Raw genomic sequence first — 55,811 nt, 5'->3', positions numbered from 1 at the left:
TGCTGGTCAGCCACCGCACCCACAGCGACACCTACGCGCGGCTGATGCGCTCGAAGCCGATGACCATCCCGGCGGAGATGCAGTGGCGGCTCATTTCGCCGCTGACCTGCGCCACCCCGAGGGTGACCGTCGCCGCGGCGATGGAACCGGCCTACGAGATCGGTGGCGACACCTTCGACTACGCGTTCTGCGGCGACACCCTGAGCCTGTCCGTGTTCGACGCGATGGGCCACGACCTGTCGGCCGGGCAGGCCGCCAACCTGGCCATGGCCGCCTGCCGCAATCATCGCCGCCAGGGCATGGGGCTCGACGCCAACAGCGAGGCCATCGAGCGCGTGCTGATCGAGGAGTTCGGTCGCGCCAACCTCTTCGTCACCGCCGTCATGGCCGAGCTCGACCTGCGGACCGGGAAGCTCGCCTGGGTCAACCGAGGCCATCCGCTGCCGGTTCTCATCCGCGGCGGGCGGTGGAGCACGACCCTGGAGTGCCCGCCCGCGCATCCGATGGGCATGGACATCGGGCTGCCCGTCAAGGTGTGCCGCGAGCAACTGGAGCCCGGTGACCGGCTGTTGCTCTACACCGACGGCATCACCGAGGCCGGCGCCGCGCAGGGGAACGAGTTCGGGCTGTCACGGTTCGTCGATTTCATCATCCGCCACCACAGCGACGAACTGCCCGTGCCCGAGACCCTGCGCCGGCTGATCCTCGGCGTCCTCACTTACCACGACGGCCGGCTCGGCGACGACGCCACCGTGCTCCTCGCCGAATGGCGCGGCGCGGCGCACGAACCGCTGCGGCCGACCGGCTGAGTCAGGCCCACCGGTCCAACGGCGTCTCCCTGCGGCCGGGTCGATACCTGGACGGCTTTCCTTACGAGCTCTTAATATCTAGCAGTCTAAAGTGCTAGGAAGCTAGATAAATGGAGTTGCCGGTGATCGAGTTCCATCTGGACGGCAGGTCGGGTGTTTCGCCGTACCTGCAGTTGGTCCAGCAAGTACGGCAGGCGCTGCGGCTCGGCCTGCTGCATGAGGGCGATCAGCTGCCGACCGTCAAGGAAGTGGTGGCGCACTTGGCGATCAACGCCAACACCGTCCTGAAGGCCTACCGGGAGCTCGAACACGAGGGCCTTGTCGCCGCTCGGCCGGGGGTGGGCACGTTCGTGACCGCGACGCTGGCCGCACCCTCGCTGGTCGCGCACGGCCCGCTGCGGCTGGAGCTGCAGCGGTGGCTGGCCAAGGCCCGCAGGGCCGGTCTCGACGAGGAAAGCATCGAGGCGCTCTTCATGACCACCTTTCGGAACGCCGCCCAGGAGGACATAGCGTGACTTCCGCCCTCAAAGCCGAACAGCTCGGCAAAAAGTACGGCGGGCGCTGGGCGCTGCGCGATTGCACCATCGACATCCCCGCCGGGCACGTCGTGGGGCTGGTCGGGCCCAACGGCGCGGGCAAGACCACGCTGCTGAGACTGGCCAGCGGCCAGCTCGAACCGACGGCGGGCGCCGTGACCGTGCTCGGCGGCCGACCGGCCAGTGGGCCCGCGCAACTGGCCAAGGTCGGATTCGTCGCCCAGGACACCCCCGTCTACACCGGGCTGAGCGTCGCCGAGCACCTGAAGCTGGGCGCGCGGCTCAATCCCGGCTGGGACGCCGCGATGGCGCAGGAGCGCGTCGCGCGGCTCGGTCTCGTTCCCACCCACCGGGCGGGCAAGCTGTCCGGCGGCCAGCGCGCCCAGCTCGCCCTCACCCTGGGCCTGGCCAAACGGCCCGAGCTGCTGATCCTCGACGAGCCGGTCGCCTCGCTCGACCCGCTCGCCCGCCGCGAGTTCCTGCAGGGGCTGATGGAGGCCACCGTCGAGCACGAGTTCAGCGTGGTGCTCTCCTCCCACCTGGTCTCCGACCTGGAACGGGTCTGCGACTTCCTGATCGTCCTGACCGACTCGCGCGTACAGGTCACCGGCGAGGTCGACGACCTGCTGGCCACCCATCACCGGCTCACCGGACCGCGCCGGGATCCCGACCGGCTCCCCGCCGATCAGCAGGTGATCTCCGCACGCCACACCGAACGGCAGAGCACCTACGTGATCCGTACCGACGCGCCGGTCCTCGACCCCGCGTGGACGGTCAGCCGGCTCAGCCTGGAGGACCTCGTCCTGGCCTACATGGAAAAGCGCGCCGCCGAGAACCGGCCGGCTCTGGAGGTACAGCGATGATCTGGCTGACCTGGCGGCAGTTCCGCGGCTCGGCCATGATGATGGCCGCTCTGCTCGTCGTCGTCGCCGCCGTCGTGGCGCTGACCGGCCCGACCATGTGGCAGCAGTACGCCCAAGGCCTCGCCGAGTGCACCACGGAAGCCAAGTGCGAAGGGTTCTACGACGGATTCTTCGACGAATACATGATTCCCTTCTTGGGGATCACGCTCGCCGTACTGCTCCTCCCGGCGCTCGTCGGGCTGTTCTGGGGGGCGCCACTGATCACCCGCGAGCTGGAGGCCGAGACACACCTGCTGGTGTGGAACCAGAGCATCACCCGGGCCCGCTGGCTGACGGTCAAACTCGGCCTCATCGGCCTGGTCGCCGTGGCCGCCGCCACCCTGTGCGGCCTCATGGCGAGCTGGTGGTCGGGACCGCTGGACAGATCGGCGGAAGCCGGGTGGGCCGTCATGGACCCGCTGGTGTTCAGCGCGCGCGGAATCGTCCCCATGGGGTACGCCGCGTTCGCCTTCGCCCTGGGCGTCACGATGGGAATGCTCTTCCGGCGCACGTTGCCGGCGATGGCGCTCACGCTGCTCGTCTTCACCGCCCTTCAGGCGACGATGCCGGTGCTGGTCCGGCCCCACCTCATCGCCCCGATCACCTCCACGTTCGAACTGGCCATGGTCAGCGTCGACGGTTTCGACATCACCCGGGACGGACGCTTCCATGTGCAAGTGAACCCGGTCATCCCCGACCACATGGGCGCTTGGGTCCTGAAGAGCAACGTCATCGACGCATCGGGGCGCGTCGTCGACGACGGCCAGGGCAGGGCCCAGGTTCAGGGCGTCTCCACGACGTCCGGACCCTGCGGCCGAGGCGGCGGGCCGGAGACCGCCGGGCTGTGCATGGCCGAGGTCAACCGCCTCGGCTACCGGCAGCAGGCCACCTATCAGCCCCTGGATCGCTTCTGGCCCCTGCAGTGGATCGAGACCGGGATCTATGTGGTGCTCTCCGCCGGACTCACCTGGTTCTGCTTCTGGTGGATCAGAAGGCGCCTGTCATGAGGACGAAGGGCGCGGCCGCCGGACTGGCCCTTCTCCTGGTGGCGTCCTGCTCGGCACCGGCCCCGCCGCGCAGCGAGGGAGCGAAGACCACCCTGGGCGGGACGGCGGCGTGTACGCGGCCCTCGGGTGCTCCCGCAGCGGAGACGCCCACCACGGCCGACATCATCGAGCAGGCCTATTACTGCATCCTGGACAACTACTACAGCGGCGCCACCCTGGACGCCCGCTCGCTGCTGTCCGCCGGGTTCGTCGCCCTGACGCAGGAGCTCAACCGCAACGGACGCGACCTGGCCGACGCGTCGATGCCTCCGCTGACCGGTGACAAGAAGGGCGACTGGGCCGCCTTCGAGGCCGCCTACCGGAAGATCACCGATCAGGTCCCCGACTTGCGCGACGAACTGGCCGTCGTCACCCTCGAAGCCATCGTCGCCGCCCTCGGCGACAACCACGCGCGCTGGGCGCGCGGCGGCGGGCGGCCCCCCGACTACTACGACGGCGACGGGTACGGCCTCGGCCTGGAGGCGAACGCGGTCGCCGACAACCTCGGCGTCGCCCTGGCCCCGCTGTTCGTCACCGCGGTGCAGGGCGGTGCGGCGCGGGCCGCCGGTGTGCGCGTGGGCGACGTCATCGAGTCGATCAATGATTCGGCGCCCTTCGTCGACGGGCGGGCGACCCGCTCGATCGCCGCCCTCTACCCGCGATACCCGGAGGCGCGCCCGGTGCGGCTGCGGGTGCTGCGGCAGAGCACCGGCCGCCGCTGGAGCGTGACGCTCAAGCCCGGTCTCTACCAGCGGGACCTGGCCACCCTGCAAGTGGTGCAGTCGAAGCTGCTGGACGACGACATCGTCTATGTGCGGCTGCGCGGGTTCGCTCCCGATTCCGCGACCCGGGTCCTCAAGGCGATCTCCCGGCTGCGGAAAGGCCGGACGCCGCCCGGCGTCGTGCTGGACCTGCGCGGCAACGGCGGCGGCAGCCCCGTGGAGGCGACCCGGCTGGTGAGCGCGTTCGGTCACGGCAAGGTCACCGCCTACCAGTGCGCCGCGGACGGCACGTGCGCGACCTCGCGGACCGACGACACCGTCGAGCTGGTCGGCCTGCCGCTGGTGGTGCTCACCGACCGCCGCTGCGCCTCGGCCTGCGAACACGTCAGCTCCGCCGTCAAGGACCTGCGCCTGGGCCTGCTGGTCGGCACCAGGACCGCCGGGGTCATCTCCGGCCCGGCACAGTCGTACCTGCTTCGCAACAACACCACGCTGGGCTTCCCCGCCAGGCACCACCTGGGGCCCAACCGCGAGGTCATCGACCGGGTCGGCGTGCCGCCCGACCATTACGTGCCCCTGACCTCGAAGGACGCGGCCGCCGGGCGCGACCCCGCCCTGGCCAAGGCCCTGACCTTGCTGCACAAGTGAATGGACCTCCCGATGAGACAGATCCTGGCCGTCGCCGCGGGACTGGTCGTCCTGGCCGTGTCCGCCTGCTCTGTGCCCCCGCCGCCCCGCTCCGCCGCCCCGTCGGCCACGCCGGCCGGGCCGGCCACCCTGCCGGCCCCCACCGGCAGCCATCCGGTCGGCACCACCGCCCTGCATCTGAAGGACACCTCCCGCCCCGACCCCTGGGACCTCGACGCCGACGCCAGGCAGCTCAAGGTCACCCTGTGGTATCCCACCGAGCGGCGTGACGGGCGGCGGGCCCCGTACATGACGCCGAAGGAATCAGAGCTCCTCCTGAAGGGCTCGGGGATCGCGGGCGTGCCGGACGACACGCTGAGCAGGACACGCACCAACGCCGTCAAAGACGCCGAACCGGCGGGGCGGAAGCTGCCGCTGGTGGTCCTGTCGCCCGGCTTCACCAAGCCGGTGAGCACACTCACGTCACTGGCCGAGGATCTGGCCAGCCGAGGGTACGTCGTGGCCGGGATCGACCACACCTACGAGAGCTACGCGACGACCCTCTCCGACGGGCGGGTCGCCGAATGCCTCGCCTGCGACAGCGACACCGACCCGGGCTTCGGCACGGGGGTGGTCGCGGGCCGGGCGGCCGACGTCTCCTTCGTCCTCGACCAACTGACCGCCAAGTGGGAGCATTCCAATCTGATCGACGGCTCCAGGATCGCGATGGCGGGCCAGTCGATGGGCGGGGCCGGGGCCATGGCGGCCATGCTGAAGGACTCCCGGGTTCGCGCCGGAATCGACATGGACGGCTCCACCTACGCCCGGATCCCCAAGAGCGGGTTCTCCCGGCCGTTCATGTTCCTGGGTTCGGAGCAGCACGCGTCCGGAGGCCGCGACAGCACATGGGACCGCGACTGGAAGCTGCTGACCGGATGGAAGCGCTGGATCGTGCTGACCGGCTCGGACCACCAGTCCTTCACCGACGGCCCGCTGCTGACCGGCACCCTCGGCATCGAACCCGTCTACGGCGCGCTGACCGGGGCGCGCGCCGCAGAACTCACCCGCACCTACGTGGCGGCCTTCCTCGACCAGCACCTGAAGTCGCGGCGGCAGCCCCTCCTGGACAAGCCGTCATCCCGCTACCCCGAGGTCACGTTCTGCCCTGCGACGTGCCGTCGGCCCTGAGGCTCCGCATCCAGCCCCGCGCCCGGCTGCGGGCTTCACGGTCCCGGAGGGAAGACGCGAACCGTCGCCTTCCGTGCGCAGGTCCACCACCAGGCCCGCCGTCCTGGCCTGAGCGACCAGTTCCGGCACCTCCCCGGTGACGGGGTCCCGGTGCAGCGCGACCAGGCTCAGCTCGTGGCCGAGCAGATCGTGCATGTCCCCGGCGATGCGGGTGCGTTCACGGGCCCGGGCCTGCTCGGCGATCACCCGCCGGGCCCGTTCCAGCTCCTCGGCCCGCTGCCGGCCCGGGGGGCGACGCGGCGAGGCCGCCCGACGGTCAGGGCGTGGGAGGGATCGTCGGGGGGACGATCTTCAGGACGAGCAGAGTGAGCCCGTAGGCGGCGAGGGCCCCGTTGATCGGCTGGAAGTAGGTGGTGCCGCCGGTGGAGCAGTTGCCGGAGCCGCCGGAGGTCACGCCCTGCGCCTGGGTGCCGGAGATGAACGGCGCACCGGAATCGCCGGGTTCGGAGCACACGCTGGTGCGGGTCAGGCCGGAGACGGTGCCGCTGGGGTAGGTGACGCTGGCGTTGCGCTGCTGGACCGTACCGCAGCGCCAGCCGGCCAGGCCGGTGGTGCATACGGTGGAGCCGACCACCGACTCCGCGGATCCGGTGATGATCTCGAACCGGCCGCCGCCCCGCACCGCGGCGATGGCCCTCCAGCCGGGGTTGAGCGCGACCCAGAGGTGGTCGTTCCCCGGGAAGGACGCCGCCTGCACGACGCCGATCGGAATGTTCCCGGACAGCGGGTAGACGAGGTCTCCCTTCTTGCCGCAGTGTCCCGCCGTGACGAAGCCGTCCCGCTTCCCGCGTTTCACCATGAAGCCGATCACGCAGCGGCTCGACGATCCGATCCGGACCACGTCGCCGCCCGCGACGTCGGTCACGTACGGCACCGGCCGCTCGGCGGTGACCTCCACGCGTACCGCGGAGGGGTCCACACCGCTCTCTCTGACCAGCGCTTCACCGGAGGCACGGTCGGCGGCCTGCACGACGACGCTGTTCGTCACCACGTCCACGTGCCAGCCGCGGATCTCCGCGCGGCCGGCGCCCGCCTCGTCGAGCGCGCTCTTGATCGCGTCCAGCTCAGGCAGCGCGCGGGCCACGACCTTGGCCCGCGCGCCCGCCGAGGTGACGGCGGCGACGCCGGTGGCGTCTGTGGTGGCCACGACGAGGTCGCCCTGCGGGGTCACCCACGACCCGCCGTACCGGGAGGCCAGCCTGTCCCGCAGCACCGGCGCGATGTCACGCGCCCGCTCCTCCGCGGCCAGCCGCGCCGACGCGCCGGCGGCGGACAGACCGAGGTCGCGTCGCATCGCCTCGACGACCCCGGGCGGCGGCTGCGCACCCGGCTTCGCCTGGACGGGCGCGGCGGTGATCAGGAGCGCCCCGGTCGCGAGCGCCACGCCCGCGATTAAGGACCGGTTTCTGTGCATGGCGGTCTCCTCCCGTGGCCATGCCAGGAACGTACGGCGAATCTGGGCGCACAGGAGCTGCCAATCAGGACATCTCTGCGGTGTTATGTCATCCGGCACAGCCCTCTGCGTCTTTCCGGCTCGGTCAGCCGCACAGCGCCACGCGGTAGAGGGCCGGACGCCGCCTCGATGTCGGCGAGCTGGACCGCGAGGATCTCTTCGAACGCGGCGCGGCGGTCCGGACGTCGCGGGCGAAGTGGGCCAGAGCCGTGAAGCGGTCGGGGTCGGCGCCGAGTACGGCGAGCCTGAGCCGGCAGACCTCGCCGGTAAGGGCCCCCATGGATTGACGCATGCCCATATCGGCATATGATGGGCGCCATGGCACGAGCAGCGACGACGTCGGACGTCTTCAACGCGATCGCCGAGCCGCAGCGCAGGGAGATCCTGGCGCTGCTGCGGGCGGGTGAGCGGCCGGTGACCGAGTTGGCCCAGGAGCTGGGGATGACCCAGCCGCGGGCGTCCAAACACCTGCGGGTGCTCCGGGAGGTCGGGCTGGTGCGCGACCGCAAGGCGGGAAAACAGCGCCTGTACGGCCTGGACGCCCGCGGGCTGCGGCCGGTCCACGAGTGGACCGGCGGGTTCGAGCGGTTCTGGAACGAGAGCTTCGACCGCCTGGACGCCTACGTGCAGGACCTCAAACAGGCAAGTCAGGAAGGAAACGACCGATGAGCGAGACGGGACAAGGAGCGCCGGGGCAGCCCGCGGCGGCCGACCGCGAGATCGTGATCTCCCGGGTCATCGACGCCCCACGGGAGCTGGTGTTCGAGGCGTTCACCGAGGTGCGGCACCTGTCGCGGTGGTGGGGACCGGAGGGGTTCACCACCACCACGCGGTCCTTCGAGTTCCGCGTCGGCGGGGAGTGGGACTTCGTGATGCACGGCCCGGACGGGACGGACTACCAGGAGTGGATCACCTGGACCGAGATCGTCCCGCCGGAGGGGATCGCGCTGCTGCACGGCGAGTACCGCGGCGACCCGAACGCCTTCGAGTCTGTCCTCGCGTTCGCGCCCGACGGCGCGGCGACCCGGATCGAGATGCGCACGGTGTTCCCCACCAAGGAACTGCGCGACGAAGCGGTTGAGAAGTTCCACGCGATCGAGGGCGGCCGGCAGACCCTGAGCAACCTGGCCGCCTACGTCACCGAGATCGTCCGGAAGGGAGCCGAGGGCTGATGGCCGGGAAGGTGTTCTTCAGCGTGTCGATGTCGCTGGACGGTTTCATCGCACCCGAGTCCCTCGGGGAACTGATGGGGCGGCAGTGGATGGAACTGCAGCGGTGGATCTTCCCGACGCGGTTCTTCCGGGAGAACCTGAAGCTGGGCGAGGGCGGCGAGGAAGGGCGCGACGACGACGTCGCGCGCGAGACGTTCGAGCGCACCGGCGCGAGCGTGATGGGCAAGCGCATGTTCGACGCCGGTGAGCGGATGTGGCCGCACGAGGCGCCGTTCCACACGCCGGTGTTCGTCGTGACACACGAGAAGCGTGACCCCTGGGAGCGGCCGGGTGGGACCACCTTCCACTTCGTCAACGACGGCATCGAGACCGCTCTCGCCCAGGCCCGCCAGGCCGCCGGCGACCGCGACGTCCGTATCGCGGGCGGCGGAGCGACGATCCTGGAGTACGTGAACGCCGGCCTGATCGACGAGTTCTCGATCGCGCTCTCGCCTGTGCTGTTCGGTGCCGGAATCCGCCTGTTCGAGGGCGTGGACGCGGGCCGCGTGGCCCTGGAGCAGGTCCGCGCGGAGCCGACGCGGCAGACGACCCACCTGACCTACGCGGTCCGGGAGCGGTGACCGTCTCGGCCTCGGCCGGAAAAGGTAAGTGATTCAGATCTTGACGGGTTACTCCGCCCGGCTACCTTTTCATTAGGAAACTTTCCTAATCGCAGGACGGGTGGTACCGTCCACGTGGAAGGGCCAGATCATGAAAATGAGAAAGGTCGCCACTGCTCTCTTCGGTGGGGCGCTCATCGCCGCCACAATGATCACCGGCACGGCGGCACCCGCACAGGCCGAGCCCACTTCCTGTTCCATCGGCAACGCCCCCGACGGGTGGGGGTACACCAGTTACTGCGCCGGCGGCACCGGCTACCACGTGATCGCGGTGATCTGGAGGCACCCCAACCCGCAAATGCCCGAGTCCGGAGTCTGGTACGGCGAGTGGGCGCCCGTCGGCGGCACGTCCGTCGTGTACATCCCCTACAGCAGGGAGATCGTCCGCGTGACCATCGGGAAGAGAGACTGATGACCGGGCGATACCGAGGTCAAGGAACATCGGTACAGCCATAGGCGGTACCCGAAGCGCGGATGGCTCGCCCGGCCTTGGGCCGGGCGAGCCATGTGGTGGATGTCAGGAATATCGTGGTCATGGACCCGATTCATGGAGCGCCGGTGATTACTGCGGCGCTGGACCGCTAAACCACTAGAGGACCATGTCGGCGATGCCGAAGCCACCGATGCCCCGGGAGACGCCGCCGTCGAGGGGAGGTTCCTTCGGTGAGGAGGACTTCGTCCTGATACCGAAAGAGTCGAGCCGGGCCCTAGGAAATGACTAAAGATCAACAGGGGCCGGGTTCTCGCGGTTCGTCAGCGCTGCTTGTCCTCGTCTCCCGCGACTGTGAGGGTGAAATAGGTCGTCTTGGTGATGCCGCCGGAGGTCGCGGCGAAGGCGATGGGATAGGTGCCCGGGGGAGCGGAGGCCGAGACTCTGATGGTCGCCGTGGTGGATTGATCGTCTCGGATGATGTCGACGGTCGTCCCCGCAGGGCTGCCGCTGGAGGACAGGGTCACTGGCTGGGCCGTGTCGGGCGTCAGCTCGATCTGGACGGTGGTGAATCCGCCGGGGCCGACCGTGGCCGAGGGCGGTTCGACCGTGATTCCGCTGAGAGTGGCGGAGGGGCTGGGCACCGGGCAGGTCGGCTCGCCGACCTGGACGGGGACGCGGATGGCGGTCCACGCGGCTTTGGTCGCGTTCATCTCGGGACAGCCGTAGAGGTTCTTGGCGGCCACCACGGTGGCCAGCCGTGCCCTGGCGTACGACCAGCCAAGGGTCTTGCGCTGGAGCCCCTGGTAGAAGATCCGGGCGGCCTTCTGGATGCCGATGCCGGTCAGTGGGGACGGGCCCGCGCAGACCGGGCTGGCGGGTTTGCCCGGCGGGTTGGTGCCCTCGGCGAGCAGGTAGAACCAGTGGTCCTGCGGTCCGCCGTCGTCGAGTGTGCCCTGGGAGGGGGGATAGCAGCTCCGATGACTCGTCAGTGCGGGGTCGTACATGTGCATCACCGGTCCGGTGCCGTCCACGTTCGCCTCCTCGCCGATCAGATAGTCCGGCTCGTCCAGGGCGAGGGGGTGGTTGACGTAGTGCTCCGTCAGGGTGCCGAAGATGTCGTTGGCCGACCGGTGCAGGGACCGCGCCTCCAGGCCGTCCCCGTCGTAGGAGCCGGATTTCTCGTAGACGATGCCGCCGTACTGCCAGCCGACCATGTCGAGGGAGGTGAGCTGGTTGGTGCGGGCGGTGTTGTGGCCGAAGACGGTACGGACGCCGTCCCAGTAGGCGTCGACCCGGCTCAGGCCGACGGAGGACGGGTAGGAGCGGCCGGCTCCGTCGACGCCGTTGCGTCCCAGCCAGTCGCGCAGCATGTCCCAGTGCTTCTGCGCGGCGAACATTACGTCGACGCAGGCGGTCTCCAGGTTGGTGCCGGTTCCGTTGCCCCAGACGTCGGTCGTCTTGGTGAAGACGGGGCCACCGAGCCGGCCACAGCTCAGACCTGGACGGAATGGGTCGTTCAGGGCGTACTGCCCCCCGGAGTGCAAGGTCTGGATGGTCACCGGGTTGCCGTTGAAGTAGCTGTTGCCTGAGCCCATGAGCGCCTGGCCGGAGGAGAGGCTTCCGTCCGCGCCCGCACTGTGCGCCGTGGTGAGCCGGGACACCGTGCTCGTGGTCTCCGCGCCGCTCGCCGGCGCCGTCGCGCCCATGGCGACGACCGTCGTGAGAGCTAACGCTCCCAGCGTGGTTTTGGGGTTCATACGTGATGACTCCTTGTTCGCAAGGAGCCGTGGCCGGCCAGGGCTGCCCCAACGGTGACATCAATATGAGGGCCGGAGAACCCCATGAATCAACTATATTTCGGGCGTATGTCGTGAATAGCGCTCTCAACGGGCGCCGGCGTAGGTCGAACCGCTCCACGGCGCCGAGTGACACCCGGACGCCGTCCAATTACGGGCATGGTCGAACATCGCGTCCTGCGGCCGTACAAGGTTGGTACGGAAGGAGAGCGCCCTCCCACGGGCAGGGGCACGGTGGCGGGCATGTCGAGCATCGGCACGAACAGCGCGTCCCGGGAGATGACGTTGACCGAGACATCGATGCTGCCGGTCTGCGCCGCGACGGAGTCGACCCAGCCGTTGACGGCGCCCTCGTCCAGGGCGTCCACGATCGCCGTCTCGGCCAGGCCGCCTTCGCGCCGACGAGGCCCGGTCCAGCCACTGGGCGTCGTCAGACCGACCGCATGGCCTCCGCCTGCTGCTCCGGCAGGACGTCCAGCCGATCCATGAACGGGTGCAGCAGCGGGTGCAGGCCGCTGAAGGGCATGGCTCTGGTTCCGCTCCCACGAGCTTCCCTGACCTGAGGCCACGAACGGAAACGTCGGTCGTGATGGATACCTTCACCCACCATGAGCACCCCCTACGACTGGTCCGCCGTCTTCCCAGAGCGGGACCGGGTACCCGAAGGGTCCGACCCGTCGCCGACGGACAGTTACGCCTTGCGCCCCCCGGCGGGCGAGGCGGACGTCCGTCAGCTCGAAGAGCGGCTGGGCATGGAGCTGCCGCCGAGCTACCGGCGGTTCCTGCTGTTCGCCAACGGCTGGGGCGACGCCGACGACGAGTACTGCCTGCGGTCCACCACGACCGCCGGGTGGTTCCGCGACCTCGAATCCTGGTTCGTCGAATACTGCCTGCCCGAGGGCCACGCGCCCCGCAGCGTGCCTGACGAGCTCTATTTCGTGTACGGCGAGAAGCAGGACTGCATCAACCTCAGGGAGGAATACCTGCCCGACCTCCTCCTGGTCGGGCACTGGGACGACGGGTGGACCCTTCTCAATCCCCGCGTCACGACCGCGGACGGCGAATGGGAGGCGTGGTTCCACGCACCCTGGCTCCCCGGCGCGAACCGCTACAGGTCGTTCTGGGACCTCATGGAGCACGAGAACCGCTGATCACCGACCTCGCCGCCGATCTGTTCGCGCGTGGGGACGGCCGGGTCAGCGGTAGCGGGTGCGGCCGGGGAGGTGGCGTGGCGTCTCCGCAGCGCGACCGCCAGGAGGGCGACGGCGACCAGCGGTACGGCGATGGCGGCGTAGGCCTGGCCGTAACCGGCGGCCAGATCCTGCGCCGGACCGGCCTGCTTCGCCGTCAGCGCGACCAGGGCGGCCAGGCCGGCGGTCAAGTCTCGCCAGGACCCTGTGCGGGGCAGTCGTCATGACGGGCTCTGTGCCGCCGCGCCGGAGGTGAGAGCCGCCTGGACGATGCGGAGTGCCTCGGCGGCGTCGATGCCGACGCTGGCGATCACGGCCGCGTAGTCGGCGGCGGCCTGGCGGGCCCGTTCGCGGCCCTCCCCGCCGGCGGCCGACACGAACGAGCCCGCTCGCCCGCGTGTTTCGATCAGTCCTGCCTCCTCCAGCTCCCGGTAGGCCCGGCCGACCGTGTTGACGGCCAGGCCGAGGTCTGCCGCGAGGTGGCGGATGGTCGGCAGCCGGGCGCCCACGGCCAGCGTGCGGTCCTGGATCTGCCGGGCGAGCTGGGCTCGTAGCTGTTCGAACGGCGGCACCGGCGAGGCCGCGTCGATGACGATCATCGGGCGCTCATGGCCTGCCGGGCCACCGCCGCGCTGGACGGCGTCTTGAAGCGGAGGGCGACGAGGGCGACCATGCTCAGGATCAGGTAGGCGACCGCGGCGGCGCCCCACCAACCGGGCGCGGTGCCGAACAGCAGCACCATGGGCAGCGACAACTGCACGCTCGGCGTGGTGAGGTCGCGGGCGTCCTCGACGCGCATGATGACGTCGGCGGTCAGCGACTCCTCGTCCTCCGCCACGACCGGGTGCCGCAGCAGGTGGCGTAGCTGCATGGCGTTGATGGCGGTCAGGCCGAGCAGGCCGATGAGCAGGACGACGGCCACTTGCCGCACGGTCGGGTCGGGTACGGCCAGCGCGCTGCCCGCCAGCGCCATCGCGCCGGCGAAAGCGGCGGCCGTGAAGACGGCGTACGGCCGGCCGAGCAGGGTCCGCCAGTCGGGCTGGATCAGGTGGGTGGCCCTGCGGGACAGCGTCGCGCCCGCCCGCTGGTCGACGCGTCGCACCCACCAGTCGAGCAGCGACTGTGCGAGCAGCAGTCCGGCCATCAGCGCGGCCAGGGCCAGCAGGGGCAGCAGGCGGAGCCGGTCGCCGCCGAAGACCGAACTGGCGGCGAGCGCGCTCGCGAGGATCAGCACGCACAGGATGACCGGGGTGACGATGCGGGCGCGTTCCCGGATCGCCAGCCGGCGGGCCAGCAGCGGGGTGGGGCGGGCGTCGGTCAGGCCGTGCCGGGTCAGCCAGGCGCTCGCCCGCCGCAGGTCGGTCGCACCCGCCGGCGGGCCGGCGTCCGGTAACGGCTCATGGGTCATGTCGGCTCCTTTGTCGCAAGCTTTGTAGCAAGATGATGCGACATTTCTTGCGACAAAGTCAACGCCTCCTCGGCTCACGCCTCGGGATAGGCCATGAACACGGTGCTGACGGTGCGGGCGTCGTCGTCCGGTTCCTCGCCCGAGTACTTCATCAGCAGCGCCACGTACTCCTCGAAGAACGCCTCCAACTGCCCCAGCGACACGCGGATGCTTCCCCGTGAGTAGGGGAACGCGTCGTCCCAGCCGCCTTGGTCGGAGGTATCGGCGAGCGCCTGCTGGAACTGCTGGATGTCGGCGGCGAACGCGCGCGTGTTCATCTCGTCCAGTACGGCACGCGTCTTGGCGTCCTGTCGGCTGCGCCGGGGGAACCTGAAGTCGGCCATGACGAAGCGCCACCATCGCTCCCGTCCGTGCCCCTTCTCCGGAGCTTCCTCGACGAAGCCGTGTTTGGCCAGCTCGCGCAGGTGATAGCTGGTGGCGCCGGTGTTGAGGTCGAGTTCGCGGGCGAGCGTGGCCGACGTCGCGGGGCCGTGCTTGTAGAGGTGGTCGAGGATGCGCCGCCGCCGCGGGTGCGTGAGCGACGTCAGAGCCTCCAGGTCGGTGATCTCGTGACGCGCGGGCTCTCCAGCCATGGTCGCCAAACTAACTGTGCACAATCCGCTGTGCAACTTTCGCCGCCCTGACCTGGCCGGACTCTCCAATGAGTGCACAATCCATTTGCACAATCCATTGTGCACAGTCATTGTGTACTCATGAACCTCGTCTGGAAGACCCTCCTGGCGGCCGGAGCGACGTTGGCCGCCCTGCTGCCCGCCCCTGCGGCGCAGGCCCACTCGTGCGCCGGAGCGACGGCCCCCTGCGACGGCGAGCTGCTCGTGCCGCTCGACTGGTCGAACCCCGAGTCGGAGAAGATCTCCGTCGCCTACCTGTGGATCCCGCGCGGCGATCGCAGCCGCCCGCCGCTGACCACCGCGATCGCCAACGGCGGTGGTCCCGGCCCGCTCGATCCCTCCTACGCGGGTCTGGGCAAGGCGCTGCTCGGGCCGCTGTCCGAGCGGGTCGACGTCCTCATGGTCGAGCCGCGCGGGTTCGGCGAGTCCTCCCCGCTGTCGTGCGACGGGCTCGACGTCACCCGGCCGAGCACGATCGAGGCGTGCGCGCGCCAGATCGGCGACCGGGGCAGGTTCTTCACCTCCGACCAGGCCGCCGCCGACGTCGACGCGGTCAGGGCCGCGCTCGGCGTCCGCGACGTCACCTTCGTCGGAGTCTCGTACGGCACGCTGCTCGGCCAGGCCTACGCCACCCGCTTCCCCGAGCACCTGCGGGCCATGTTCCTGGAGAGCGTCATCGGCACCGGCGACGACGGGTACGTCGAGCAGGGCTTCCGCAACCAGCGCAAGCTCGGCCTGGCCGCGCTGCGGGCCGCGTGCCGTCGCTCACCCGCCTGCGCCAGGCGCAACCCCGATCCGGCCGCGCTGTGGGACAGGCTGCTGAAGCGGCTGCGCGCCGAGCCCGACCCGAAGCTGCCCATCCGCCGGACCGGCCACCTGCTGACCGCCGCCGCCGTCCCCGACGCCAGGTCCACCCTGGCCGCGGCGAACGCTTACCTGAAGGGCGACCCGGCCCCGTTACACCGCCTGGTGGGCCGCGCCGCGCCGCCCCCGCCCGACAGGTCCCCCGCGCCGGCCCTGTTCACCTACTACTGCGGCGACGCCAGGTTCCCCTTCGACCGCGACGCCCCCGCCGCCGAACGCGTCCGGCAGCTCGACGCCCACGCCCAGCGCCACCACGTCTACGCGCCCTACCGGCCTTCCGAAGTCGCCGGGCCGGTCGCCGACTGGACGCGGCAGTGCGCTTACTGGCCCACCCCGCGCCAGAGCCCACCGGCCACGGGCAGCCGGCCGAAGGTGCCCGTCCTGGCGATCAGCGGCCAGTTCGACTCCGACACCTCCCCGCTCGACGCCGCCTCCGTCGCCGCCCTCTATTCCAAGGGACGCGCCTACACCGTGCCCTTCGCGGGCCACGGCCAGTTGTTCGGATTCAACCCGGTCGGCGGGTGTCTGCAGGGCGTGCTGCGCTCCTTCGTCGCCGATCCGGCCAAGCCGGTGCGCCTCGGCTGCTCCGCGGAGAACTACCGGCTGCTCGGCGGGTTCCCCGTGCGGGCGCGCGGGCTGGCCATGCCGTACGGCGACGAGCTGAACGGCGAGCGGCGCCGGACCGTGGCGGCGGCCTTCGCGACCGCCGCCGACGCGATCGCGCCCCTCAACCCGAACTCCCTCGCACCGCCGCCTCAGACCGAGCCCGGCCTTCGCGGCGGCAGCATCCAGCGGGCCGAGGACGGTACGGTAACTCTCCGCCAGGTCCGGTACGTCCAGGACGTCCAGGTCTCCGGAACCGTCCGCCTCGACCCGGAAACCGGAACCGCGACCGCCGCCCTCACCACCGTGCCCGGAGGTCGCCTGTCGCTGAGCTGGCGGCCCTTCCGCGCCGAGGACCAGACCGAACTGCGCGGCGAACTCGACGCCAGGCCGTTCACCGTACGGATCCCCGCCCAGTAGGCGCGGGCCGCCTGGTCTCAGCGGTCAGGGCATGGGGCGCCGGGATGGCGTTCGCGCAGGAAGCGCAGCAGCGGGATGGTGTCGTTCCTGGCGGGAAGTGGTCCTGCCGCACCTGTCGACGCCATCGACGTGATGTCTGAGCGCCCCTGATTCTTTACGGCGATGTCGCCGATTCATCATGTGCACGGCGGGTCGGTGTCAGCCCGCGGGAGTTTGCTGGCGAGCGTCCCACTCTTGTGTAAGAGGAGCTAGTTCACGTGCCCACCTCTCGTCGTACCCTCCTGGCCGGTGGCGCCGCCGGCATCGGTCTCGCCGTCGCAGGCGCCGTCCCCGCTCTGGCGCAGGGCAGCCCGGGCCGGCCGTACGAGCCCGCCGGCAACGGCCGCGTGCCCTTCCCGCCGCTCGTCGACGACCCCCAGGGCATCCTGGCCCTTCCCAAGGGCTTCAGCTACGCCATCGTCACCCGGACCGGCGTCACCCGTCTCGACCGCGGGCAGGGCCTGACCCCGTCCGACCACGACGGCATGGCCGTCTACAACGCCGGCCGCGGCCGCTACACCCTCATTCAGAACCATGAGATCGACCCGGGCGCCGAGTTCGGCGTACCGCACGTCAAGGGCACCGTCTACGACCCGGGCGCCGTCGACGCCGGCGGCTGTACGGTGATCACGACGGACCGCGCCGGCCGCAATCTCGGCGAGTACGTCGCCATCTCCGGCACCGTCTCCAACTGCGCCGGCGGCCCGACCCCGTGGGGGACGTGGCTGACCTGTGAGGAGACCGAGGACCGCGCCGGCGACAAATGGGAGGAGGGCGGCCGGAGCGGCGCCTTCCAGAAGGACCACGGCTACGTCTTCGAGGTCTGGGCCGACGGCTCCGCCGACCCGACGCCGATCAAATGCCTGGGCCGCTACGCTCACGAGGCTCTGGCGATCGACAAGGACCGTACCAACATCTATCTGTCCGAGGACGCCGACGGACCCAACGGCCTCTTCTACCGTTGGACCGCTCCCCGTGGCGGCAAGGTCGGTCCGGGCACGCTCACCCGCCTCGCCCCGACCGCCGGGACCCTCGCCGCGATGCAGATCATCATGGACGACGGCTCGGTGCTGCCGGACGTCGCCTACCTGACCTCCGCCCAGCTCGGCCGTCCGTTCCCCGTGCGATGGATCAACGTCCCCGAGCGCGACGCGAAGACCACGCCCGTGCGCAAGCAGTTCGCCGATGGTCAGGTCACCCGCGGACGCAAGTTCGAGGGCGTGTGGGGTACCGACGAGGGCGTGTACGTCGTCAACTCCTACGCGTGGGAGGACGGCGACCTCCCGGCCGACGCGGCCCCGCACGACGGCATGGTCTGGTTCTACGACTACCGCGACCAGACCATCCAGCTCGTCACCTACTTCCCTCACCAGAGCACCGCGGAGGAGGGCGCGCCGGCGAAGTACGGCGACCTGACCTTCGACGGCCCGGACAATCTGACCGTGACCCCGTGGGGAAGCCTCGTGCTCGCCGAGGACGGCGCCGGAGCCTCCCACGTGCTCGGCGCGTTCCCGGGGGGCCCGACGTACGCCATCGCCCGCAACCAGCTCAACGACTCCGAGTTCTGCGGGCCGACCTTCACCGACGACGGCAAGGTGCTCTTCGTCAACATGCAGGACCCCGGCCTCACCCTGGCCATCACCGGCCCCTGGCAGAAGTACCTGGGTTGATTCGACCGGGCCGGGCTGAGGAGCAGGGGCCGCACGATCCGGTGGGCCCCTGCCGCCCGGCTCGATGCCGGCCCTTCGCGCACTCATCACTGGCCCCGCTGCCGCTGGCCACCCTGTTGGAGTCGGTGCCCGGCCTGGACCTGTTCCAGATCGTCCAGACCGGCCCCCGTGACGCTGCGGCTGCGGCCGCCTACCTCGCCGAGATGCGCGCCGCCCGCACCAGTGCCGACGACCAGGCTCGCTGGCGACACCTGGAGCGCGCGCACAACTGTTGCAGACCGCCTGAGGCGCCCAGTTCGGCGATCGCGCTTGCCGAGAAACGGCAGGGCCTAGACTGCTACGCCATTGTTCCGTCCATCGTCGGAGAGTGCGGGCATGCGGGGAATTCTCATCGGTCTGGGCGTATTACTGGCCCTCACGGGTTGTTCCGGTATCCAGGAGGACGTGCGGGACGGCGTGCAGCAAGGAACCGTGGAGGGGACGCTGAACGTCATGGGCAGGATCGCCGTCGAGGAGGCCGCGGGCGTCAAGCTCAAGGATGAACTCGACTGCGTGGCGAAGCCGTTGGACGGGGATGCTCACCAGGTCGAATGCGCGGGCCATACGAAGGATGGCAGGAAGGCGTCCGTGAAAGGGAGCGTGACGTCCGTCGATGCCGCCAAGGGAATCGTCCGCGGCAAGCTGGCCCTTGCCTTCGATGGGAAAGACCTCGGCGTGAAGGAATGCGTCGGCGTCTGCTGACGCGATTCGTAGCGGGGGCGCGCATCCGGCCGCACGGTGTGCGGCCGGATCGGGGCGGCCACCGAGTTCGGCGGTGGGTCAGGGGGCCCGGTCGAAGGTGGTGGGCCAGGTCCTCAGGGCCACCTCGGAGAGAAGGGCGTCGCCGTTGCCACGGCTGTCGGTGATCGAGACGCGCAGGTGGCGGGCCGGGAGGCCGCCCGCGGGCGTCCAGTCGTAGTCGTCGGTGCGGCGCATCGTGTACGTGCGCACGGTCCGCCAGTCGGTGGTGACCGCAGTCTCGACCGTGGCCGACTCGGCGTATCCGGGTTTGAGCACCACGCCCACCTCGCCGATCCGGTAGTCGTCGTCGAGCGTCAGGGTCCAGCGGCGCACGGGCGGGGCCGGGCCGTCCGCGGCGGCCGAGTGCCAGTAGTCGATGCTCCCGTCGATCGGCCCGTACGGCTGGAGCGAGGGACGGCTCGGCGCGGTGACCGTCAGGTCGGTCTGGATGGTCGCCTGTCCCGCCTGGTACATCCCCCACAGGTCGAGCCGCTTCTCGGTGGGACGCGTGTATGTGCCGCCGATGACGCCTTCGAGCCGGTCGTAGTAGACGGTGAAGATCGTGCCGTCGTCGAGTTCGACGCTCCCCGGGTAGGACATGTCGGAGGAGGGGAAGTAGACCCAGCCCGACTGTGGCGTCCGAGGCGTCTTGTAGATCATCTTCCCTGCGGTGGCGCCCCAGCCCGCGACGGGGTCGTAGAACCTGCCGACCACCGGCCGCGAGGACGCGAACGCGCCCGAGACGTCACCGTAGGTGAGGAAGAAGGCGCCGCTGCGCAGCTTGAGGAAGTTCGGGGCGTGGCCCTTGAGGCCGGGGACGTCCACCGGCGCGGTCCACGTCGCGCCGTAGTCGAAGGACTCGCTCTGCCGCATCGTCCCGCTCGGGTTGCCCGCGGTGCGGGCGAGCAGCAGGACGTGCCCGCCGCCGAGGTCGGCGAGCGCGGGCTCGCTGTAGCCGATCGTGCCCGACGTGCCGTCCCACATCACCACGCGCTCGTCCGACCGGTTCCAGGTCGCACCGCCGTCGTCGCTGCGCAGCACATGGACCCCCCACGTCCCGAGCGATCCGTCGGTCGCGCGGATCGTGTAGACGGGCAGGAGCAGCGTGCCGTCGTCCAGTTCGACCAGTTCCCCGTCGGACGCCATCTGGCTGGTGGGGAAGTCCCAGAGGGTGGAGTCCAGGGTGGTGGCGGCCGACCACGTCACGCCGTTGTCGGAGGAGCTGCGCAGGTAGACCTGACGGCGGTGCTTGTTCGGGCGGGCAGGCGTGTAGTCGAAGTACGTCATGAGGAGCCTGCCGTCGCGCAGCACGGTGAGGCTCGGTTCCTTCTCGTCGGGAATCGCGGGGTCGTCCACGATGATCTGCCGGGCCGACCAGGTGCGGCCGCCGTCGGTGCTCCGGCGCGCGGCGATCTTGCTTGAATGGGAGTGGCTGGGGCCGTAGGAGTAGGCGACGTACAGGTCGCCGTTGGCGAGCCGGGCGATCGAGGGGAACCACGCGCACGGCACGGTCTCGTTGGCCTGCCGGTTCGTCGCCGCGTCCGTTCCCAGCGCGGGATCCCATGGCCGGCATCCGCCGGGCTCGGGGGCCTCGATCAGTACGTCGGGCGTGCCCGGATCCGTGATCGACGGGCCGGCGGCCTGTGCCGGTACGGCGGCTCCGGAGACGAGGGCCGCACCCAGGGCGGTCGTGAGTAACCAGCGTGAGAAATTCCGCATCTCTACCTCCTGCTTGCAGGAGATCGAATGTGAAATATCGTTCCATGTCAATGTCCGCTGGTTTCGGGCTCACGCGTCCATGCGGTGCGGGGAATGAGGTGTTCAGCCGCCGTCGGCGACGACGGCGACGTTCACCTGCCACAACCTCTGCGGAATCGAGCACCGGGGCCTGGTGTGCAGGCAGGCGTGGTCGGTCACGGTGCTCACGACGGCGGAACCGGCGGCGTGCGTGCGGTACACCTCGGACAGCGGCTGATCGGTCGGGTATCCGCCACGGGTCAGGACCTTCACGAGAGCCGGTCCGCCGACGACGGTCGGGCGGTACATCGCGGGGAGGGAGATGCCGAGGGTCTGTCCGAGGCGGAGGGCGATCGTCCTGCCGTTGTCGGCCTCGGTGAGCATGACGCTCGGCTCGGCGGTGGCGGTGGCGGTGGCGGTGGCGGTGGCGGTGGCGGTGGTGGCGGTGGCGGCGTTGCCGAGGCAGGCGACGCGCGCGGTGGCGGCGCACCCGGCCGATTGGGCGGTCGCCGGTGTGGCGAGCATGGTCAGCAGGCCGACGATCGTGCTCAGGCCTAAGGTCATCCGTTCTGTCCGAGTCATGGCTGTGCACCTTTCGGGGACGGCGCCGACCCGCAGGCCGAGACACCGCACGATGGGATTCCGGCAGACGCATCGTCAATGGGTGACCCTGCCGGTGTCAATGACCCGCCGGCGCCCAGGCCGCGGCGGCCATGGGCTGCCCGTTTAGGGTGGGCGCATGGCCGAACGGCGTCCCTTGCCATGGAAGGACGACCATCATGCGGATCGCAGTCTTCGGGGCCAACGGCCCTACCGGCCGCCTGCTCACCGAGCAGGCACTCGACGCCGGGCATGCGGTGGGGCGGTGAGGCCGGCCGGGTTGGGCCGGCCTCGGGGTGAGGGCGGGTCAGGAGACGGCTATGCGAGTGGTCTTGTCCGGGGTGGTGGCGAGGCGGTGCTTGCGTTTGGGGAGGCCGTAGGTGGGGTGGGAGGTGGCCCATAGGGCCATTTTGAGGATGGCCGCCTTGATGTACGCGCCTTTGCGGCCGCCCTTGTACGTCGGCTTGGCCCGGCCTTCGGTGTCGACCAGTTGCAGGATCCCGTCATGTCGTCCGAGGCTGATGTGGTTGTACGTGTAGACCAGTTTGGTGTTCGCGATCGGGCGGCCGGTCAGGCGTCCCACGATCGCGTCGATGGCCTGGCGGCCGGTGTAGCCGGCCGAGGCGCAGGACATCGGGAGCGGGCGGTCGTTGTCGCCGATGGCGTGGACGCTGTCGCCGATGGCGTACACGTTGGGATGTGAGACCGACCGCATGGTGCGATCGACGATGATCTGGCCGGTCTCGGTGACGTCCAGCCCGCCGGCGGCGGCGATGGGGGTGACGGCGAAGCCGGCCGTCCACACGGTCGCGTCGGACGCCAGGGTGGTGCCGTCGGCGCACAGCACCCGCGTGGCTTCGACGGCTTCGACGCTGGTGTGCTCCACCACGGTGATGCCCAGCCGGTCGCAGGCCCGGCGCAGGTGGTCGCGGGCTCCGGGGGAGAGCCGCGCGCCCAGTTCGCCGCGGGCGATGAGCGTCACCGACAGGCCGGGGCGGGATTCGGCGATCTCGGTGGCGGTCTCGATGCCGGTCAGCCCGTCACCGACGATCAGCACGTTTCCGCCTTCGCCCCGACCGTCCAGGCCGTCCAGGTGTTCGCGCAGGCGCAGCGCCGGGGGGCGGCCGGTGACGTTGAAGGCGTGCTCGGTCACGCCGGGGACGCCGTGGTCGGCGACGTGGCTGCCGAGCGCGTAGAGCAGCGTGTCGTAGCCGAGTTCGCCGCCCCCGCCGTCGGCGTCAGTCAAGGCGACGACCTGACGTTCGGGGTCGATGGCGGTGACGCGGGCCAGGCGCAGCCGGATCCCCGTGTCCGCGAAGACGTCGGTGAGCTTCGGGGCCTCGATCTCCTGGCCGGCCGCCACCTGGGGCAGCCGCATTCGCTGGACGAAGTCCGGCACGGCGTTGACCACGGTGATCTCGGTGTCCTGCGGGGACAGCCGGCGTGCCAGGTTCCCGGCCGCGTAGGCCCCGGCGTAGCCGGCGCCGAGGACGACGATGCGGTGCTTCACGGTTCGCTCCTGTCGGTTCGCTCACTTCTGGTGGGGTCGCCGTGCGCCTGCGCGGAGAGGTCCTGCCAGTCGGCCCAGGTCTTGAGCCGGTCGGCGTAGACCTGCTGGAGCATCGGGTAGAAGCCCTGGCCGAAGAGCACCCGCAGGGGCGGGTCGCCGGAGTCGACGATCTTGAGGAGTGCCCGGGCCGCGGCGGCCGGGTCGCCGGCGGGCTGCTTTCCCGCGAACGCGGCGATGCGCCGGCGAAGGCCGTCGTAGATCGGGTCGGGCTCGGTCAGGTGGCCGTTGTTCAGGGGGTCGGGGTTCTGGCCGGACCGGGTGGCGAAGCCGCCGGGCTCGATCACGGTCACCTTGACGCCGAAGTCGGCGACTTCCTGGGCGAGGGATTCGTTCAGGGCTTCCAGAGCCCACTTGGAGGCGCTGTAGGCGCCGCTGAGCGGCATGGCGATGAGCCCGGCCGCGGAGGAGAGCTGGATGATGTGCCCGGCACCCTGCTCGCGCAGGTACGGCAGCACGGCCTGAATCACCCACACCGCGCCGAACAGGTTGGTCTCCAACTGGTCGCGCAGGTCCTGCTCGGTCAGCTCCTCGACCGCGCCGACCTGGGCGTAGCCGGCGTTGTTCACGATGACGTCGAGTCGGCCGAAGCGCTCCCTGGCCCGCCGCACACTCTCGAAGACGGCGGCCCTGCCGGTCACGTCCAGCGCCAGCGGAAGCACCGCCTCGCCGTGGGCGGCGACCAGCTCGCCGAGGTCGTCGGGGTTCCGGGCGGTCGCGGCCACCTGGTCGCCGCGGGCCAGGGCGGCCTCGGCGAAGTGGCGGCCCAGGCCGCGGGACGAGCCGGTGATGAACCAGACCTTGCTCATGATGACTTTCCGTTCCTTCCGCACGGCGTCCTTACGACCATGCGGCGTCGGCGCCCCGGGCTTTGTGACAGTGCGGTCGTATGACGTGTGTCACCGGTCGCGGGTGTCACAGAACGGTGGCCACCGGCGCCTTGTGTACGGAGCGGGAAGGAGCCAGGCATGGACGAGTGCGGGGACACGACGACGAGGGGCACGGCCGAGCCGGTGGCCGGCGACGGCCGGATGGACCCGGCGACCGAGGCGTTCATCGCCCATCGCAACCTGCTGTTCACCGTCGCCTACGAGATGCTCGGCTCGGCGGCCGACGCCGAAGACGCGCTGCAGGAGACCTGGCTGCGGTGGGTCAAGGTCGACCTCGCACAGGTGGCCGACCAGCGCGCCTACCTGGTGCGGATCACGACCCGGCGCTCGCTGGACCGGCTGCGCGCCATCCGGCGTCGCAAGGAGGACTACGTCGGTCCCTGGCTGCCCGAGCCGCTGCTCACCGCGCCGGACGTGGCCGAGAACGTGGAGCTCGCCGAGAGCGTGTCGATGGCGCTGATGCTCGTCCTGGAGACGCTGTCGCCGACCGAGCGCGCCGTCTTCGTGCTGCGCGAGGTCTTCGACATGGGCTATGAGGAGATCGTGGCCGCCGTCGGCAAGACCCCGGCGGCGGTCCGCCAGATCGCGCACCGGGCCCGACGGCACGTCGATGCCCGCCGTCCCCGCGAGGCGGTCTCCGCGAGCCAGGCCCGGGTGGCGCTGGAGTCGTTCCAGCGCGCGCTGGAGACCAGGGACCTGCAAGGGCTGCTCGACGTGCTCGCCCCCGAGGTCGTCCTGGTGAGCGACGGCGGCGGCGTCAAGCAGGCCGCGCCGCGGCCGATCACCGGCGCCGGCAAGGTGGCCCGCATGATCGTCAACGGCCTCGCCAGGGCCCAGGTCGCGCTCACCAGCGAGCCCACGATGGTCAACGGCAACCCGGCGCTCCTCCTCCGCCTGGACGGCGAGATCGACGGCGTCATCGCGGTCCGGGTCGAGGAGGCCAGGATCACCGGCCTCTACTACGTCCGCAACCCGCAGAAGCTCACCCGTATCGAATCCGAGACCCCGCTCACCCTGCGCTGAACACCACTGATGACTCCGCCAGATCTGTTACCGGGAGGTCCCTCATGACGAAGAGCGCCGCCGATGAACTCACCGGCCTGAAGCTGCCGGTCGAGCGTGACTGCCCGTACGCACCGCCCACCGCCTACGACCGGCTGCGCGAGCGGGCGCCGGTCAACAGGATCAACCTGACCAGTGGCGGTGAGGCGTGGTTCGTGTCCGGGTACGAGGAGGGCCGCGCCGTCCTCGCCGACCCCCGCTTCTCCTCGGACAAGCGCAAGGACGGCTTCCCGCTCTTCACCCTGGACGCGGCGACCCTGCGGGAGCTTCGCGGTCAGCCGCCGTTGATGCTCGGCATGGACGGGGCCGAGCACTCCGCAGCCCGCCGTGCGGTGCTCGGCGAGTTCACTCTGCGGCGGCTGACCGCGCTGCGCCCGCGCATCCAGGACATCGTCGACCACTTCATCGACGACATGCTCGCCGCCGACCGGCGGCCCATCGACCTCGTGCGGGCGCTGTCCCTGCCGGTGCCCTCCCTGGTGATCTGCGAACTCCTCGGTGTCCCCTACACCGACCACGACTTCTTCCAGAGCCGCACCGCCATGATGGTGCGCCGGACCTCGCTGGAGGATCGCCGGCGGGCCTTCTTCGAGGTGCGCGCCTACCTCGACGACCTGCTCACCCGCAAGGAGTCCGACCCCGGCGACGACCTGTTCAGCCGGCAGATCGCCCGGCAACGTGAGACGGGCGCCCTCGACCACGCGGGCCTGGTGAGCCTGGCCTTCCTGCTGCTGACCGCCGGGCACGAGACCACGGCCAACATGATCTCGCTCGGCGTGCTCGGGCTGCTCACCCATCCGGAACAACTGGCCCTCATCACGGCCGACCCGGGCAAGACGTCCATGGCGGTGGAGGAACTGCTGCGCTACTTCACCATCGCCGACGGGGTCACCTCCCGGCTGGCCACGGAAGACGTGGAGATCGGCGGGGTGAGCATCAAGGCGGGCGAGGGCGTCATCGTCTCGACCCTGTCGGCCAACTGGGACCCGGCGGCGTTCGAGGACCCGGCCGTGCTGGACGTCGAGCGCGGCGGGGCCCGCCACCACATCGCCTTCGGCTTCGGCCCGCACCAGTGCCTCGGGCAGAACCTGGCCCGGATGGAGCTGCGGATCGTCTTCGACACGCTGTTCCGCCGCGTCCCCACCCTGCGGCTCGCCACACCGGCCGAGGACCTGCCGTTCAAGCGCGACGGCGCCGTGTACGGCGTCCACGAACTCCCGGTCACCTGGTGATCGGGCCCTGACGCCGATCGAGACCGTCCCGGACATGCTTACGCCCCGTCCACCCCCCGATGGGGCTGGTGCGGACGGGGCGTAAACCGTACCGGTCAGATGAGGGCTAGACGCGAGCCCACAGGGCCGGTACGTTCGACGGCTCCCATCCAGGCAGTGAGGTGTGCGCCTGGATGCACCGGTAGGAGACGCCCTGGTAGGTCACTATCTGGCCCGCGGTGTACGCGGTCCATGTCGCCCAGGTGGTTTCGCCGCCGCCTCCGTTCACGGTCAGGCTGAACGAGGCGGAGCGGTCGGCCGAGGGCCCATCACCGTTCAGGCTGATGGTGTGCGTGCCGACGGTCGCGCCGGCCGTGGTCGCGATCGTCACCGTCGAGGACTGGCCGGACTGGATGGTGGCCGGGCTGAAGGTGACGGTCACGCCCGTCGGCAGGGTGCCGGCGGAGAGCGAGACGGACTGGGCGCTGCCGTTGGTGACCGTGGTGCTCAGCGTGGTCTGGGTGGACGCGCCCCGCTCGACGGTCGCCGAGGTCGGGTTGAGGGCGATCGAGTAGTCGTCCTGCGCGACCGTGCCCACGTTCAGCGAGTAGGCGGCTTCCTTGTCGACGGACGCGCCGTCGGCGAGGATCCGGATGGAGTGCGTGCCCGTGGGGGTGTTCGAGGCGGTGCTCACCCGCACGGTCGAGGACTGGCCGGACTGGATGGTGGCCGGGGTGAAGGTGACCGAGACGCCTGCGGGCAGGGTGCCGGTCGTGCGCAGGCTGACCGACTGGGCGCTGCCGGTGGTGACCGTGGTGCTCAGCGTGGTCTGCGCGGTCTCACCCGTGTTCACGCTTCCCGAGGCCGGGTTGAGGCTGACCGAGAAGTCGTTGCCCTGAGAGGTGCACGTCGGGTCGTTCGTCGCCGGGACGTTCACCGCGGTCCAGGCCGCCTTCGTGGCGTTGAACTCGACGCAGCTACCGGGGAAGAGCGACTTGGCGGCGTTCAGCGTGGCGACGCGCGCCTTGGCGTGGTTCCACGGAGCGGTCTTGGTGTTCAGACCGCCCATGAAGATCTGACCGGCCTTCTGGATGCCGATGCCGGTCAGCGGCGTGGGGCCGGAGCAGACCGTGCTGGCCGGCTTGCCCACCGGATTGGTGCCCTCGGCGAGCAGGTAGAACCAGTGGTTCTGCGGTCCGGCCGCGTTGTGCACCGGCTGGGAGGGAAGCGACGAGCTGTAGCAGTTCGGGTGCCCCTTGGCCTGCGGGTTGTACATGTTGCGGATCTCGCCGGAGCCGGCCAGGTCGGCCTCCTCGCCGACCAGGTAGTCCGGCGGGTCGAGGCTCGCCGGGTGGTTGACGTAGTGCTCGGTGAGCGCGCCCATGATGTCGCCGGTGGACTCGTTCATGCCGCCGGTCTCGTTGCCGGAGCCGGAGCCGCCGCTGCCGGAGAACTGGAAGACTCCGTGGCCGAACTCGTGGCCCACCACGTCGAGCGGGGTGAGCTGGCGGGTGCTGCTGGAGTTACGGCCGAACTCGGCGTGGGTGCCGTACCAGTAGGCGTTGACCTCGTTGAGGCCGACGCGGACGGGGAAGTGAGCGCCCGAGCCGTTGATCCCGTTACGGCCGAGCCACTCCCGGAGCATGTCCCATTCCTTCTGCCCCCCGAACATCGCGTCGACGCAGGCGGTCTCCAGGTTGGTGCCGGCTCCGGTGCCCCAGTTGTCGTCGGTACCGGTGTAGGTCTGGCCGTTCATGCCGCCGCACCGCAGGCCGGGCCGGGTGCTGTCGGCCATCGAGTAGCTGCTGCCGGAGCCCGATGTGGTGATCTGCACCGAGTTGCCGTTGTAGTAGCCGTTCCCGATGCCCGCCCGGACGTCGTCCCACGCGTCGACGACCTTGCCGTTGACGGCGTCGACGTACACGTGCTGGATGCTGGGGGCGTCCTTGGTCCTGCCGGTGACGCTGACTTCCCACGCGAGCCGCGGGGTCTTCGTGGCCGCGTAGATCGACAGGGTCGGCTTGCCGACGCTCTCGACCTTGACCAGCCGCTCGCGGGCGGTCTGCGCCGCCTGGGCGGCGGTGACCTTCGGCGTGGCGGACACCGCCAGTTCGCTCTGCTGGCCGCTGGCCACCGAGTGGACGACCTGGCCGGAGATGTCCGTGGTGACGATCGCCTCGCCGCCATATACCGGCAGGCCCTTGTGCAGCCGCTTATAGGTCAGGTACTGCACGCCGCGGGCGCCGGAGATGGCTCGTTCCAGCTTGAAGTCGTCCGACGGCGCGACCTTGAGCTGGTCGGCGGCGGCGGTGAGCGCGTTCTGCGCGCTCGACACGGCCTTGGCACGCTGCACCGGGTCAGGAGCGGCGGTCACGGCGAGGGTCTGCGCGGATCCTTGGGCATTGGTCTGGGCGGGTGCACGTTCGGTCTGCGATAAGTCCGATGCCCACGAAGGCGCGGACACCGAAGAAACGGTCAGGGCGACGGTCGCCAGTACGGCGACGCCACCTCGCCTGATTTTGGGGTTCACATGGCTCCTTGGGGGGTGCGAAGGAGCCCGGCCGGGTGGCGTCAGGCTCGCATTCAGCGCTTTGGAGTAGTAACCCCACAAGTTTCCATAACATGACGCTATGTAAGGGTTCGCGGTATGGAGCCGTGTTATGGGTCGTCGACGACGGTGTCAGGTCGCGGGCGTGGACCGGCGGGCGCGGTGGCGGCGTACCGCGTCGCGGTTGGCGCACGGCTGGGAGCAGTGGCGCTGCCGTGCATTACGCGAGGTGTCCGCGAAGATCGTCTCGCAGCCGGCGGCCGCGCGCGCGTGGTCGGTCAGCCGGGGATAGGCGGCGGACCGGGCCGGCATCGCGTTGACCAGCTCGGCCTTCTCGCGCTCGTCCGTGGCGTCGACGACCTGCGTCCAGGCGTCGATGACGGCGAGAGCTTGGTCCAGATCCGACGGTTCGACGGGGCGTTCCAGCACGAGCCCGGCCGTGCGGCAGCGGTCGGCGAGTTCGTCGGCGCTCGCCGGTGGGGAACCTGCCCTCCTCATCGCGTACGTAAGCCGGGCACCTGCACGCCCTGTGACCGGCGAGGCTCGTTAGGATTGAGCCGCATGACGATCTTTGGCCCGGTGATCGATGTGCGTCCGCTGTTCCCCGACGAGCGGCGTGCGCTGCTGGAACTCCTGCGTGAGCTGGGTCCTCGGGACTGGGCCAGGGCGACCGTCTGCCCGGGATGGGACGTGCACGACATCGCGGGGCACGTGCTCAACGACTACACGCGCCGCCTCTCCGGAAGCCGCGACGGCTACGCGGGAGCGCGCTTCGCCGACGGCGAGACGCTGCCGCGCTTCCTGGAGCGGGTCAACGGGGAGTTCGTCCGGGCGACGCGCCAGATCAGCCCCGAGTTGCTCATCGAGCTGCTGGAGCACCTCGGTCCCGGGCTCGACGCCGTGTGGGCCTCCCACCAGTTGGAGGCGCCCGCCGGTCTTGACGTGTCGTGGGCGGCCACGGACCTCGCCAGTCCCGCCTGGCTGGACATCGGGCGCGAGTACACCGAGTTCTGGGTGCATCAGCAGCAGATCCGCGACGCCGTCGGCCGTCCGGGGGCGGACGAGCCCGTGCTCATGACGCCGGTGCTGGAGATCTTCGCGCGCGCTCTGCCGCAGAGCCTGCGCGAGCACGACCGGTCCGAAGGGACGACGGCCGAGCTGGAGGTGCTCGGGGCCGCGGGCGGGCGATGGAGCGCGACCCCGCGACAGGGACGGTGGCACCTGACGGCACTCGGGGGCGAGCCGGAGGCCCGCGTCACGATGGACCAGGACACCTTCTGGCGGCTCGCCACCCGGGGCATCACCGTCGAACAGGCCCGCAGCCGCTCCCGGACCACCGGCGACCCCGAGCTGACCGCCGCCATGACGGCTCTGCTCGCGGTCGTCGCCTGACCTCCTCAGGATCTCCCGCGACCGGCGCGGCGGCGGCTGATGCCGGCCAGGCCGACCGCGATGAGGAGCGCCGCGCCGTTGAAGACCTGGCTCACCCACGACGGCGCGCCGACGAGCGTCAGGCCGCTGACGCTGACGGCGACGAACAGCACCCCGATGACGGTCCCCAGCACGGAGGGCCGCCCCACCTCGATCACGATCGTGCTGAGGAAGACCGCCGTCAGCGCCGGGAACAGCATGTTCATCCCGTTGTCGGAGGTCGCCGCGCCCTGACGGGCCAGGAGCAGCACCCCGGCGACCCCCGCCACCAGCCCGGAAAGCGCGAACGACAGGAACGTGATCCGGGAGACGTTCAGGCCCACCAGGCGCGCGGCGCCCGCGTTGGAGCCCACCGCGAACAGGTGGCGTCCGAGCGGCGTGTGCCGCATCACGAACCAGACCGCCGCGGCGATCAACGCCGCAGCCACCACGATCCTGGGGACGCCGAGCACCGAAAGCGACCCCAGGTCGGTGAGCGCCTCGGGGATGTCCTTGCTGATCTGCAGCCCGTTGGTGTACGCGAAGACGGCGCCGCCCAGCAGGGTCGCCATGCCCAGCGTGGCGATGAACGGGTTGATCCCGTAACGGGCCACGAGCAGCCCGAGCACCGCGCCCGCGAGCGTGCCGGAGACGACGGCCAGCAGGATCGCCGCCGGAAGGGGCAGCCCGAAGTGGGACACGGACGCCGCCGCCACGACGGACGACGTCGCGGTGACCGCGCCCACGGAGAAGTCGAACGACCCCGCCGCCATGGGGAAGAGCAGCGCGAGCGCCACCGTGAGCCCCACCGCCTGGCTGGCCAGCACCGAGCTGATGTTGGCCGCGCTGCGGAACGCCTCGCCGGAGGACGGCAGCACGGCGAACACCACGATCATGGCCACGAGCAGGAAGAGCAGGCCGTACCGCTCGGTGAAGCGGGCGAAGGAACGGCCACGGCCGGCACGCGCGGGCCGCCCGCGCGGTGTGGCGAGGTCGTTCGGCAGCACCGCCGAGTCCGGTGAAACGTCAGTCATGTGCCGCCTCCTTGCGAGCGGTCTGGGTGAGCCCGGCGATCGCGGCCTCCGTGAGCCGGGGGCCGTGGAGCTCGGCGACCTGCGCGCCGTCGCGCAGGACGATCACGCGGTGGCACAGGGTCTCAAGCTCCTCGAAGTCCGACGACACGACCAGCGCGGCGTTGCCCCTGGCCACGTGCCGCCTGACGAGATCGTGGATGTCGGCCCGCGCCGGGGCGTCGACGCCCTGAGTGGGTTCATCGAGCAGGAGCAGGCGTGGATCGAGCCGTAGCCAGCGCGCGAGCACGGCCTTCTGCTGGTTGCCGCCGGACAGGTGGGCGAACGGGGCGTCCGCGGTGGCGGAGCGGATCCCGAAGGTCTCGATCAGGTGGACGGCGTCGCGCCGCTCGGACGCGCGCGCCATCCGCCAGCCGGACCAGTACCTGCCGATGACCGTCGCGGATACGTTCTCCCACAGCGGCAGATCGGCGAAGGCGGCGTCCCTGCCGCGATCCTCGGGGACCAGGGCGACGCCCCGCCGGATGGCGTCCCTGGGGGACCGGAACCGGGCGGGCACCCCATCGACCTCGAACCCGCCCCGGTCCGGATTCGCCTGGCCGAAGAGGGTGCGCAGCAGGGTGGAGCGGCCGGACCCCAGCAGACCGGCGATGCCGACGATCTCGTGGCGTCGCACGCTCAGCGAGACCTCGCGCAGCGGCCCGGCCGCCAGCGCGTCCACCGTCAGGACCGTCTCCGCGTCCGCTGCGGGGCCCGCGCCGAGGGTCTGCCGGCGCATCTCCTCGCCGGTCATGAGGGTCACGATCGCGGATTCGTCCAGGTCGGCGGCGGACTGTTCGGCGACCAGGACACCGTCCCGCAGGACGGCGATCCGGTCCGCGATCTCCAGCACCTCCGGCAGGCGGTGACTGACGTAGACGATGGTCTGCCCCCGGCTCCGGCACCGGCGGATCGCGTCCAGCAGGACGCCCGCCTCGTGCTGCGACAGGCTCGCCGTGGGCTCGTCGAGCACGAGCGTCACGTGTTCACCGCCGTTCTCGTCACCGTCGCGCAGGGCGCGGGCGATGGCCACCAGCGTGCGGTCGCTGGGCCGCAGATCCCGGACCAGGCGCTGCGGATCGACGTCCACGTGCGCGCGTTCCAGGATCTCCCCGGCCGAACGGCGCAGCTCACGCCAGGAGATGGCCATTCCGGCGCGCCGCGGATAGCCGCCTTCGAGGGCGAAGTTCTCACTGACCGTCAGGTCGGGGACGAGTCCCAGATCCTGGTGCACGAAGCGGAGCCCGGACCGGCGGGCGATCGCCGGTCCGTAGGATCCCGTGGCGTGCGCCCGGCCGTGGATGGTGATCGTGCCGCCCTGGTCGGCCTGGTGGACCCCGGCCAGGATCTTCAGCAGCGTCGACTTGCCGGAGCCGTTGCCGCCGAGCAGGGCGTGGACCGACCCCGGCGTGATGGTGCAGGCCACGTCGCGCAGCACCGGCACGCCGTCGAAGGTCTTGGTGATGCCGCTCAGCCGGATGGCCGCGCCCGCGCCGCCGCCGGTCACCGTGGCGAGCCCTTCCACGTGCCGGCGTACAGGGCTGCGAAGTCCACGGGGCCGACGTACTCGGTGCCGGCGGCGGGCAGGTTGTGGTCTTTGTCCACGATCTGGATGCCGACGCCGCCGGGGACGACCCGCTCGCCGTTGAAGACGCGGTTCAGGGCGTCGATCGTGGTGTAGGCGCGGTAGGCGTTCGACGCGCCGAGGCAGTACTGCTGGCCCCTGCCGCCGCGGATGTAGTCCAGGTTGTCGATCTGGCACTCGTTGCCGATGACGACCAGGTCCTTGCGGGGGCTCGACACCAGCGCCGGCTGGATGCCCGCCACGAAGAAGTGGTCCACGTCCACCGCGACCACGTTGGCCTGCGAGGCCTGCACCAGCGCGGTCTCGAACTTCTGCCGCAGGTTCGGCACGTCGGCCGGCGCGACCTTCACCGTACCGACGATCTCGCACCCGCCGCAGGCGGCGATCCGGTCGATGAACCCCTTGGCCACGTAGTCGCCGAAGGCGATGCCGTGGAAGGCGATGTGCAGCACCTTCGCCTCGCCCCCGGTCTTGGCGATGGCGAGGTCGGCTCGCATGGCGCCGAGCCGGGTGTAGAAGTCGGCCAGCTCGGGCATCTCGGCGCTGTAGCTCGCGGGCGCGTCGAACAGCGGCGAGCTGCCGTCCTGGGTGGGGTCGTCGCAGTCGAACCCGCTGAAGGAGGCGATCTTCACCCCGGCCTTCCGCGCCTCCACCAGGGCCTGCCGTACGGGGGCGCAGTCCACCGAGACCAGCACGATGCCGCTTGCCCCCGCCGCCGTGGCCTGGCGGACGCAGGTGGCCATGCCGCCGTTGGCGTTGTTCAGGCCGTCGCACACCTTGGCCTTCCAGCCCAGCACGCCGGCCGCCGCGCTGAGCTGCTCGGCCTGGTAGGCCAGCGCGCGGACCTGCTGCCACGCGGTGATCACCCAGATGTGCTTGTCCTTGGCGGGCCGGGGGCCCGAGGAGGGCGGCTTGGTGTAGGCGCCGGCGTAGCCGCTCTCGACGGCCTTCACAGCGGAGTCCAGCACGCCGGCGGACGTGCCGGAGGTGCCGGAGGCGCCGCTCGCGTCGCCTGGCGAGGCGTCGCCGCCGCACGCGGTCAGGGAGAGGCAGGCGGCTACGAGGACGGAGAGGATGGAGACGCGGGGGTTACGGGGAGCGTTGACCATGTCGGTGGTTCCTTGATCTGGCCATGCTCTCGTCCAGAGGACGGTGGAGCGTGGGAGAGCCGTTCACGTCGTGTAGCGGGATGGGCGGGCGTCGGGCCAGCCGGTCAGTGATTCCATGGCGGAGGCCAGGCGGATCAGCGTGGCCTCGTCGAAGGGCGCGCCGATCAACTGCGCGCCGATGGGGAGCCCGTCGGCCGAGGTGTGCACGGGCAGGCTGATCGCGGGCAGGCCGGTGACGCTGGCCACCGCGGTGAAGGACACCATGGCCAGGGCGCTGGGCATGGCGGTCTCCGGATGCCGGTTGGCGTCGTCCCGCACGGTGCCGAGCGGCGGTGGCGGGGCGGCCATGGTGGGAGTGAGCAGGACGTCGAAGTCGCGCCGCCACTGGGCGGCGACCAGACGCGACTCCGTCTGCAGCAGCGCCACGGCCTGGGCGTAGCTGCCGGCGTCGATGTCGCGCACCCGTTGCCAGCGATGCCGGTTGTACGGCTCGGCGAGCTCGGGGTCGTCGAAGGGATGCACGTAGAGAGAGGTGGGGATGACCATCTCCACATAGGCGTGCGCGCCTTGTGGGCTGAGCAGGAAGGGCTGGACGGGGAAGACGTCGTGGCCCAGTCCTTCGAGCAGGCGGGCGGCGGCCAGGGCGGCCTTGACGCATTCGGCGTGGACCGGCAGCCCGGTGGGCGCTTCGAGGAGCAGGCCGACGCGCAACCGGTCCGCGAGCCGTCCCGTCTCCTCGGCGAACGGGCGGGCGGGGGCCGGCGCCTGGAACCAGGCGTGCGGGTCGGGCGCGCTGAGCGCGTCCAGGACCGTGGCGGCGTCCTCGACATAGCGGGTGATGACCCCTTCCGTCGTGCAGTACTCCCACCAGGACTGGACGTGCTGGGGGATCCGTGCCCGGCTGGGCTTCAGCCCGACCAGGCCGCAGGCGGACGCCGGCATGCGCAGGGATCCGCCGCCGTCGTTGCCGTGCGCGATGGGCGCCATGCCCGCGGCGACGGCGGCGGCAGCGCCACCGCTTGAGCCCGCGGGTGAACGGGTGAGGTCCCACGGGTTGGCGGTCGCGCCGTAGCGGGCGTTCTCCGTGGCGGGGAGCGTGCCCATCTCGGGGGTGTTGGAGCGGCCCATGAGGATGAAGCCGGCCGCCAGGAGCCGGTCGACCACCAGGTCGTTCACCGGCCGGGGCGCGCTGGAGACGCCTCGCGAGCCCATCGTGTTGGGCTGCCCGGCGACCGAGGTCAGGTCTTTGACCGGGAGCGGGACGCCGTGGAACGGTCCGATCGGGGCGCCGGACGTCAGGGCCCGTTCGGCCGCGCGGGCGGCGTCGAGGATCTGCTCGTCGTCACGCCAGACGATGGCGTTGATCTCCGGGTCGAATCTGTCGATCCGCTCCAGGTAGGCGGCGGCGAGCTCGGCGGGGCCGAGGTCGCGGGCACGGATCGCGCGGGCCAGTCGCACCGCGGACGCGAACAGATCCATGAGTCGTCTCCCGTCAGGGCTCCACGGGTGGGGCCGGTGTGTCGCGGTCAGAACGCCGTCTCGGGTACGTCCATCAGATGGTTGTCCGTGCCCTCGGCTATCGTGCGGTGGCCGTCGAGGAGGGGGAGCACGGTGAGTGAGAAGAACCGTGCGACGGCCGTTTTACCCAGGTAGAAGGCGTGGGCGGCGGGGGAGAGGCGGCCCTGATCCATCCGGCGCAGTGCCGTCGCCGCCTGGCGCAGGAGCAGGTAGCCGACCATCAGGTCACCCGCGCACATGAGTAACCGGGTGGTGTTCTGACCGGCCTTGTAGAGCTCGCGGGGGTCTTGCCCAGCACGCTCGGCCTGGCCGAGCATCGCCTCGACCATGCCGGTGAAGGCGTCCAGGGCCGCGGTCAGGGCCCGGCGCTCGTCCCGGAGGCGGTCGTCGCCGTCGATGCCCCGCAGGAACTCGGCGATCTCGGCCAGGACGACGTCGAGCGCCTTCCGGCGATCCTTGACGATCTTGCGGAAGAACAGGTCCTGGCCCTGGATCGCGGTGGTGCCCTCGTACAGGGTGTCCACCTTCGTGTCCCGCACGTACTGCTCCAGGGGGTAGTCCTGGAGGTAGCCGGAGCCGCCGAGCACCGCGAGGGCGTGCGCGAGCTGCTCGTAGGAGCGCTCGGAGCCGACGCCCTTGACGATCGGCAGCAGCAGCGCGTTCACGGCACTCGCCTCGGAGACGTCGGCGCCCGCGCGCTCGCCGGCCGCGACCCGGTCCTGCCAGTCCGCGGTGTAGAGGGCCAGGGCCCGCAGTCCCTCGGCGTACGCCTTGGTGAGCATCAGGCTGCGGCGTACGTCGGGGTGGTTGACGATGGTGACCCTGGGCGCGTTCCGGTCGCCGAGGCGGGTGAGGTCGGCGGACTGCACCCGGGCTCGGGCGTAGCCGAGGGCGTGCAGATAGCCGGACGACAGGGCGGCGACGGCCTTGACGCCGACCATCATGCGGGTGTGCTCGATCACGTGGAACATCTGCGCGATGCCGTCGTGGACGTCGCCGAGCAGGAACCCGACGGCGGGCTCCCGCTCGCCGAAGCGCAGCTCGCATGTGGTGGAGGCCTTGATGCCCATCTTGCGTTCCAGATTGGCCGCCCGCACGCCGTTGCGCACGGACGGCTCGCCGGTGACCGGCGAGAACAGGAATTTGGGCACGATGAACAGCGACAGCCCCTTCGTGCCCGCCGCCTCGGCCCCCACCGGGCGGGCCAGCACCAGGTGCACGATGTTCTCCGCGAGGTCGTGCTCGCCGGAGGTGATGAAGCGCTTGACCCCTTCGAGGTGCCAGGTGCCGTCGCCCTGGGGGACGGCCGTGGTGCGACCGGCGCCGACGTCCGACCCGGCGTCCGGCTCGGTGAGCGCCATGGTGGCGCCCCAGCCCCGCTCGATCATGTGCGCGGCGATGCCGCGCTGCTCCGGCGTGCCCTCCCGATGGACGACGGCGGCGAACGGCACCCCGGTCCCGTACATATGGGCCACCGGATTGGCGCCGAGGATCAGCTCGGCCACCGCCCACACCAGCGTGCGCGGGGCGGCGATGCCGCCCAGCTCGGGCGGGGCCTCCAGCCGCCACCACTGCGCGTCGCGCAGGGCGGCGTAGGCCTTCTTGAGCGAGTCGGGCAGCACGACGTCCCCGGTGGCGGGGAAGAAGGCGGGAGGGTCGCGGTCGGCGTCGGCGAACGAGGCGGCCAGCGGCCCTTCGGCCAGCCGGGCCACCTCCGCGAGGATGTCCCGGCAGGCGTCCCGGTCCAGGTCGGAGAGGGCGCCGGAGCCGAGGAACCGGTCGGTGCCGAGTACCTCGAACAGGTTGAACTCGATGTCGCGTACGTTGCTTCGGTAATGGGTCATGCGCTCGGTCCTTCCACCGTCTGGAGGGCCGTAGGTCAGTGGTAGTAGCGGAAGACCGGGTGCGCGACGCAGACGGGCTTATCGGCTCCCTCGGCCGACAGGGTCACGTTGAGCACGAGCTGCGCGCCGCCGTCGATCTCCGTGACCTCGGCGACCTGGGCGTGCAGCCTGATCCGGGCCCCGGCGGGCACGGGAGCGGGGAAGCGGACCTTGTCCAGCCCGTAGTTGACCTTGGTGGTGGCGTCCTCGACGTCGAGCAGGTCGCTCCACAGGGGGATGACCAGCGCGAGGGTCAGGTAGCCGTGGGCGATGGTGGTGCCGAACGGTCCCGAGGCGGCCGCGACGGGGTCCACGTGGATCCACTGGTGATCGTCCGTCGCGTCGGCGAAGAGGTCGATGCGCTTCTGATCGATGGTCAGGTACGGGCTGTGGCCGAGGTCCCGGCCGACCAGGCCGGGCAGTTCGGACACGGTGACGGTCGTGGTCATGACGGAACTCCGATCAACGGGGCAGGCCGAGCAGCCGGGCCGCGTTCTCCTTGAGGATCTTGGGGCGGACCTCGGGCCTGATGTCGAGCCGGTCGAAGTCGGCGATCCACCGGTCCGGCGTGATGAGGGGGAAGTCGGAGCCGAAGAGCACCTTGTCCTTCAGCAGCGTGTTGGCGTAGCGGACCAGGTTCGGCGGGAAGTACTTGGGCGACCAGCCCGACAGGTCGATCCAGACGTTCGCCTTGTGCGTGGCGACCGCCAGGGCCTCGTCCTGCCAGGGGAAGGACGGGTGGGCCAGCACGATCCGCAGGTCGGGGAAGGCGGCGGCGACCTCGTCCAGGAGCATCGGGTCGGACAGGCCCAGCCGGATGCCGCCGCCGCCGGGGAGCCCGGCCCCGATGCCGGTCTGACCGGTGTGGAAGACGGCCGGGACGCCGAGCGCGGCGATGGCCTCGTACAGGGGGAAGGCGGCGCGGTCCGTCGGGTCGAAGTCCTGCAGGCTCGGGTGGAACTTGAACCCGCGCACCCCGTGCTCGTGCACCAGCCGCGCGGCGGCGGCGACCCCGGCCGCGCCCCGCAGGGGATCGACGCTGGCGAAGGGGATGAGGACGTCGGGGTGCCGGGCCGCCGCGCGGGCCACGAACTCGTTGCGGATGGGCGGGTGACCGGTGGCACGTTCGTGATCGACGGTGAAGACGACCGCGGCCATGGCGCGCTCGCGGTAGACGGCGGCGATCTCGTCCACCGTCGGGGTGCGGTGGTCCGACTTGAAGTACGCCGCGGAGGCCTCCATCAGCTCGCCGCCGAGCGAGGGATGGCCTTCGTCGTCCACCTCCACGTGCACGTGCATGTCGATGGCCGTGAGCGAGGCGGGGGCGATCAGGGGTTTCACGCGCGCTGCTCCACGGGCTGCGGGATGGGCTCGCCGAGCGACTGGGCATGCGGGTGGAACGCGGTCGGCCAGGTCTCGGCCAGCGCGTCGGCGCTCCAGCCGTCGTCGGCGAAGGAGCTGACGATCTGCTGGGGGTGGGACCAGAGGCTGACCCGGTCGCCGCCGACGCCGATGGCCTGGCCGGTGACGTCGGCCGCGGCGTCCGAGGCGAGGAACGTCACCACGCCGGCGGCGTCCGCGGGTGATCCGAGCGCCAGGGCGCGGCGGGCGAAGGGCGTCAGTCGCTCGCCCCGGTCCAGCGCCTCGACGTGCTCGCGCAGGAAGGGCACCGTCCTGGTCATCTCGGTGGCGGCCACGGGGATGACGGCGTTGACGGTGATGCCGGATCGGCCGAGTTCCATGGCCCAGGTGCGGACCATGCCGACGATCCCCGCCTTGGCGGCGGCGTAGTTGGTCTGGCCGAAGTTGCCGCGCTGGCCGGTGGGCGATCCGACGCAGATGACGCGCCCGCCCTCGCCTTGGGCGCGCATGCGGACTGCCGCCGCGCGGGCGCAGGTGAACGTGCCGCGGAGGTGGACGTGGACGACGGTGTCGAAGTCCTCGTCGCTCATCTTCCACAGCACCGTGTCGCGCAGGACGCCGGCGTTGGTGACCATGATGTCGAGACGGCCGAACTCGGAGACCGCCCGGTCGACGAGGCTCTGCGCGGCCTCGGCGGTGCCGACCGCGGCGGGCTGCGCGACGGCGGTGCCACCGGCCCGGCCGATCGCCTCCGCCGCGGCCTCGGCCGCCGTCGCGTCGACGTCATTGACCACCACGCGCGCTCCCGCGGCGGCCAGGTCCTGGGCGTAGGCGGCCCCGAGGCCGCGTCCGGCTCCGGTGACCACCGCTACTTTCCCGCTCAAGTCGGCCATCGGCCCGTGCTCCCGTCGCTCGTGTCCAGTGCTGATGGGCTGGACCGTACGCGTAGAACGATGATAATGTCAATCATTGAAAATATCCATTATTGACAACCTCGACGAGAGGCTTGCCGTGAGTGCACAAGACGAGGGCCTCCTCGACGACACGGGGTTCCTGCTGGCCTACGCCAGCGGCGTGGTCGTCCGGCTGACCAACGCCCGGCTCGCCCGCTTCGACCTGCGGGTCCGCCACTACTCCGTGCTGGCGCTGGTATGCGACCGCGAAGGGCTGTCCCAGCGCGACATCGCGGAGTTCCTCGGGATGGACCCCAGCCCGGTCGTGTCGCTCATCGACGCCCTGGAATCCCGGGGCCTGGTCGCACGGCGGCCCCACTCCGTGGACCGCCGGGCGCGTGAGGTTGTGGCCACCCCCGAGGGGCACGCCCTGCGAGACCTGGCGCGGCTCGACGTCGTGGCCGCGCGTCAGGAGTTCCTGGCGGGGCTGCCCAAGGATGAGCAGGACCAGTTGCTCGTCATCCTCAGGCACCTGGCCCTCGCCGGCAGCGGCCGGGGCGGTGTGGACGCGGACACGACCTCCGATGCTTAACCAGGGTCTGGGCTCCTGGCCCCTCCGCCGTGCTCGCGCCACCCCCCACCGGCCCGCCGTCGTCACCGCGACCGGCGAACTCACCTTCGCCGGCCTCGCGGAACGGACCACCCGCCTCGCCCACGCGCTGCGCTCGATGGGAGTGCGGCGGGGCGACCGCGTCGCCTACCTCGGCTCCAACGCGGCCCCGCTCGTGGAGACCATGTTCGCCGCCCACCTGCTGGGGGCGGTCTTCGTGCCGCTCAACACCCGGCTCACGGCGGCGGAGCTGAGCTTCCAGCTCGACGACTGCGCCGCCTCCGTCCTGCTGCACGACGCCGGGTTCGCCGACGTGGTGAGCCGCTTGCGGGTGACCGCCGTGACCGTCGGCGAGGGTTCCGGCGGACTCGGCTACGAGGAACGGCTGCGCGCGTCGCCCGCCGACACCATCGACGAACCGGTCGGGCACGCCGACCCCGCGATGATCCTCTACACGTCAGGGACCACGGGACGGCCCAAGGGCGCGGTCCTCACCCACGGCAACGTCATCTGGAACTCCCTCAACGTCATCATCGAGATCGACATCACCAGTACCGAAGTCACCCTGGTCAGCGCCCCGCTGTTCCACGTCGCCGCGCTCAACATGACGCTGCTGCCGACCCTGCTCAAGGGGGGCCGCGTCGTGCTGATGAACGGCTGGGAGGTCGACACCTGCTTCGACCTGGTCGAGCGGCACCGGGTCACCTGGATGTTCGGCGTCCCGACCATGTTCGCGGACCTGACGCGCTCGCCCCGATGGAACTCGGCCGATCTGTCCTCGATCCGCTCCCTGCTCACGGGCGGGGCCTCCGTGCCCCCCGCGCTGATCGCCGCGTATCAGGAGCGGGGGCTGCGCTTCGTGCAGGGATACGGCCTCACGGAGGCGTCCCCCGGTGCGCTGATCGTCCCGGCGGACATGAGCACGGTGAAGATCGGCGCGGCGGGAGTGCCGCACTTCTTCTCCGACGTCCGGCTGGCGGGACTCGACCCGGCGGGCACTGGCGGCACGGAGGGCGAACTGCTCATCAACGGCCCGACGGTGATGGCGGGCTACTGGGGCAGGCCCGACGCGACCGCCGCCGCCATCACGGAGGACGGCTGGATCCGGACCGGCGACGTGGGCCGGGTCGACGAAGACGGCTACTACTCCATCGTCGGCCGCCTCAAGGAGATGTACATCTCCGGCGGAGAGAACGTCTACCCCGCCGAGGTGGAGGCGGCGCTGCTGCTCCATCCCGAGGTGGAGGAGTGCGCCGTGATCGGGGTGCCCGACGAGCGGTGGGGTGAGGTGGGGCGGGCGTTCGTCCGCCTGCGGCCCGGCCGCACGATCCCGGAACAGGAGCTGCTGGCCTTCCTGGACGGCGGGCTGGCCAGGTACAAGATCCCCAAATCAGTGCGGTTCGTGGACGAACTACCCCGGACCGGCAGCGGCAAGCTCGACCGCGGCCTGCTGCGATGACCGGCCATGACGAAAGGAACATGATGTCGGACCTCTTGATCGTAGGTGGAGGCTTCGCCGGTGTGTGGAGCGCCGCCGCGGCGGCCCGCGTGCGAGGCGACGCCGACCTGCGCGTCACCCTGATCGCACCCCATGACGACATGGTGCTGAGGCCCCGGCTGCACCGGCTCGATCCGGAGTGGGCGCGCGTCCCGCTGAAGCGGATCCTGGAGCCGATCGGCGTGACCCAGGTGAAAGAGGAGGTCACCGGCATCGACGTCGCCGACTCGACGGTCACGGCCGGGGGCCGCACGATCCGCTACGACCGGCTGGTGCTGGCGGCCGGCAGCCGTCTCGTGTCCGCCGCCCTGCCGGGCGCGCGGCACATGTTCGACATCGACACCACCGACGGGGTGGCACGGCTGAACGCCCACCTCGGTGACCGCACCGGCTTCACCGCCGTGGTGATCGGGTCCGGTTTCACCGGGCTGGAGATCGCCACCGAGCTGGCCGCGCGGGGCCGCGTCATCCTGCTGGAGCGCGCCGGCGTGGTCGCGCCCGAGCTGGGCCCGGGGCCCCGGCCCGTGATCGAGGCGGCCCTGGCCGACCTGGGCATCGACGTGCGCCTCGGCGTGGACGTCCGCTCGGTGACCGAACAGGGCCTCGTCCTGGCGGACGGCGCGAGCGTCCCGGCCGACGCCGTCGTCTGGACGGCCGGCATGCGGGCCCACCCCCTGACCGAGCAGATCCCCGCCGACCGCGACGGCCTCGGCCGGCTACACGCCGACCGCCATCTGCGGGTCTCGGACCAGGTGTTCGCCGCGGGAGACGTGGCCGCGGCCTTGGCCGACGCCACCAACCAGGTGGTGCAGAGCTGCCAGTTCGCCACCCCCATGGGCAAGGCGGCCGGCCACAACGCCGCCGCCGACCTCCTCGGCCTCCCCCTGGTGGAGTTCACCCCCGACCCCTACGTCACCTGCCTCGACCTCGGCGCGGCCGGCGCCGTCTTCACCACCGGCTGGGACCGCACCGTGGCCCTGACCGGCGACCAGGCCAAGGACCTCAAACAGACGATCCTGGAAGTGATCCACCCCCCGGTGGACGACGCCGCCGAAATCCTCCGCCAATCCGCCCAACAGAGCAACGAAGTAGCCGGCTGACCCCTAGCGGCGCGCCCTGTGTCCCCTCGCCGCTCGCCCGTCGAGGTCGAGAATGCAACATGAGGACTCCCGTTCCGAAAGGGGCGGTGAACCAAGAGTTCCATTCACGGCGGCCGGAGACATCCGACAGGCGAACCATCGCCGACTACACCGAGCGGCGAGGCCGAGCGAAGGGCGGCGGCACTACGGCGTGCCGACTCCTACCCGGCCGCCCTGCGGGCCACGGCCGGACCCACGGCGTCGGCCGCATCGGCGCGATCGTCGCCCCGCAGATGGGGGGCTAGATCCTGGCGGCCGGGCTCGGGCCGGTCGCGGTGCTGAGCGCCTTCATGGTCACCGCGCTGCTGGGCTCCGTGTTCATGGGCCTGCTGAGCCGGCGTGCCCGCACCGCCCGGTGACTAGAGCAGGCCGTGGTCGCGGGCGTAGACGGCGGCCTGTGTGCGGTCGCGCAGGCCGAGCCTGGTGAGGATGCGCGAGACGTGGTTCTTGACGGTGCCCTCGCTGAGATACAGGCGCCCGGCGATCTCGCGGTTGGTCGAGCCGCGGGCGATCAGCCGGAGCACGTCGATCTCCCGGGCGGTGAGGGAGGCGTCCGGCGGGGCGCCGGGCCGTGCGTCCGGCCGGTCGCCGATGGCCGAGGCCAGGCGGGCCGTCGCCGCCGGGTCGAGCTGGGCGATGCCGGCGCGGGCGAGCCGTACGGCGGCGGCCAGCTCCCGGGCGGGCAGGTCCTTGAGCAGGTAGCCGGTCGCGCCCGCGCGCAGCGCCTGGACGACGTACTCCTCGTCGTCGAAGGTCGTGAGCATGACCACGCGTACGCCGGGGGCCCGATCGCGCAGGACGGCGACGGCCGCCACGCCGTCCATCTCGGGCATCCTGACGTCCATGAGCACCACGTCGGGTGCCAGCGCGAGCGCCTGTTCCACCGCGTCGCGTCCGTCCGCCGCCGTGCCGACCACGACGATGCCGGGCTGGATGCCGAGCAGCGAGGCGATCGCCTCCCTGATCAGCCGCTGGTCGTCGACGACCAGGACCCGGACCGGCGGCTCGGCGTCCGGGGCGTGGTCAGTCCGCTCCGGGGTCACGGCTCGGCCCGGCGGGGGATGGTGACGGTCAGCACGGTGCCGCCCGCGTCGGCGCCGCCGATGTCGACCCGGCCGCCGGCCGCCTGCACGCGCTCGCGCATGCCGAGCAGGCCGTACCCCTCCCGCCCCGGTGTGAAGCCGCGGCCGTCGTCGCGCACCACCAGCGTCGCGCCCGCCGCGTCCAGGGCGGCGGTCACCGAGACGCGGGTGGCGTGCGCGTGCCGCCTCGCGTTGGTGATGCCCTCCTGGGCGGCCCGGTAGAGCGCCCTCAGCGCCGCCGTGCCGTGCCCGCTCTCCTCGCCGGCGAACTCCAGGTGCACGGCCAGGCCGTCGTCCCCCGCCTGGCCCGCCACCAGGTCGGCGAGCGCCTCCGAGAGATTGAACGGCCGCTCCTCGCGGAGCGTGCGCACCGACCGCCGTACGTTGTCCAGCGCGCGGCGCGCCGAGTCGTGGGCGTCGAGAATCGCGCGGTCCGCCGCGCCGGGATTCCGGTCGCGGAAGGCGGTGGCCTTCTCCAGCAGCACGGCGATCGCCGTCAGATGGTGGCCGAGATCGTCGTGGATGTCGCGCGCCACCCGGTTGCGTTCGGCCGTGGCGGACAACTCGGCGACCTTCGCGGTGGAGGCGGCCAGATCGGCCCTGAGCCGCCGTTCCTCGACGGCGACCGCCGCCATGGTGACCGTCAGGACCAGCCCCACCCCGAACATCAGCAGGTCGGACACCTGCTCCACATCGGCGTACCAGCGCGGGCCGGCCACCGCCCCGGCGGCCGTCAGCGCCAGCGCGCAGGCCACGGCGAGCACGCACGCGACCGTACGGCCGAAGGCGAAGTACGCGGTGAACGGCACGAGCACGAACAGCGCCCGCGACAGCTCCGATCCATCGGCCGCCGCGACGGCGGCGAACAGCGCGATCCGCGCGCCCAGGAGTGCCGCCGCCGGCCACGGCGGCGTGCGGTCCGGGTAGCGGCGCCGCTCCAGCAGGTCGAGCAGGGCCAGTGCGGCCAGCCCGCCCGTGAACAACACCGGCCGGGTGTCGCCGAGCCCGGCCAGCCAGGCGTACAGACCCGCCACCAGCACCGCGCCGTACAGCACTGGCGACACCCATGGCACCGGGCGCGAGAGGGGCATGCCCGCAAGACTACGGCCGGATCCGGATCGCACGCCGTTCCACCCGCCTACCCGGCGATCCCGTACGACGTATTCGCCCGTTCGGGCACCACCCCGGCCCGCAGCGACAGCGACAGCCAGATCAGCGACCCGGCGGCGAGCACGTGCAACGCGCCGGTCAGGGGCGTGTCGGGCAGCGGCGCGGCCAACGCCAGCAGCACAAGCGTGACGCCGTAACCCCAGGCCGGGACCCGTGGGAAGACCCGTGCGCGCACCATCGACGCGCAGAACAGCGCGGTGCCGACGACGAAGACGGCCACGCCGGAGAGCAGCGCGATCCGGGTGGGCCCGGCGAGCAACCGCGCCGCCACCGCCGGGTCGAGGAAGAAGACGACGGTGTTGAGCGCGAACGCGATGCCCGCGAAAAGGGCGAGCCCGACCATGTTGACGCCGTAGGCGATCGCGCCGAAGCGCCCCGAGGAGGCGCTTTGGTACAGGTGAAACGCGGTCAGCGCGGGCGTCCCGAGCCCGGCTCCGATGCCGATGACCATGCTGGTCGCGGCGGTCTCGCCGGTGAACGCCTCGATCGCGCCGGGCACGCCGAGCGACAACGCCATGACCACACCGCACGCCGCGCCGAACCGCAACATCCAGGGAACGGGCATGAGCACTCCTTACTGCGCCGAAGTGGGGACGCTCCGACGGTAGGAGCCGGCGACCCGGTCGCGTAAGTGCCCCGGGTCACGCCGACGGCACCCGGGACACGGCCGGATGACATGTGCCGTCGGGCACTTGATCGGGCGGGTGCGGCCGAGCCGGCTGGTCAGCCGTGATCGGCGCGTGGTGCGCCCAGTGCCGTGAGGGCGGCGGCGAGCCGCGGGTCCGCCTGCCTCGCCTCCTCCAGGGCGGCCTTCAGCGTCTCCTCATAGGTGCGGCTCGCCTCGGTGTGTCGCGTCCGGCCCGTCTCGGTGATGACCGTGTAGACCCCCCGCTTGTCGTCCGGGCACAGGTCGCGGACGGCGAAGTCCGCCGTGCTCAGCCGGGCCACCAGGCGGGTCACCGAACTTTGGTTGAGCCCGACCTTGTCGGCCAGCTCCTGCATCCGCAGCTCGGAGGTGGGGGATGCGGCGAGATGGCCCAGCGCGCGGAACTCCGACAGGCCGATGCCGTGCGTTCGCTGCAGCGCGGCGGCGAGTCTGTTCTCCACGCGGGCGTGCATGAGGAGGACGTGCTGCCAGGTCGCGGCGAGTTCCGAGACGGGCGGTGCGGAATCCGGGGCGGGGGCGGCGGGAGTCATGAGACCTCCTCGTTCTGACGACCTTCCCGATCTCGCTTCCTGAGACCGGCTTGACAGAAGCATACATGTACATGCAACATTCTGTCTCGTCACAAACTTGTACATACATGCAAATAGGAGCGTCCCCCGTGGCCTGGATCTACCTGCTCATCGCGGCCGTCTTCGAAGTCGTCTTCGCGCTCGCCACCAACGCCACCGAGGGTTTCACCCAACTGGGGCCGTCCCTGCTCACGGCCGCGGCGGCGGCCGGCGGGATCTTCTTCCTGAGCCTGGCGCTCAAGACGCTGGACGTCGGCGTCGGCTACACCATCTGGACCGGCATCGGCTCCATCGGCACGGTCGTCTTCGGTGCCGTGATCTTCGGTGAGGAGTTCACCGTCTGGAAGGTCCTGGCCTTCGTTCTGATCATCGGCGGCGTGCTGGGCCTCAAGCTCTCCGACCGCCTGACCGCCGAGAAGCCGTCCGCGGCCTGAGCGCCCCGCCCTGCCACTTCACGCCCGAAGGAACGTCATCATGGCCTGGATCTATCTCTCCATCGCGATCGTCTTCGAGATCGGCTTCGCCCTCGGCACCAACGCGACCAAGGGCTTCACCCGGCTCTGGCCGTCCGTCTTCACGCTGCTGGCGGCGGCCGGCGGGATCTTCTTCCTGAGCCTGGCGCTCAAGACGCTGGACGTCGGCGTCGGCTACACCATCTGGACCGGCGTCGGCTCCATCGGCACGGTCATCTTCGGCGCCCTCATCTACAAGGAGAAGATCACGCCGGCCAAGCTCGGTTCATTCGCCGCGATCATCGGCGGCGTCATCCTCCTCAAGATCGCCGCAGGGATCTGAACCGCGATGTGCGAGCCGGGGCCGCCGCACTGCGCGAGGGGGCGTCCGGTCCTGAGAGGGCCGAAGGAGTCACTCCACGGCACGCCAGACGGTGCCGCGGCGCTGGTACTCCAGCACCTCCTCGGCGAGCAGGGCGGCCTGCGGGCCGTAGAAGCGTTCGGCCAGCCACAGTCCCAGGTCAAGGCCGGAGGTGACGCCGCCGGAGGTGACCAGGTCGCCGTCGTCGACGACTCTGGCCCTGACGATGTCGCCACCCCGCGCTCGAACGTCGTCTTCGGCGACGTGGTGGGTGGCGCAGGGGCGGCCGTTTGTGATCCCCGCCGCGGCGAGCAGTTGCGTGCCGGTGCACACCGCGGCCAGGAGGAGTCCTGGCCGGGCAGCCGAGGCCAGTGCACGCGGCAGCGCGCCGCGGATCACCTCGCGCTCCACGCCGGAGCCTTCGCCGTAACCGCCTCCTGGCACCAGGATCACGTCCGCGGTGCCGGGCGACCAGGGGGCCCGCACAGTGATCTCGGCCCCGGAAGCGGTGGTCACCACTCGCGGGCCGTCGGCGGTGACGTAGGTGTGCCGTACGTGTTCCAGGACGCCGAAAACCGCGATCGGGCCGATGAAATCCTGGTCCTCGACGTCGTCGTACAGGACGGTATGCACGTTAAGCGAGCGCATGTGACCTCCACAGGGGATAAGGGGGGCCGCATCAGTATGTTGGCGTGTGGGCGGAGTAACCAGTGGCTCGAACGCCCAGCATGCGTAAGATCTGGCCACATGCATGTCGTCGCCGTTCTGGCCTTCGACGGGGTGGTGGCCTTTGATCTGGCGATCCCCGCCCAGGTGTTCGCCGCCGCGCGGAAAGCGGATCTGAGCCCCGCCTATGAGGTGCGGGTGTGCGCCGATCGGCCGCTGAACGCCACGGCCTGGGACCAGGACCTCTTCCAGATCTCCCCGAAGTATGGCCTCGGCGGCGCGCTCACCGCCGACACCGTGATCGTGCCGGGCGGCGACCCTGAGCGGCCGGCGACTCCGGAGGTGCTGCGGGCGGTGCGCGCAGCCGCGACCCGAGGCTGCCGGGTGGCTTCCATCTGCACGGGTGCGTTCGTACTCGCGGCGGCCGGGCTTCTCGACGACCGCCGCGCCACCACCCACTGGTATCTCGCCGATCAGCTGGCACGAGACTTCCCTGCCATCGAGGTGGATCCATCGGTCCTTTTCGTCGACGAGGGGGACGTCCTGACCTCCGCCGGAGTCGCGGCCGGGCTGGACCTGTGCCTGCACATGGTGCGGCGAGACCTCGGCGCGGCCACCGCGGCCGACGCCGCCCGGGCGATCGTCATGCCGCCTCAGCGCTCCGGGGGCCAGGCCCAGTTCATCGAGCACCGCGACCCCGAGGGCGACCCGGACGATCTCGCCTCGGCCCTGCAGTGGATGCACGACAACCTGGACAGGCCGGTGACCTTGGCCGACATCGCGGGGCAGGCGGCCATCAGTACGCGCAGCCTGTCGCGCCGCTTCCGCGCCAGGCTGGGCATGACGCCGCTGCAGTGGCTGCTCGACCAGCGCGTACGGCGGGCCAGGGAACTGCTGGAGACGACCACCCTGCCAGTGGAGCGGATCGCGCGGATGACGGGATTCGGCTCGATCGAGGCCCTTCGGCACCATTTCGCCAGGCGGGTCGGGACCAACCCGAGGGCCTACCGTGCGAACTTCCGCAGCCCCTGAGGGAGGCTCATCGCTCAGTACCCCGCGCGGCGAGGGGCGGCGGTCGGGCGGCGGGAGAGGTTGGTGCGGCCCGTGGGCTTGAGGTCGCGGTCCGGCTGGTCGTGCCGGCGCGGCGCTCGGGCCTGGTGCCCGGTCTTGGCCTGGGTGATCGTGGGGGGAAGCTTGATATGCATGCTTTCTCCTTTTGGGCACTAGGCCCGGGTGAGCCAGGTGACCTGGGTGCCGTTGTCGAAGGACTCGCGTGCGGTGGGGGTGAACATGGTGGGGCGGAACTCTCCGGAGAACATGGGGATGCCCGCGCCCGCCACCACCGGGTAGCTCTTGAGGATGATCTCGTCGATCTCCGGGAGCAGGGAGGCGGCCAGCTTGCCGCCGCCGCAGAGGTAGATGTCCATGCCGGTGTCCTCGGCCTTCAGGCGCCGGACGAGCTCGATCGGGTCGCCGGTCTCCACATGGACCGTGGGGTCGTCGATCGTCAGCGTGCTGGAGACGATGTACTGGCGCAGGTGGGCGTAAGGGCTGGTGGTGGGGATGGCCAGAGCCGGCTCATAGGTGCCGCGACCCATCACCAGCGTGTCGAAGGCCCTGTTGGGCGCGTCCTCAAGGCCGACCAGCCTGCGCACATGGGTGGGGAGCATCTCGGGGTAACGGTCGTTGATCCAGGCGGCCATCTGGTCCGACACGGGGTAGAAGTCGAACTCGTCGTTGGGGCCCGAGATGTAGCCGTCGAGCGAGACGCCGACATAGTAGACAAGCTTTCGCATACGATTCACTCCCGGCGTAGTACTCTGTTCGAAGTGGTTTGAACGTAGTACTACAGACGGAGTGGTGTCAAGTGCGCAGGAATCCCGAGCGACGGCAGGCGCTGATCGACGCGGCCATCGAGGTGCTGGCCAAGGAGGGAGCGCGAGGGCTGACCTTCCGGGCGGTGGACGCGGAGGCGGCCGTGCCCCCGGGCACGGCCTCCAACTACTTCGCCAACCGCGACGACCTGTTCACCCAGGTCGGCGGGCGTATCTACGAGCGGCTGCTGCCCGACGAGGCCACGATGGCCCGCAGCCAGGAGGGCGCGCAGGACCAGGCCCGCTACGCCGAGCTCATGCACGAGCTGGTGGATCGAGTGTCCGCCTTCAACTCCGGCTACCTGGCCCTGCTCGAACTCCGGCTTGAGTCCACCCGGCGTCCCGAGCTGCGCGCGGTGCTGACCAGGCGCATCCGTGAGGACATCGACGCCAACCTCAGTCATCACGCCGCCTCGGGTCTGCCCGGCGGCCCGACCTCGGTGCTTCTCCTCTACCTCGCGCTGAACTGGCTCATCGTGGAGCGGCTGACACTGCCCGACATCTTCACCGAGCAGGAGGTCCACGATCTGGTGGACGCCGCCGTACGGGGATCGCTGAACGCCGGCACGTGAGGATCACCGGGTCCCGGTCGGGCCCGCGGCGACGAAGTCGATGAGCAGATCGAGGATCTCGGGGTGGAGGGCGGGGGCGCCCAGGCGTTCGGCGCACATCGGGACCAGGAGGACGCACTGCAGCACGCCGACGATCGCCGCCGGATCGGCGTCGATCAGCTCTGCCTGCTTCCGCCTGGCGGCGACGAACTCGCCCAGCCAGGAGAAGTGCGCGCAGTGCGTAGAGGAGTGCGCTCCTTGCTGACGACGCGCCCCGCCGTCGCTGTGGAAACTTACGCCAGAGCAGTCAGACGGCGCACCACCGGCGTTCTCACCCCCCAGCCTCACCATGTCAGCGCGGAGGTCGACCATGCCCAGATCAGTGCCGGTCCGATTAATCATGGTCACCCCCGCGGCGCTCCGCTGCCGCGTGCACCATCCCGATCGGGCGGTGATGTAAGTGCCCGCACGGGGGATCGGCACCTGGACGCTGGCCACGGTGCTGGCGACCGTCCTGATCATCGCCGGCGTCTGCCGGCCCGCGGAGGCCGGGGCGGTCGCGCCGGTCGCGACGGCGACGGCGGCGGACGGCGTCGCCGAAAGCATGGTCAAGCCGCTGTACCGCAGCCGGATGCCGTACGGGGGCTGCGAGAAGACGCTGTTCACCCGGTGGCAGACCGAGGACGAGAAGGCCGTGCGCACCCACGGGTTCGCCTCCGACGGCGTCGTCCTGCACATCGCCCCTGAGGCCGGAACCGGCCTCGTCGCGATCTACCACCTGTACCGCCCGGCGCACGGCGACCGGATCTTCACCGCCGACCCGGCCGAGCGGGACGCCGTCCTCGCCGCGGGCTGGCGGGACTACGGCATCGACTTCTACGCCTCCCCGTCCACGGGCGATGGACTGGTTCCGGTCCACCAACTGGTCAAGGGCGAATGCCATGGCTACGCGGTCGGCGACGCCGAGAGGCAGCGGCTGGTGGCCGACGGATGGACGTACCAGAAGGTGGCCTTCCACGGCCGTGGCTCCTTCAGCACCCAACTGGTGCAGAACGGCGACTTCGCCGCCGGCACGTCGTCATGGACGAGCGGGGGGCCGGTCACGCTCACGGCGCCGGACGGCGTGCTGCGCGCCGACGTCGCGGCCGAGGCGGCGGAACCGGCGCAGGCATGGGTGCGCCAGGGCGCGAAGACCCTCCGGCCCAAGCGCACCTACACGCTCGCCTTCGACGCCTCCGCCACCGAGCAGGTGACCGCGCGCGTGCTGGTACGCGAGAACGTGGACCCCTACAGCGCCGCCCTGGACGAGGAACTGGAGCTCGGCGAGCAGACCCAGCGGTTCACGTACACCTTCGACTCCAGCCTGGAGACCTCGGTGGGCGAGGTCGCCTTCCACCTCGGCGCGAACACCGCGTACACCGCGCGGATCGACAACGTGACGCTTGTGGAGAACCAGTGGACGACCTCGACCGACCCGATGCCGAAGCCGGAGCAGGCGCTGGAGGCCGCCGCGCGGACCCGTCAGCTCGTGGAGATCTCCTCCGAGCGGGGCGAGGACCGGCAGGTGTACGCCACGCCCGACGGCGGGCTCTACTCCACCGGCCGGCTCGTCCCGGTGCGGCTGAAGAAGGACGGCGAGTGGTGGCCGGTGTACAACAACCTCCGGGTCAAGAACGGCGTGCTCTCGCCGTACGGCTCGATCGTTGACCTGCGGCTCTCCCCCGGAGGTACCGGCCCGCTGGCCACGCTCACGCATCAGGGCCACACCATCTCGCTGACCTGGCCCACCCCGCTGCCCGCCCCGGTGCTGGAGACGGACACCGCGGTGTACGCGGGCGTGCTCGGCCCGGACGTCGACCTGCGGGTCCGCGCCAACGCCGAGGGCTTCTCCCACGTCCTGGTGGTCAAGACGGCGGCCGGGGCCGCCGATCCCCGGCTCGCCGGGCTCACCCTGGGCCTGTCCGCGCCCGACCTGACCGTGACGGCGGGCGAGGACGGCTCCCAGCAGGCGGTGGACCCGGCCACCGGTGCCGTGATCTTCGAGGCTCCCAAGGCGCTGATGTGGGACTCCACGCCGCCCCCGCCCGAGACCGCCGCCGCCGCGAAACCGTCCGTGTCGCAGCGGGCCGTCCTGGGGGAGGGGGAAGCGACCGGCCCCGGCGAGGAAGGACCGGTGCCGCCCCCGGTGACGGAGGCCACCGACAGCGGTCCCGGCGACGCCTCCAAGATCTCCACCGTCCCCGTGGACATCACCCCGGACACGCTGAAGCTCACCCCTGACACGGCCATGCTCGGCGCGGCCGACACCCACTTCCCGGTCTTCATCGATCCGATGTACCGGACCCCGCGCAGCTCGGCCAACCTCATGGTGTCGAGCACCGGCTACGAGGCGTACAACTTCAAGTCCGACCAGGGCGTCGGGCGATGCCCGATCGGGCTGCCCTCCAGCGGGCGCAGTTGCGGTTCGCCGCACAAGAAGCGGCTGTTCTACCGCGTGCCGACGGGCTGGCTGGCCGGCAAGCAGATCATCTCGGCCGAGATGCACGTCCGCGAGGTGTGGGCGGCCTCGGGCAGCAAACGGCCGGTGGACGCCTACCTGACCAAGGGGTTCAGTTCGAAGTCCACGTGGAACTCCACCTCCGACAACTGGCTGCGGCGGCTGGACCGGCGCAACGTGGCCAAGGGCTGGTCGGGGTGTGCCAACAGCACCTGCCCCGGCGGTGACGTGGTCTTCAACGTCACCTCCGGTGTCAGGGAGGCGGCGGCCAAGGGCTGGCGCGACACCACCTTCGGGTTGCGGGCCGCCGACGAGGGCGACCAGCTCGGCTGGAAGCGCTTCGACCCATGGGCGTGGGTGCGGGTGCACTACAACGTGCCACCGTCCCAGCCCAAGCGCGACCAGCTTTGGACCGAGCCGGGCGGCGCGTGCGCGGCGCCGGAGAACCCGGCTCGGTTCAACTGGTCCCAGCCCACCCTGAACGCCAAGAACCTCGTGGACCGGGACACCTACGCCCGCTCCGCAGAGAAGCTCAAGGCCCAGTTCGTGGTCGGATGGACGGATCGCGGCGGCGTCTCCCGCACCTGGACCTACCTGACCCCGGCAAAGCACGCGGCCACGTCCAAGACGAGCAACAGGTTCTCGGTGCGCGTCCCCGCCGGGAAGATCCCCGCCGACACGGTCATCAGCTGGCATGTCCGCGCGCACGACGGCTACGCCTGGGGGCCGTGGAGTTCGGACGGCGCGGCGAGCGCCTGCTACTTCGTCTACGACACGGTGGCGCCGCCCCTGCCACGCATCAGCTCCGCCGCGCCGGACGGCTACAACGAGGAGGACCCGGCCAACCCCAGCCAGCTCTACCAGGACGGCCTGGGCCGGTACGGCCGCTTCACCCTCACCCTGGACTCATCGGTGACCAAGTTCGCCTACGACGTCAACCGGGAGCCGACCCCGGCGATGCTCAAGGCGCGCACGCCGAACTCCGCCACCGAGACGATCCAGGTGCTGCCCCGGGTCGCCGGCAGCAACACCCTGTACGTGCGGGTGGCCGACGCCTCCGGCAACTTCTCCAAGGGGTCGGCGACCTTCACGTTCAAGGTCGCCGAGGGCCGCGCGCCCAGGGCCCACTGGAAGTTCAACGATCCCGCCGGCGCGACGAGCCTGGTCGACTCGGCAGGAGGCCGGTACACCGGAGTGATCAAGGGGGGCCTCCAGGTCGGCCGGCCGGGCGCGCGCGGCACGGCCGCCGCGTTCAACGGCGCCGACACCGACGTCACCTCCAGCGGGACCGCGGTACTCGACCTGACCAAGAGCTTCTCGATATCGGCGTGGGCCAAGCCCTCCTCGGCGACGCCCGGCAACTTCACCGTGGTCAGCCAGGACGGGGGCTACCACTCCGGCTTCTTCCTCAAGTACTCCAAAGCGCTCAACCGCTGGCAGTTCGCCCGTAACACCGCCGACGCCGAGAGCACCCACGTCGTGGCCACCGCGGCCGACGCGGTTCCGCTGGACGAATGGGTGCACCTGGTCGGCGTCTACGACAGCGTGACCAGGCAGATTCAGATCTACGTCAACGGCAAGGCCGGGACCCCGGCCGCCTTCACCTCGCCCTGGCACGCCGGCGGGGCGACGGTGGTCGGCAGGGCCAAGTGGAAGGGCGGCGACACCGACCGGTTCCTCGGGAAGATCGACGACGTACGGGTCTACGACCGGATCATCAGCGTCGACGAGGCGGGCGGCCTGTCCAAGGACATGCTCACCGTCACCCACGTCTGGCACATGAACCAGAACGGCGACGACAGCGGCGAAGGCGTCAGAAGGCCGCTGCGGCTCAGCGGAAGGGCGACGTTCACGCCGGAGTCCATCGTGGTGCCGGGCACTGTCGGCGGAGCGGCGGGCTCGATCGCCCTGCCCGGTGGTTCGGCCGACTACGCCTCCATCGACGCCGCCGTGCTCGACCCGCGGGAGAGCTTCGCCATCTCGGCCTATGTGCAGACCGACGGCACACCGGCGAACTCGATGAACCTGCTGAGCCTGGCGGGGACGAACACCAGCGCGCTGGCCGTCAGGTACGACGCAGGGAAGGGCCGGTACGTGCTCCAAGTCCGCGGCACCGACAGTGCGAGCGACGCCGGAGCCAGCGTCGAGCACTCCGCCTTCCACACCGGGTTCGGGGACTGGGACCACATCGCGATCGTGTACAACGCCCGCGAACAGGTCATCGAGCTGTGGGTCAACGGCGTGCTGGAGTCGGCCGCCGAGTCGGTCTCCAAGTCGTTCCTGCACGGGCGGAAGCCGTTCGGCCCGATCACCTCGGTCCGGCTGGGCGCGGGCCCGGCCGGCGCGGGCAACTGGGTCGGCATGGTCGACGACCTCTGGATCACCCGCGGCCCGGCCGACGAGGCGGTGATCCGGGCGCTGGCGCTGCCCACCGAGGTCTCGGTCCTGACGGAGGAGGCGCTGAACGACAACGAGCTCGGTGACGGCACGGACCGCCCGGCCGGCACGGAGGCGGAGAACGTCTTCTTCACCCTCAACGAGGGCCAGGTGGCCGGTACCCACTGGAGCGGCGACGACGCCATCAACTCCGGCAGCAGGACGTGGGCCGAGCTGAACCCCAACCTGCGCGCGGGCGCGGCGGCCCCGATCGGCCACCTGACGAACGGTCCGTCGCGGCAACTGTTCACCACCATGGCCGACGGGCGGGTGATCTCCACCTTCTGGAGTTCGACGATCACCACGAACGGTGGCTGGCACGGCTGGTTCGAGGTCAATCCGAACCTGCGCGCCGCCGCCGGGGCGACCGTCACCGTGATCACGACCGGTCCCTCGCCGATCCAGATCTTCACTACCACCGGCGACGGGCGGGTGATCTCCACCTTCTGGAATTCGACGATCACCACGAATGGCGGCTGGCATGACTGGTTCGAACTGAACCCGAATCTGCGTGCGGCTCCGGGTACGCCGGTGCAGGTCACGACGACCGGGCCGCGTCAGATGCAGGTGTTCACCACGGCGGCGGACGGGCGGGTGATCTCCAGTTACTGGGATCCGGCCGTCACGGCCAACGGTGGCTGGCATGACTGGTTCGAACTGAACCCGAGCCTGCGTGCGGCTCCGGGTACGCCGGTGCAGGTCACGACGACCGGGCCGCGTCAGATGCAGGTGTTCACCACGGCGGC

At 70.8% G+C, this 55,811-nt stretch carries 55 protein-coding genes (1 of these 55 running past the window's edge); 25 read left to right on the top strand and 30 right to left on the bottom strand.

Annotation, left to right across the window (positions count from 1 at the left end; genetic code table 11):
- The 6 genes from P3X83_RS21365 to P3X83_RS21340 form a co-directional block, all read left to right on the top strand.
- A protein-coding gene (locus P3X83_RS21365; protein WP_277306925.1) for a PP2C family protein-serine/threonine phosphatase crosses the window boundary here: on the top strand, window positions 1–809 show its 3' portion. It extends 442 nt beyond the left edge of the window; the window shows 809 of its 1,251 coding nt (coding positions 443–1,251); its start codon lies off the left edge, out of view; the stop codon is at window positions 807–809.
- A gap of 122 nt (window positions 810–931) precedes the next feature.
- Window positions 932–1,324, top strand: a complete 393-nt coding sequence (locus tag P3X83_RS21360) for a GntR family transcriptional regulator (protein ID WP_277306924.1) — start codon at window positions 932–934, stop codon at window positions 1,322–1,324.
- Window positions 1,321–2,208: an ABC transporter ATP-binding protein gene (locus P3X83_RS21355; RefSeq protein WP_277306923.1), complete on the top strand. Its 888-nt coding sequence runs from the start codon at window positions 1,321–1,323 to the stop codon at window positions 2,206–2,208. The genes P3X83_RS21360 and P3X83_RS21355 overlap by 4 nt, the downstream gene beginning before the upstream one ends.
- Window positions 2,205–3,254, top strand: coding sequence for an ABC transporter permease (locus tag P3X83_RS21350; protein WP_277306922.1), 1,050 nt, complete (start codon window positions 2,205–2,207; stop codon window positions 3,252–3,254). Before P3X83_RS21355 ends, P3X83_RS21350 begins: the two co-directional genes overlap by 4 nt.
- Window positions 3,251–4,663 (top strand): S41 family peptidase, encoded by a 1,413-nt coding sequence (locus P3X83_RS21345; protein ID WP_277306921.1) that lies wholly within the window; start codon window positions 3,251–3,253, stop codon window positions 4,661–4,663. The genes P3X83_RS21350 and P3X83_RS21345 overlap by 4 nt, the downstream gene beginning before the upstream one ends.
- Before the next feature lie 12 nt (window positions 4,664–4,675).
- Window positions 4,676–5,830 carry an alpha/beta hydrolase gene (locus P3X83_RS21340; RefSeq protein WP_277306920.1) on the top strand — a complete coding sequence of 385 codons (1,155 nt, stop codon included), beginning with the start codon at window positions 4,676–4,678 and terminating at the stop codon, window positions 5,828–5,830.
- Here P3X83_RS21340 and P3X83_RS21335 read toward each other — a convergent pair.
- The 3 genes from P3X83_RS21335 to P3X83_RS21325 form a co-directional block, all read right to left on the bottom strand.
- A complete protein-coding gene (locus P3X83_RS21335; protein WP_277306919.1) occupies window positions 5,777–6,076 on the bottom strand; it encodes a histidine kinase in 300 nt (99 codons plus the stop codon). The genes P3X83_RS21340 and P3X83_RS21335 overlap by 54 nt on opposite strands.
- 70 nt (window positions 6,077–6,146) lie before the next feature.
- Window positions 6,147–7,304 carry a S1 family peptidase gene (locus P3X83_RS21330; protein ID WP_277306918.1) on the bottom strand — a complete coding sequence of 386 codons (1,158 nt, stop codon included), beginning with the start codon at window positions 7,302–7,304 and terminating at the stop codon, window positions 6,147–6,149.
- A 124-nt stretch (window positions 7,305–7,428) separates the two neighbouring features.
- A complete protein-coding gene (locus tag P3X83_RS21325; RefSeq protein ID WP_277306917.1) occupies window positions 7,429–7,623 on the bottom strand; it encodes a hypothetical protein in 195 nt (64 codons plus the stop codon).
- Between the two features lie 38 nt (window positions 7,624–7,661).
- Here P3X83_RS21325 and P3X83_RS21320 point away from each other — a divergent pair, with 38 nt between their 5' ends.
- The 4 genes from P3X83_RS21320 (at window position 7,662) to P3X83_RS21305 (ending at window position 9,586) form a co-directional block, all read left to right on the top strand.
- Window positions 7,662–8,012: a metalloregulator ArsR/SmtB family transcription factor gene (locus tag P3X83_RS21320; RefSeq protein ID WP_277306916.1), complete on the top strand. Its 351-nt coding sequence runs from the start codon at window positions 7,662–7,664 to the stop codon at window positions 8,010–8,012.
- Complete coding sequence (locus P3X83_RS21315) at window positions 8,009–8,515, top strand: SRPBCC family protein (RefSeq protein ID WP_277306915.1); 507 nt, start codon at window positions 8,009–8,011, stop codon at window positions 8,513–8,515. Before P3X83_RS21320 ends, P3X83_RS21315 begins: the two co-directional genes overlap by 4 nt.
- Window positions 8,515–9,135, top strand: coding sequence for a dihydrofolate reductase family protein (locus tag P3X83_RS21310; RefSeq protein WP_277306914.1), 621 nt, complete (start codon window positions 8,515–8,517; stop codon window positions 9,133–9,135). The genes P3X83_RS21315 and P3X83_RS21310 overlap by 1 nt, the downstream gene beginning before the upstream one ends.
- 130 nt (window positions 9,136–9,265) lie before the next feature.
- On the top strand, window positions 9,266–9,586 hold the full coding sequence (locus tag P3X83_RS21305; protein ID WP_277306913.1) for a hypothetical protein: 321 nt from the start codon (window positions 9,266–9,268) through the stop codon (window positions 9,584–9,586).
- A gap of 341 nt (window positions 9,587–9,927) precedes the next feature.
- Here the strand turns inward: P3X83_RS21305 and P3X83_RS21300 are convergent, their stop codons facing one another.
- Entirely contained in the window at window positions 9,928–11,364 is a 1,437-nt protein-coding gene (locus P3X83_RS21300) for a M4 family metallopeptidase (protein ID WP_277306912.1), read from the bottom strand.
- Window positions 11,365–12,011: 647 nt separating this feature from the next.
- Between P3X83_RS21300 and P3X83_RS21295 the strand changes: the two genes are divergently transcribed.
- Window positions 12,012–12,554: an SMI1/KNR4 family protein gene (locus tag P3X83_RS21295; protein ID WP_277306911.1), complete on the top strand. Its 543-nt coding sequence runs from the start codon at window positions 12,012–12,014 to the stop codon at window positions 12,552–12,554.
- Here the strand turns inward: P3X83_RS21295 and P3X83_RS21290 are convergent.
- The 4 genes from P3X83_RS21290 to P3X83_RS21275 all read right to left on the bottom strand — a co-directional run bounded on the left by P3X83_RS21290 (window position 12,512) and on the right by P3X83_RS21275 (window position 14,633).
- On the bottom strand, window positions 12,512–12,784 hold the full coding sequence (locus P3X83_RS21290) for a hypothetical protein (RefSeq protein ID WP_277306910.1): 273 nt from the start codon (window positions 12,782–12,784) through the stop codon (window positions 12,512–12,514). The genes P3X83_RS21295 and P3X83_RS21290 overlap by 43 nt on opposite strands.
- 30 nt (window positions 12,785–12,814) lie before the next feature.
- Window positions 12,815–13,192 carry a GntR family transcriptional regulator gene (locus tag P3X83_RS21285; protein ID WP_277306909.1) on the bottom strand — a complete coding sequence of 126 codons (378 nt, stop codon included), beginning with the start codon at window positions 13,190–13,192 and terminating at the stop codon, window positions 12,815–12,817.
- Window positions 13,189–14,001 (bottom strand): hypothetical protein, encoded by an 813-nt coding sequence (locus tag P3X83_RS21280; RefSeq protein ID WP_277306908.1) that lies wholly within the window; start codon window positions 13,999–14,001, stop codon window positions 13,189–13,191. The genes P3X83_RS21285 and P3X83_RS21280 overlap by 4 nt, the downstream gene beginning before the upstream one ends.
- A gap of 74 nt (window positions 14,002–14,075) precedes the next feature.
- Entirely contained in the window at window positions 14,076–14,633 is a 558-nt protein-coding gene (locus P3X83_RS21275) for a helix-turn-helix domain-containing protein (RefSeq protein ID WP_277306907.1), read from the bottom strand.
- A gap of 120 nt (window positions 14,634–14,753) precedes the next feature.
- On the opposite strand from P3X83_RS21275, the gene P3X83_RS21270 reads away from it, so the two are divergent.
- From P3X83_RS21270 to P3X83_RS21260, 3 genes are all read left to right on the top strand, one after another.
- A complete protein-coding gene (locus P3X83_RS21270) occupies window positions 14,754–16,559 on the top strand; it encodes an alpha/beta fold hydrolase (protein ID WP_277306906.1) in 1,806 nt (601 codons plus the stop codon).
- 257 nt (window positions 16,560–16,816) lie between these two features.
- Window positions 16,817–18,268 (top strand): alkaline phosphatase PhoX, encoded by a 1,452-nt coding sequence (locus tag P3X83_RS21265; RefSeq protein WP_277306905.1) that lies wholly within the window; start codon window positions 16,817–16,819, stop codon window positions 18,266–18,268.
- Between the two features lie 375 nt (window positions 18,269–18,643).
- On the top strand, window positions 18,644–19,009 hold the full coding sequence (locus tag P3X83_RS21260; protein ID WP_277306904.1) for a hypothetical protein: 366 nt from the start codon (window positions 18,644–18,646) through the stop codon (window positions 19,007–19,009).
- Between the two features lie 78 nt (window positions 19,010–19,087).
- Here P3X83_RS21260 and P3X83_RS21255 read toward each other — a convergent pair whose 3' ends face one another.
- From P3X83_RS21255 to P3X83_RS21240, 4 genes are all read right to left on the bottom strand, one after another.
- Entirely contained in the window at window positions 19,088–20,767 is a 1,680-nt protein-coding gene (locus tag P3X83_RS21255; RefSeq protein WP_277306903.1) for a sialidase family protein, read from the bottom strand.
- Between the two features lie 102 nt (window positions 20,768–20,869).
- Window positions 20,870–21,349: a hypothetical protein gene (locus P3X83_RS21250; protein ID WP_277306902.1), complete on the bottom strand. Its 480-nt coding sequence runs from the start codon at window positions 21,347–21,349 to the stop codon at window positions 20,870–20,872.
- Window positions 21,350–21,692: 343 nt separating this feature from the next.
- Window positions 21,693–22,895, bottom strand: coding sequence for an FAD-dependent oxidoreductase (locus P3X83_RS21245; RefSeq protein WP_277306901.1), 1,203 nt, complete (start codon window positions 22,893–22,895; stop codon window positions 21,693–21,695).
- Window positions 22,892–23,761 (bottom strand): SDR family NAD(P)-dependent oxidoreductase, encoded by an 870-nt coding sequence (locus P3X83_RS21240; RefSeq protein ID WP_277306900.1) that lies wholly within the window; start codon window positions 23,759–23,761, stop codon window positions 22,892–22,894. Before P3X83_RS21240 ends, P3X83_RS21245 begins: the two co-directional genes overlap by 4 nt.
- Window positions 23,762–23,920: 159 nt before the next feature.
- Between P3X83_RS21240 and P3X83_RS21235 the strand changes: the two genes are divergently transcribed.
- Both P3X83_RS21235 and P3X83_RS21230 read left to right on the top strand, forming a co-directional pair.
- Window positions 23,921–24,865, top strand: coding sequence for an RNA polymerase sigma-70 factor (locus P3X83_RS21235; protein ID WP_277306899.1), 945 nt, complete (start codon window positions 23,921–23,923; stop codon window positions 24,863–24,865).
- 44 nt (window positions 24,866–24,909) lie between these two features.
- The gene (locus P3X83_RS21230; protein WP_277306898.1) at window positions 24,910–26,136 is read left to right on the top strand and encodes a cytochrome P450; all 1,227 of its coding nucleotides are present in this window, start codon (window positions 24,910–24,912) and stop codon (window positions 26,134–26,136) included.
- A gap of 106 nt (window positions 26,137–26,242) precedes the next feature.
- Here the strand turns inward: P3X83_RS21230 and P3X83_RS21225 are convergent, their stop codons facing one another.
- Entirely contained in the window at window positions 26,243–28,489 is a 2,247-nt protein-coding gene (locus tag P3X83_RS21225; RefSeq protein WP_277306897.1) for a M4 family metallopeptidase, read from the bottom strand.
- Window positions 28,490–28,795: 306 nt separating this feature from the next.
- Complete coding sequence (locus P3X83_RS21220; RefSeq protein ID WP_277306896.1) at window positions 28,796–29,161, bottom strand: CGNR zinc finger domain-containing protein; 366 nt, start codon at window positions 29,159–29,161, stop codon at window positions 28,796–28,798.
- Window positions 29,162–29,224: 63 nt separating this feature from the next.
- Here P3X83_RS21220 and P3X83_RS21215 point away from each other — a divergent pair, with 63 nt between their 5' ends.
- Window positions 29,225–30,055 carry a maleylpyruvate isomerase family mycothiol-dependent enzyme gene (locus P3X83_RS21215; RefSeq protein ID WP_277306895.1) on the top strand — a complete coding sequence of 277 codons (831 nt, stop codon included), beginning with the start codon at window positions 29,225–29,227 and terminating at the stop codon, window positions 30,053–30,055.
- A gap of 5 nt (window positions 30,056–30,060) precedes the next feature.
- On the opposite strand, the gene P3X83_RS21210 is transcribed toward P3X83_RS21215, so the two are convergent.
- The 8 genes from P3X83_RS21210 to P3X83_RS21175 form a co-directional block, all read right to left on the bottom strand.
- Complete coding sequence (locus P3X83_RS21210) at window positions 30,061–31,107, bottom strand: ABC transporter permease (protein WP_277306894.1); 1,047 nt, start codon at window positions 31,105–31,107, stop codon at window positions 30,061–30,063.
- On the bottom strand, window positions 31,100–32,668 hold the full coding sequence (locus P3X83_RS21205; protein WP_277306893.1) for a sugar ABC transporter ATP-binding protein: 1,569 nt from the start codon (window positions 32,666–32,668) through the stop codon (window positions 31,100–31,102). The genes P3X83_RS21210 and P3X83_RS21205 overlap by 8 nt, the downstream gene beginning before the upstream one ends.
- Entirely contained in the window at window positions 32,647–33,837 is a 1,191-nt protein-coding gene (locus tag P3X83_RS21200; protein ID WP_277306892.1) for a substrate-binding domain-containing protein, read from the bottom strand. The genes P3X83_RS21205 and P3X83_RS21200 overlap by 22 nt, the downstream gene beginning before the upstream one ends.
- Window positions 33,838–33,900: 63 nt before the next feature.
- A complete protein-coding gene (locus P3X83_RS21195; protein WP_277306891.1) occupies window positions 33,901–35,316 on the bottom strand; it encodes an amidase in 1,416 nt (471 codons plus the stop codon).
- Between the two features lie 47 nt (window positions 35,317–35,363).
- Window positions 35,364–37,199 (bottom strand): acyl-CoA dehydrogenase, encoded by a 1,836-nt coding sequence (locus P3X83_RS21190; protein WP_277306890.1) that lies wholly within the window; start codon window positions 37,197–37,199, stop codon window positions 35,364–35,366.
- Between the two features lie 35 nt (window positions 37,200–37,234).
- Window positions 37,235–37,687 (bottom strand): MaoC family dehydratase, encoded by a 453-nt coding sequence (locus P3X83_RS21185; protein ID WP_277306889.1) that lies wholly within the window; start codon window positions 37,685–37,687, stop codon window positions 37,235–37,237.
- A gap of 13 nt (window positions 37,688–37,700) precedes the next feature.
- Window positions 37,701–38,537: an amidohydrolase family protein gene (locus P3X83_RS21180; RefSeq protein WP_346742730.1), complete on the bottom strand. Its 837-nt coding sequence runs from the start codon at window positions 38,535–38,537 to the stop codon at window positions 37,701–37,703.
- 38 nt (window positions 38,538–38,575) lie between these two features.
- Window positions 38,576–39,493: an SDR family NAD(P)-dependent oxidoreductase gene (locus P3X83_RS21175; RefSeq protein WP_277306887.1), complete on the bottom strand. Its 918-nt coding sequence runs from the start codon at window positions 39,491–39,493 to the stop codon at window positions 38,576–38,578.
- Window positions 39,494–39,611: 118 nt separating this feature from the next.
- Here P3X83_RS21175 and P3X83_RS21170 point away from each other — a divergent pair, with 118 nt between their 5' ends.
- The 3 genes from P3X83_RS21170 to P3X83_RS21160 are packed head-to-tail and all read left to right on the top strand — an operon-like array spanning window position 39,612 to window position 42,701.
- Window positions 39,612–40,085, top strand: coding sequence for a MarR family transcriptional regulator (locus P3X83_RS21170; protein ID WP_277306886.1), 474 nt, complete (start codon window positions 39,612–39,614; stop codon window positions 40,083–40,085).
- Entirely contained in the window at window positions 40,078–41,562 is a 1,485-nt protein-coding gene (locus P3X83_RS21165; RefSeq protein ID WP_277306885.1) for a long-chain fatty acid--CoA ligase, read from the top strand. The genes P3X83_RS21170 and P3X83_RS21165 overlap by 8 nt, the downstream gene beginning before the upstream one ends.
- A gap of 35 nt (window positions 41,563–41,597) precedes the next feature.
- Complete coding sequence (locus P3X83_RS21160; protein ID WP_277306884.1) at window positions 41,598–42,701, top strand: FAD-dependent oxidoreductase; 1,104 nt, start codon at window positions 41,598–41,600, stop codon at window positions 42,699–42,701.
- A gap of 398 nt (window positions 42,702–43,099) precedes the next feature.
- On the opposite strand, the gene P3X83_RS21155 is transcribed toward P3X83_RS21160, so the two are convergent.
- The 4 genes from P3X83_RS21155 to P3X83_RS21140 all read right to left on the bottom strand — a co-directional run bounded on the left by P3X83_RS21155 (window position 43,100) and on the right by P3X83_RS21140 (window position 46,189).
- Window positions 43,100–43,783: a response regulator transcription factor gene (locus P3X83_RS21155; protein ID WP_277306883.1), complete on the bottom strand. Its 684-nt coding sequence runs from the start codon at window positions 43,781–43,783 to the stop codon at window positions 43,100–43,102.
- Complete coding sequence (locus P3X83_RS21150) at window positions 43,780–44,913, bottom strand: sensor histidine kinase (RefSeq protein ID WP_277306882.1); 1,134 nt, start codon at window positions 44,911–44,913, stop codon at window positions 43,780–43,782. The genes P3X83_RS21155 and P3X83_RS21150 overlap by 4 nt, the downstream gene beginning before the upstream one ends.
- Before the next feature lie 47 nt (window positions 44,914–44,960).
- Window positions 44,961–45,557, bottom strand: coding sequence for a hypothetical protein (locus P3X83_RS21145; RefSeq protein WP_277306881.1), 597 nt, complete (start codon window positions 45,555–45,557; stop codon window positions 44,961–44,963).
- Between the two features lie 158 nt (window positions 45,558–45,715).
- A complete protein-coding gene (locus P3X83_RS21140; protein ID WP_277306880.1) occupies window positions 45,716–46,189 on the bottom strand; it encodes a MarR family transcriptional regulator in 474 nt (157 codons plus the stop codon).
- Between the two features lie 128 nt (window positions 46,190–46,317).
- On the opposite strand from P3X83_RS21140, the gene P3X83_RS21135 reads away from it, so the two are divergent.
- Together P3X83_RS21135 and P3X83_RS21130 are read left to right on the top strand one after the other, a co-directional pair.
- Window positions 46,318–46,662, top strand: coding sequence for a multidrug efflux SMR transporter (locus P3X83_RS21135; protein ID WP_277306879.1), 345 nt, complete (start codon window positions 46,318–46,320; stop codon window positions 46,660–46,662).
- A gap of 40 nt (window positions 46,663–46,702) precedes the next feature.
- Window positions 46,703–47,023: a multidrug efflux SMR transporter gene (locus P3X83_RS21130; protein WP_277306878.1), complete on the top strand. Its 321-nt coding sequence runs from the start codon at window positions 46,703–46,705 to the stop codon at window positions 47,021–47,023.
- A 69-nt stretch (window positions 47,024–47,092) separates the two neighbouring features.
- On the opposite strand, the gene P3X83_RS21125 is transcribed toward P3X83_RS21130, so the two are convergent.
- The gene (locus tag P3X83_RS21125) at window positions 47,093–47,689 is read right to left on the bottom strand and encodes a DJ-1/PfpI family protein (RefSeq protein ID WP_277306877.1); all 597 of its coding nucleotides are present in this window, start codon (window positions 47,687–47,689) and stop codon (window positions 47,093–47,095) included.
- Between the two features lie 99 nt (window positions 47,690–47,788).
- Here P3X83_RS21125 and P3X83_RS21120 point away from each other — a divergent pair, with 99 nt between their 5' ends.
- Window positions 47,789–48,739 carry a helix-turn-helix domain-containing protein gene (locus P3X83_RS21120; RefSeq protein ID WP_277306876.1) on the top strand — a complete coding sequence of 317 codons (951 nt, stop codon included), beginning with the start codon at window positions 47,789–47,791 and terminating at the stop codon, window positions 48,737–48,739.
- Between the two features lie 14 nt (window positions 48,740–48,753).
- Here the strand turns inward: P3X83_RS21120 and P3X83_RS21115 are convergent, their stop codons facing one another.
- Together P3X83_RS21115 and P3X83_RS21110 are read right to left on the bottom strand one after the other, a co-directional pair.
- Window positions 48,754–48,912 carry a hypothetical protein gene (locus tag P3X83_RS21115; protein ID WP_277306875.1) on the bottom strand — a complete coding sequence of 53 codons (159 nt, stop codon included), beginning with the start codon at window positions 48,910–48,912 and terminating at the stop codon, window positions 48,754–48,756.
- An 18-nt stretch (window positions 48,913–48,930) separates the two neighbouring features.
- A complete protein-coding gene (locus tag P3X83_RS21110) occupies window positions 48,931–49,503 on the bottom strand; it encodes a dihydrofolate reductase family protein (protein ID WP_277306874.1) in 573 nt (190 codons plus the stop codon).
- 71 nt (window positions 49,504–49,574) lie between these two features.
- Between P3X83_RS21110 and P3X83_RS21105 the strand changes: the two genes are divergently transcribed.
- A complete protein-coding gene (locus tag P3X83_RS21105) occupies window positions 49,575–50,153 on the top strand; it encodes a TetR/AcrR family transcriptional regulator (protein ID WP_277306873.1) in 579 nt (192 codons plus the stop codon).
- 3 nt (window positions 50,154–50,156) lie between these two features.
- On the opposite strand, the gene P3X83_RS21100 is transcribed toward P3X83_RS21105, so the two are convergent.
- The gene (locus P3X83_RS21100; protein ID WP_277306872.1) at window positions 50,157–50,540 is read right to left on the bottom strand and encodes a hypothetical protein; all 384 of its coding nucleotides are present in this window, start codon (window positions 50,538–50,540) and stop codon (window positions 50,157–50,159) included.
- Between the two features lie 52 nt (window positions 50,541–50,592).
- Between P3X83_RS21100 and P3X83_RS21095 the strand changes: the two genes are divergently transcribed.
- A partial coding sequence (locus P3X83_RS21095) for a LamG-like jellyroll fold domain-containing protein (protein WP_277306871.1) occupies window positions 50,593–55,811 on the top strand: 5,219 nt, incomplete at its 3' end.

It is taken from the genome of Spongiactinospora sp. TRM90649 (assembly GCF_029382225.1).
Classification (GTDB): Bacteria; Actinomycetota; Actinomycetes; order Streptosporangiales; family Streptosporangiaceae; genus Spongiactinospora.
Note: the sequence above shows the minus strand (reverse complement) of the source record. Positions and strands in the feature narration are given on the sequence as shown.

Bases quoted from the DNA above. Each gene is read 5' to 3' on its own strand.
- P3X83_RS21345 (WP_277306921.1), top strand. From the start codon at position 3,251: ATGAGGACGAAGGGCGCGGCCGCCGGACTGGCCCTTCTCCTGGTGGCG.
- P3X83_RS21195 (WP_277306891.1), bottom strand. From the start codon at position 35,316: ATGGATCTGTTCGCGTCCGCGGTGCGACTGGCCCGCGCGATCCGTGCC.
- P3X83_RS21115 (WP_277306875.1), bottom strand. From the start codon at position 48,912: ATGCATATCAAGCTTCCCCCCACGATCACCCAGGCCAAGACCGGGCAC.
- P3X83_RS21275 (WP_277306907.1), bottom strand. From the start codon at position 14,633: ATGGCTGGAGAGCCCGCGCGTCACGAGATCACCGACCTGGAGGCTCTG.
- P3X83_RS21110 (WP_277306874.1), bottom strand. From the start codon at position 49,503: ATGCGAAAGCTTGTCTACTATGTCGGCGTCTCGCTCGACGGCTACATC.
- P3X83_RS21120 (WP_277306876.1), top strand. From the start codon at position 47,789: ATGCATGTCGTCGCCGTTCTGGCCTTCGACGGGGTGGTGGCCTTTGAT.
- P3X83_RS21260 (WP_277306904.1), top strand. From the start codon at position 18,644: ATGCGGGGAATTCTCATCGGTCTGGGCGTATTACTGGCCCTCACGGGT.
- P3X83_RS21145 (WP_277306881.1), bottom strand. From the start codon at position 45,557: ATGCCCGTTCCCTGGATGTTGCGGTTCGGCGCGGCGTGCGGTGTGGTC.
- P3X83_RS21215 (WP_277306895.1), top strand. From the start codon at position 29,225: ATGACGATCTTTGGCCCGGTGATCGATGTGCGTCCGCTGTTCCCCGAC.
- P3X83_RS21330 (WP_277306918.1), bottom strand. From the start codon at position 7,304: ATGCACAGAAACCGGTCCTTAATCGCGGGCGTGGCGCTCGCGACCGGG.
- P3X83_RS21325 (WP_277306917.1), bottom strand. From the start codon at position 7,623: ATGGGGGCCCTTACCGGCGAGGTCTGCCGGCTCAGGCTCGCCGTACTC.
- P3X83_RS21230 (WP_277306898.1), top strand. From the start codon at position 24,910: ATGACGAAGAGCGCCGCCGATGAACTCACCGGCCTGAAGCTGCCGGTC.
- P3X83_RS21235 (WP_277306899.1), top strand. From the start codon at position 23,921: ATGGACGAGTGCGGGGACACGACGACGAGGGGCACGGCCGAGCCGGTG.
- P3X83_RS21175 (WP_277306887.1), bottom strand. From the start codon at position 39,493: ATGGCCGACTTGAGCGGGAAAGTAGCGGTGGTCACCGGAGCCGGACGC.
- P3X83_RS21180 (WP_346742730.1), bottom strand. From the start codon at position 38,537: ATGCACGTGCACGTGGAGGTGGACGACGAAGGCCATCCCTCGCTCGGC.
- P3X83_RS21240 (WP_277306900.1), bottom strand. From the start codon at position 23,761: ATGAGCAAGGTCTGGTTCATCACCGGCTCGTCCCGCGGCCTGGGCCGC.
- P3X83_RS21150 (WP_277306882.1), bottom strand. From the start codon at position 44,913: ATGCCCCTCTCGCGCCCGGTGCCATGGGTGTCGCCAGTGCTGTACGGC.
- P3X83_RS21350 (WP_277306922.1), top strand. From the start codon at position 2,205: ATGATCTGGCTGACCTGGCGGCAGTTCCGCGGCTCGGCCATGATGATG.
- P3X83_RS21305 (WP_277306913.1), top strand. From the start codon at position 9,266: ATGAAAATGAGAAAGGTCGCCACTGCTCTCTTCGGTGGGGCGCTCATC.
- P3X83_RS21310 (WP_277306914.1), top strand. From the start codon at position 8,515: ATGGCCGGGAAGGTGTTCTTCAGCGTGTCGATGTCGCTGGACGGTTTC.
- P3X83_RS21125 (WP_277306877.1), bottom strand. From the start codon at position 47,689: ATGCGCTCGCTTAACGTGCATACCGTCCTGTACGACGACGTCGAGGAC.
- P3X83_RS21165 (WP_277306885.1), top strand. From the start codon at position 40,078: ATGCTTAACCAGGGTCTGGGCTCCTGGCCCCTCCGCCGTGCTCGCGCC.
- P3X83_RS21130 (WP_277306878.1), top strand. From the start codon at position 46,703: ATGGCCTGGATCTATCTCTCCATCGCGATCGTCTTCGAGATCGGCTTC.
- P3X83_RS21185 (WP_277306889.1), bottom strand. From the start codon at position 37,687: ATGACCACGACCGTCACCGTGTCCGAACTGCCCGGCCTGGTCGGCCGG.
- P3X83_RS21200 (WP_277306892.1), bottom strand. From the start codon at position 33,837: ATGGTCAACGCTCCCCGTAACCCCCGCGTCTCCATCCTCTCCGTCCTC.
- P3X83_RS21220 (WP_277306896.1), bottom strand. From the start codon at position 29,161: ATGAGGAGGGCAGGTTCCCCACCGGCGAGCGCCGACGAACTCGCCGAC.
- P3X83_RS21340 (WP_277306920.1), top strand. From the start codon at position 4,676: ATGAGACAGATCCTGGCCGTCGCCGCGGGACTGGTCGTCCTGGCCGTG.
- P3X83_RS21190 (WP_277306890.1), bottom strand. From the start codon at position 37,199: ATGACCCATTACCGAAGCAACGTACGCGACATCGAGTTCAACCTGTTC.
- P3X83_RS21285 (WP_277306909.1), bottom strand. From the start codon at position 13,192: ATGATCGTCATCGACGCGGCCTCGCCGGTGCCGCCGTTCGAACAGCTA.
- P3X83_RS21210 (WP_277306894.1), bottom strand. From the start codon at position 31,107: ATGACTGACGTTTCACCGGACTCGGCGGTGCTGCCGAACGACCTCGCC.
- P3X83_RS21250 (WP_277306902.1), bottom strand. From the start codon at position 21,349: ATGACCTTAGGCCTGAGCACGATCGTCGGCCTGCTGACCATGCTCGCC.
- P3X83_RS21255 (WP_277306903.1), bottom strand. From the start codon at position 20,767: ATGCGGAATTTCTCACGCTGGTTACTCACGACCGCCCTGGGTGCGGCC.
- P3X83_RS21270 (WP_277306906.1), top strand. From the start codon at position 14,754: ATGAACCTCGTCTGGAAGACCCTCCTGGCGGCCGGAGCGACGTTGGCC.
- P3X83_RS21295 (WP_277306911.1), top strand. From the start codon at position 12,012: ATGAGCACCCCCTACGACTGGTCCGCCGTCTTCCCAGAGCGGGACCGG.
- P3X83_RS21280 (WP_277306908.1), bottom strand. From the start codon at position 14,001: ATGACCCATGAGCCGTTACCGGACGCCGGCCCGCCGGCGGGTGCGACC.
- P3X83_RS21140 (WP_277306880.1), bottom strand. From the start codon at position 46,189: ATGACTCCCGCCGCCCCCGCCCCGGATTCCGCACCGCCCGTCTCGGAA.
- P3X83_RS21300 (WP_277306912.1), bottom strand. From the start codon at position 11,364: ATGAACCCCAAAACCACGCTGGGAGCGTTAGCTCTCACGACGGTCGTC.
- P3X83_RS21315 (WP_277306915.1), top strand. From the start codon at position 8,009: ATGAGCGAGACGGGACAAGGAGCGCCGGGGCAGCCCGCGGCGGCCGAC.
- P3X83_RS21320 (WP_277306916.1), top strand. From the start codon at position 7,662: ATGGCACGAGCAGCGACGACGTCGGACGTCTTCAACGCGATCGCCGAG.